The organism is Streptomyces cyaneofuscatus, assembly GCF_033109485.1.
Classification (GTDB): domain Bacteria; phylum Actinomycetota; class Actinomycetes; order Streptomycetales; family Streptomycetaceae; genus Streptomyces; species Streptomyces cyaneofuscatus.
Genome location: NZ_CP137002.1, coordinates 7,550,274 through 7,605,727 on the forward strand (window position 1 = coordinate 7,550,274; position 55,454 = coordinate 7,605,727).

General features: G+C 72.1%; 56 protein-coding genes and 2 pseudogenes (2 of these 58 cut by a window edge). 30 read left to right on the top strand and 28 right to left on the bottom strand.

The genetic code is table 11. From position 1 onward, the window contains the following. Together R2B67_RS33425 and R2B67_RS33430 are read left to right on the top strand one after the other, a co-directional pair. Positions 1-41: the final stretch of an FUSC family protein gene (locus R2B67_RS33425; protein ID WP_317823603.1), read on the top strand. It extends 1,468 nt beyond the left edge of the window; the window shows 41 of its 1,509 coding nt (coding positions 1,469-1,509); its start codon lies off the left edge, out of view; it ends in the stop codon at positions 39-41. A 103-nt stretch (positions 42-144) separates the two neighbouring features. Next, on the top strand, positions 145-1,209 hold the full coding sequence (locus R2B67_RS33430) for a lactonase family protein (RefSeq protein ID WP_317823609.1): 1,065 nt from the start codon (positions 145-147) through the stop codon (positions 1,207-1,209). A 146-nt stretch (positions 1,210-1,355) separates the two neighbouring features. Here the strand turns inward: R2B67_RS33430 and R2B67_RS33435 are convergent, their stop codons facing one another. The 4 genes from R2B67_RS33435 to R2B67_RS33450 all read right to left on the bottom strand — a co-directional run bounded on the left by R2B67_RS33435 (position 1,356) and on the right by R2B67_RS33450 (position 5,388). Beyond that, positions 1,356-2,279: a sirohydrochlorin chelatase gene (locus R2B67_RS33435; RefSeq protein WP_078616041.1), complete on the bottom strand. Its 924-nt coding sequence runs from the start codon at positions 2,277-2,279 to the stop codon at positions 1,356-1,358. A 62-nt stretch (positions 2,280-2,341) separates the two neighbouring features. Beyond that, the gene (locus tag R2B67_RS33440; protein WP_317823634.1) at positions 2,342-3,547 is read right to left on the bottom strand and encodes an N-acetylglucosamine kinase; all 1,206 of its coding nucleotides are present in this window, start codon (positions 3,545-3,547) and stop codon (positions 2,342-2,344) included. Next, entirely contained in the window at positions 3,544-4,221 is a 678-nt protein-coding gene (locus R2B67_RS33445) for a uracil-DNA glycosylase (RefSeq protein ID WP_317823643.1), read from the bottom strand. The genes R2B67_RS33440 and R2B67_RS33445 overlap by 4 nt, the downstream gene beginning before the upstream one ends. Before the next feature lie 81 nt (positions 4,222-4,302). Then, positions 4,303-5,388, bottom strand: coding sequence for a WD40/YVTN/BNR-like repeat-containing protein (locus R2B67_RS33450; protein WP_317823650.1), 1,086 nt, complete (start codon positions 5,386-5,388; stop codon positions 4,303-4,305). A 232-nt stretch (positions 5,389-5,620) separates the two neighbouring features. Here R2B67_RS33450 and R2B67_RS33455 point away from each other — a divergent pair, with 232 nt between their 5' ends. Beyond that, on the top strand, positions 5,621-6,337 hold the full coding sequence (locus tag R2B67_RS33455) for a cupin domain-containing protein (RefSeq protein ID WP_317823656.1): 717 nt from the start codon (positions 5,621-5,623) through the stop codon (positions 6,335-6,337). Here the strand turns inward: R2B67_RS33455 and R2B67_RS33460 are convergent. Beyond that, positions 6,325-6,879 (bottom strand): GNAT family N-acetyltransferase, encoded by a 555-nt coding sequence (locus R2B67_RS33460; protein WP_317823664.1) that lies wholly within the window; start codon positions 6,877-6,879, stop codon positions 6,325-6,327. The two genes, R2B67_RS33455 and R2B67_RS33460, sit on opposite strands and share 13 nt — an antisense overlap. A 168-nt stretch (positions 6,880-7,047) precedes the next feature. On the opposite strand from R2B67_RS33460, the gene R2B67_RS33465 reads away from it, so the two are divergent. Further along, a complete protein-coding gene (locus R2B67_RS33465) occupies positions 7,048-7,452 on the top strand; it encodes a hypothetical protein (protein ID WP_018515876.1) in 405 nt (134 codons plus the stop codon). Between the two features lie 103 nt (positions 7,453-7,555). Beyond that, a complete protein-coding gene (locus R2B67_RS33470) occupies positions 7,556-8,284 on the top strand; it encodes a class I SAM-dependent methyltransferase (RefSeq protein ID WP_109976714.1) in 729 nt (242 codons plus the stop codon). A 24-nt stretch (positions 8,285-8,308) separates the two neighbouring features. Here the strand turns inward: R2B67_RS33470 and R2B67_RS33475 are convergent, their stop codons facing one another. After that, complete coding sequence (locus R2B67_RS33475; protein WP_317823684.1) at positions 8,309-9,676, bottom strand: FAD-dependent oxidoreductase; 1,368 nt, start codon at positions 9,674-9,676, stop codon at positions 8,309-8,311. A gap of 141 nt (positions 9,677-9,817) precedes the next feature. Beyond that, the gene (locus tag R2B67_RS33480; RefSeq protein ID WP_317823691.1) at positions 9,818-10,504 is read right to left on the bottom strand and encodes a DUF305 domain-containing protein; all 687 of its coding nucleotides are present in this window, start codon (positions 10,502-10,504) and stop codon (positions 9,818-9,820) included. Between the two features lie 160 nt (positions 10,505-10,664). Between R2B67_RS33480 and R2B67_RS33485 the strand changes: the two genes are divergently transcribed. Next, a complete protein-coding gene (locus tag R2B67_RS33485) occupies positions 10,665-12,158 on the top strand; it encodes an LVIVD repeat-containing protein (RefSeq protein ID WP_317823698.1) in 1,494 nt (497 codons plus the stop codon). 234 nt (positions 12,159-12,392) lie between these two features. On the opposite strand, the gene R2B67_RS33490 is transcribed toward R2B67_RS33485, so the two are convergent. The 4 genes from R2B67_RS33490 to R2B67_RS33505 all read right to left on the bottom strand — a co-directional run bounded on the left by R2B67_RS33490 (position 12,393) and on the right by R2B67_RS33505 (position 15,054). Continuing rightward, positions 12,393-12,572, bottom strand: coding sequence for a hypothetical protein (locus R2B67_RS33490; protein WP_026242188.1), 180 nt, complete (start codon positions 12,570-12,572; stop codon positions 12,393-12,395). A 90-nt stretch (positions 12,573-12,662) separates the two neighbouring features. Further along, the gene (locus R2B67_RS33495; protein WP_317823712.1) at positions 12,663-13,358 is read right to left on the bottom strand and encodes a phosphatase PAP2 family protein; all 696 of its coding nucleotides are present in this window, start codon (positions 13,356-13,358) and stop codon (positions 12,663-12,665) included. Positions 13,359-13,391: 33 nt separating this feature from the next. Then, a complete protein-coding gene (locus tag R2B67_RS33500; protein ID WP_109976709.1) occupies positions 13,392-14,327 on the bottom strand; it encodes a M56 family metallopeptidase in 936 nt (311 codons plus the stop codon). A gap of 97 nt (positions 14,328-14,424) precedes the next feature. Then, entirely contained in the window at positions 14,425-15,054 is a 630-nt protein-coding gene (locus R2B67_RS33505) for a DUF5134 domain-containing protein (protein WP_317823718.1), read from the bottom strand. A 254-nt stretch (positions 15,055-15,308) separates the two neighbouring features. Here R2B67_RS33505 and R2B67_RS33510 point away from each other — a divergent pair, with 254 nt between their 5' ends. Next, on the top strand, positions 15,309-15,866 hold the full coding sequence (locus tag R2B67_RS33510) for a GNAT family N-acetyltransferase (RefSeq protein ID WP_317823720.1): 558 nt from the start codon (positions 15,309-15,311) through the stop codon (positions 15,864-15,866). Between the two features lie 16 nt (positions 15,867-15,882). Here R2B67_RS33510 and R2B67_RS33515 read toward each other — a convergent pair whose 3' ends face one another. The 4 genes and pseudogenes from R2B67_RS33515 to R2B67_RS36120 all read right to left on the bottom strand — a co-directional run bounded on the left by R2B67_RS33515 (position 15,883) and on the right by R2B67_RS36120 (position 17,313). Continuing rightward, the gene (locus R2B67_RS33515) at positions 15,883-16,440 is read right to left on the bottom strand and encodes an IS5 family transposase (RefSeq protein WP_398869624.1); all 558 of its coding nucleotides are present in this window, start codon (positions 16,438-16,440) and stop codon (positions 15,883-15,885) included. Further along, a complete protein-coding gene (locus tag R2B67_RS36110; RefSeq protein WP_398869622.1) occupies positions 16,332-16,565 on the bottom strand; it encodes a hypothetical protein in 234 nt (77 codons plus the stop codon). The genes R2B67_RS33515 and R2B67_RS36110 overlap by 109 nt, the downstream gene beginning before the upstream one ends. A 25-nt stretch (positions 16,566-16,590) precedes the next feature. Then, positions 16,591-16,731 (bottom strand): annotated as a pseudogene (locus R2B67_RS36115) (transposase); the annotation flags it as partial. Positions 16,732-16,863: 132 nt separating this feature from the next. Continuing rightward, positions 16,864-17,313 (bottom strand): hypothetical protein, encoded by a 450-nt coding sequence (locus R2B67_RS36120; RefSeq protein ID WP_381075344.1) that lies wholly within the window; start codon positions 17,311-17,313, stop codon positions 16,864-16,866. 199 nt (positions 17,314-17,512) lie between these two features. Between R2B67_RS36120 and R2B67_RS33525 the strand changes: the two genes are divergently transcribed. The 5 genes from R2B67_RS33525 to R2B67_RS33545 all read left to right on the top strand — a co-directional run bounded on the left by R2B67_RS33525 (position 17,513) and on the right by R2B67_RS33545 (position 22,424). Next, the gene (locus R2B67_RS33525) at positions 17,513-18,250 is read left to right on the top strand and encodes a hypothetical protein (RefSeq protein ID WP_317823728.1); all 738 of its coding nucleotides are present in this window, start codon (positions 17,513-17,515) and stop codon (positions 18,248-18,250) included. After that, complete coding sequence (locus tag R2B67_RS33530) at positions 18,247-19,872, top strand: amino acid adenylation domain-containing protein (RefSeq protein ID WP_381075342.1); 1,626 nt, start codon at positions 18,247-18,249, stop codon at positions 19,870-19,872. Before R2B67_RS33525 ends, R2B67_RS33530 begins: the two co-directional genes overlap by 4 nt. A 1-nt stretch (position 19,873) precedes the next feature. Then, positions 19,874-20,383: a flavin reductase family protein gene (locus R2B67_RS33535; protein WP_317823741.1), complete on the top strand. Its 510-nt coding sequence runs from the start codon at positions 19,874-19,876 to the stop codon at positions 20,381-20,383. 57 nt (positions 20,384-20,440) lie between these two features. After that, entirely contained in the window at positions 20,441-21,700 is a 1,260-nt protein-coding gene (locus R2B67_RS33540) for an aspartate aminotransferase family protein (protein ID WP_317823749.1), read from the top strand. A gap of 67 nt (positions 21,701-21,767) precedes the next feature. Beyond that, complete coding sequence (locus tag R2B67_RS33545; RefSeq protein ID WP_317823759.1) at positions 21,768-22,424, top strand: LysE family translocator; 657 nt, start codon at positions 21,768-21,770, stop codon at positions 22,422-22,424. A 32-nt stretch (positions 22,425-22,456) separates the two neighbouring features. Here R2B67_RS33545 and R2B67_RS33550 read toward each other — a convergent pair whose 3' ends face one another. Continuing rightward, positions 22,457-23,140, bottom strand: coding sequence for a glycerophosphodiester phosphodiesterase (locus R2B67_RS33550; RefSeq protein WP_317825012.1), 684 nt, complete (start codon positions 23,138-23,140; stop codon positions 22,457-22,459). Between the two features lie 306 nt (positions 23,141-23,446). Here R2B67_RS33550 and R2B67_RS33555 point away from each other — a divergent pair, with 306 nt between their 5' ends. The 4 genes from R2B67_RS33555 (at position 23,447) to R2B67_RS33570 (ending at position 27,378) form a co-directional block, all read left to right on the top strand. Continuing rightward, positions 23,447-24,844 (top strand): DUF6421 family protein, encoded by a 1,398-nt coding sequence (locus tag R2B67_RS33555; protein ID WP_317823775.1) that lies wholly within the window; start codon positions 23,447-23,449, stop codon positions 24,842-24,844. 26 nt (positions 24,845-24,870) lie between these two features. Beyond that, entirely contained in the window at positions 24,871-25,638 is a 768-nt protein-coding gene (locus R2B67_RS33560; protein ID WP_030570855.1) for an SDR family NAD(P)-dependent oxidoreductase, read from the top strand. Beyond that, on the top strand, positions 25,635-26,696 hold the full coding sequence (locus R2B67_RS33565; RefSeq protein WP_018515863.1) for a threonine aldolase family protein: 1,062 nt from the start codon (positions 25,635-25,637) through the stop codon (positions 26,694-26,696). Before R2B67_RS33560 ends, R2B67_RS33565 begins: the two co-directional genes overlap by 4 nt. A gap of 82 nt (positions 26,697-26,778) precedes the next feature. After that, the gene (locus R2B67_RS33570; protein WP_317823790.1) at positions 26,779-27,378 is read left to right on the top strand and encodes a transglutaminase-like domain-containing protein; all 600 of its coding nucleotides are present in this window, start codon (positions 26,779-26,781) and stop codon (positions 27,376-27,378) included. A gap of 82 nt (positions 27,379-27,460) precedes the next feature. Here the strand turns inward: R2B67_RS33570 and R2B67_RS33575 are convergent, their stop codons facing one another. Next, entirely contained in the window at positions 27,461-28,183 is a 723-nt protein-coding gene (locus R2B67_RS33575; RefSeq protein ID WP_237324597.1) for a lysophospholipid acyltransferase family protein, read from the bottom strand. 230 nt (positions 28,184-28,413) lie between these two features. Between R2B67_RS33575 and R2B67_RS33580 the strand changes: the two genes are divergently transcribed. From R2B67_RS33580 to R2B67_RS33600, 5 genes are all read left to right on the top strand, one after another. Further along, a complete protein-coding gene (locus R2B67_RS33580; protein WP_317823808.1) occupies positions 28,414-28,740 on the top strand; it encodes a thioredoxin family protein in 327 nt (108 codons plus the stop codon). 196 nt (positions 28,741-28,936) lie between these two features. Continuing rightward, positions 28,937-29,443: a flavin reductase family protein gene (locus R2B67_RS33585; RefSeq protein ID WP_317823815.1), complete on the top strand. Its 507-nt coding sequence runs from the start codon at positions 28,937-28,939 to the stop codon at positions 29,441-29,443. A 217-nt stretch (positions 29,444-29,660) separates the two neighbouring features. After that, the gene (locus R2B67_RS33590; protein ID WP_317823817.1) at positions 29,661-30,446 is read left to right on the top strand and encodes an electron transfer flavoprotein subunit beta/FixA family protein; all 786 of its coding nucleotides are present in this window, start codon (positions 29,661-29,663) and stop codon (positions 30,444-30,446) included. A gap of 58 nt (positions 30,447-30,504) precedes the next feature. Beyond that, complete coding sequence (locus R2B67_RS33595; protein WP_317816566.1) at positions 30,505-31,467, top strand: electron transfer flavoprotein subunit alpha/FixB family protein; 963 nt, start codon at positions 30,505-30,507, stop codon at positions 31,465-31,467. A gap of 173 nt (positions 31,468-31,640) precedes the next feature. Further along, positions 31,641-32,939, top strand: a complete 1,299-nt coding sequence (locus R2B67_RS33600; RefSeq protein ID WP_317823819.1) for a DUF6986 family protein — start codon at positions 31,641-31,643, stop codon at positions 32,937-32,939. Between the two features lie 6 nt (positions 32,940-32,945). Here R2B67_RS33600 and R2B67_RS33605 read toward each other — a convergent pair whose 3' ends face one another. Next, entirely contained in the window at positions 32,946-33,815 is an 870-nt protein-coding gene (locus R2B67_RS33605) for an SMP-30/gluconolactonase/LRE family protein (protein ID WP_381074769.1), read from the bottom strand. A 404-nt stretch (positions 33,816-34,219) separates the two neighbouring features. Beyond that, entirely contained in the window at positions 34,220-34,768 is a 549-nt protein-coding gene (locus R2B67_RS33610; RefSeq protein WP_317823823.1) for a CGNR zinc finger domain-containing protein, read from the bottom strand. A gap of 94 nt (positions 34,769-34,862) precedes the next feature. On the opposite strand from R2B67_RS33610, the gene R2B67_RS33615 reads away from it, so the two are divergent. Next, the gene (locus tag R2B67_RS33615) at positions 34,863-35,687 is read left to right on the top strand and encodes an alpha/beta fold hydrolase (RefSeq protein ID WP_317823825.1); all 825 of its coding nucleotides are present in this window, start codon (positions 34,863-34,865) and stop codon (positions 35,685-35,687) included. Positions 35,688-35,703: 16 nt separating this feature from the next. Here the strand turns inward: R2B67_RS33615 and R2B67_RS33620 are convergent, their stop codons facing one another. After that, positions 35,704-36,732, bottom strand: coding sequence for a LacI family DNA-binding transcriptional regulator (locus R2B67_RS33620; protein WP_030575075.1), 1,029 nt, complete (start codon positions 36,730-36,732; stop codon positions 35,704-35,706). Positions 36,733-36,973: 241 nt separating this feature from the next. Between R2B67_RS33620 and R2B67_RS33625 the strand changes: the two genes are divergently transcribed. Then, complete coding sequence (locus R2B67_RS33625; protein WP_317823827.1) at positions 36,974-37,903, top strand: ROK family protein; 930 nt, start codon at positions 36,974-36,976, stop codon at positions 37,901-37,903. Between the two features lie 67 nt (positions 37,904-37,970). Here R2B67_RS33625 and R2B67_RS33630 read toward each other — a convergent pair whose 3' ends face one another. Continuing rightward, complete coding sequence (locus R2B67_RS33630) at positions 37,971-38,147, bottom strand: DUF8839 family protein (RefSeq protein ID WP_317823834.1); 177 nt, start codon at positions 38,145-38,147, stop codon at positions 37,971-37,973. Between the two features lie 612 nt (positions 38,148-38,759). Further along, positions 38,760-44,780, bottom strand: a complete 6,021-nt coding sequence (locus tag R2B67_RS33635) for a hypothetical protein (protein WP_317823841.1) — start codon at positions 44,778-44,780, stop codon at positions 38,760-38,762. Between the two features lie 193 nt (positions 44,781-44,973). On the opposite strand from R2B67_RS33635, the gene R2B67_RS33640 reads away from it, so the two are divergent. The 3 genes from R2B67_RS33640 (at position 44,974) to R2B67_RS33650 (ending at position 47,190) form a co-directional block, all read left to right on the top strand. Next, entirely contained in the window at positions 44,974-45,210 is a 237-nt protein-coding gene (locus R2B67_RS33640) for a hypothetical protein (RefSeq protein ID WP_018514799.1), read from the top strand. Positions 45,211-45,491: 281 nt separating this feature from the next. Next, positions 45,492-46,532, top strand: coding sequence for an NUDIX hydrolase (locus R2B67_RS33645; protein WP_317823849.1), 1,041 nt, complete (start codon positions 45,492-45,494; stop codon positions 46,530-46,532). Positions 46,533-46,596: 64 nt separating this feature from the next. Further along, a complete protein-coding gene (locus R2B67_RS33650; RefSeq protein ID WP_381074734.1) occupies positions 46,597-47,190 on the top strand; it encodes a hypothetical protein in 594 nt (197 codons plus the stop codon). Here the strand turns inward: R2B67_RS33650 and R2B67_RS33655 are convergent. Next, the gene (locus R2B67_RS33655) at positions 47,187-47,879 is read right to left on the bottom strand and encodes an MBL fold metallo-hydrolase (RefSeq protein ID WP_317823853.1); all 693 of its coding nucleotides are present in this window, start codon (positions 47,877-47,879) and stop codon (positions 47,187-47,189) included. The genes R2B67_RS33650 and R2B67_RS33655 overlap by 4 nt on opposite strands. 134 nt (positions 47,880-48,013) lie before the next feature. Then, positions 48,014-49,378, bottom strand: coding sequence for a dipeptidase (locus R2B67_RS33660; RefSeq protein ID WP_317823855.1), 1,365 nt, complete (start codon positions 49,376-49,378; stop codon positions 48,014-48,016). A 195-nt stretch (positions 49,379-49,573) separates the two neighbouring features. Between R2B67_RS33660 and R2B67_RS33665 the strand changes: the two genes are divergently transcribed. Continuing rightward, the gene (locus tag R2B67_RS33665) at positions 49,574-50,791 is read left to right on the top strand and encodes a geranylgeranyl reductase family protein (RefSeq protein WP_026241978.1); all 1,218 of its coding nucleotides are present in this window, start codon (positions 49,574-49,576) and stop codon (positions 50,789-50,791) included. 17 nt (positions 50,792-50,808) lie between these two features. Beyond that, a complete protein-coding gene (locus R2B67_RS33670) occupies positions 50,809-51,495 on the top strand; it encodes an alpha/beta hydrolase (protein ID WP_317823857.1) in 687 nt (228 codons plus the stop codon). Here the strand turns inward: R2B67_RS33670 and R2B67_RS33675 are convergent. Further along, on the bottom strand, positions 51,479-51,940 hold the full coding sequence (locus tag R2B67_RS33675) for a nitroreductase/quinone reductase family protein (protein ID WP_317823859.1): 462 nt from the start codon (positions 51,938-51,940) through the stop codon (positions 51,479-51,481). The genes R2B67_RS33670 and R2B67_RS33675 overlap by 17 nt on opposite strands. 13 nt (positions 51,941-51,953) lie before the next feature. On the opposite strand from R2B67_RS33675, the pseudogene R2B67_RS33680 reads away from it, so the two are divergent. Continuing rightward, positions 51,954-52,469: pseudogene (locus R2B67_RS33680) on the top strand (TetR-like C-terminal domain-containing protein); the annotation flags it as partial. 17 nt (positions 52,470-52,486) lie between these two features. Here the strand turns inward: R2B67_RS33680 and R2B67_RS33685 are convergent. From R2B67_RS33685 to R2B67_RS33695, 3 genes are all read right to left on the bottom strand, one after another. Further along, positions 52,487-52,801, bottom strand: a complete 315-nt coding sequence (locus R2B67_RS33685; RefSeq protein WP_317823861.1) for a DUF6332 family protein — start codon at positions 52,799-52,801, stop codon at positions 52,487-52,489. Between the two features lie 128 nt (positions 52,802-52,929). Continuing rightward, positions 52,930-53,712, bottom strand: a complete 783-nt coding sequence (locus R2B67_RS33690; protein ID WP_317823863.1) for a maleylpyruvate isomerase family mycothiol-dependent enzyme — start codon at positions 53,710-53,712, stop codon at positions 52,930-52,932. Between the two features lie 102 nt (positions 53,713-53,814). Beyond that, positions 53,815-54,939, bottom strand: a complete 1,125-nt coding sequence (locus R2B67_RS33695; protein WP_317823864.1) for an MFS transporter — start codon at positions 54,937-54,939, stop codon at positions 53,815-53,817. A 217-nt stretch (positions 54,940-55,156) separates the two neighbouring features. Here R2B67_RS33695 and R2B67_RS33700 point away from each other — a divergent pair, with 217 nt between their 5' ends. Beyond that, positions 55,157-55,454, top strand: partial view of an ROK family protein gene (locus R2B67_RS33700; protein WP_018514811.1) — the start only. 917 nt of this gene lie beyond the right edge of the window; the window shows 298 of its 1,215 coding nt (coding positions 1-298); it begins with the start codon at positions 55,157-55,159; the stop codon falls past the right edge of the window.

Sequence of the window (55,454 nt, forward strand, 5' to 3'; positions counted from 1 at the left end):
CGCCCCTGCACAGCCCGCCCCGGGCCCCGGTCGCCGCCTGAGCCCACCCCTTTCCCGCCGTCCTGCGGATTGGTCCAGACCTGATGTGGTGTGCCTGCTACCGTCGGCCGGAAGATCACGGCGACGGTGAAGTGGGGTAGTGCGATGGGCGGCAGCAGCACCGGACGGGCATTCATGGGGTCGTTCACCTCGGCGGGCGGCCTCGGCGTCACCGTCGCGGAGGTGGACCGGAACACCGGGGCGCTGACCCTGCTCGGGTCCTCGGACGCCCTGCCCGACCCCTCGTTCCTCGCACTCGGACCGGGCGGAGAGGCCCTGTACGCCGTCGGCGAGAGCGCACCGGGCTCGGCGGCCGCCTTCGACGTCAGCGGCGACGTACCGGCCCTCCTGGGCCCTGTACGGCCGGTCGACGCCGACGGCCCCACCCACCTCGCGCTCGCCGCGGGCCACCTGGTCACCGCCAACTACGGATCCGGCAGCGTCACCGCCCTGCCCGTGCTCGCCGACGGATCGCTCGGCGAGGTCTCCTCGGTCGTCCGGCACGAGGGCAGCGGCCCCGACAGCGAGCGCCAGGAGGGCCCGCACGCCCACCAGGTGCTGCCCGACCCCTCCGGCCGCTGGGTGGTCAGCGTGGACCTCGGTACCGACTCCGTACGGGTCAGCGCCCTGGACCCGGCCACCGGAGCCCTGGAGCCGCACGGCGAGACACCGCTGCGTCCGGGCACCGGACCGCGCCACCTGGCCTTCCACCCCTCGGGCCGCTACGTCTACGTCCTGAACGAGCTGGTGACGACCCTCACCGTCTGCCGCTGGGACGCCGAGGCGGGCCGTCCGGAGCCGCTGGGGGAGGTCCCGGTGCTGCCCGAGACCGAGCCCGCGGGCGACTCCGACGGCTCCGTACGCGCCTACCCGTCCGAGGTGGTCGTCGCGCACGACGGCCGCTTCCTGTGGACCGCCAACCGGGGCCACGACAGCATCTCGGTCCTGACGCTGGACGAGACCGGCGAGAAGGCCGCCCTGGTGGCCACCGTCGGCTGCGGCGGCCGCTGGCCCCGCGACCTCACCCTCGACCCCAGCGGCCAGTGGCTGTACGCGGCGAACGAGCGCTCCGGGAACGTCAGCTGGTTCGCCGTGGACGCGGAGACGGGCATCCCGCAGCACGCGGGCTCCGTCGAGGTCCCGGCGGTCTCCTGCGTCGTCCTCGGCTGACCCGGGGCCGTACAGGCAGCAGGAAAGCCGGAAAGACAGACGGCCGGAAAGCCGGAAAGCCGCGGCCCGGACCGGAGGACCCCTGAAGGTCCGACCGGTCCGGGCCGCGGCTCTCCGTGCGTCCGTGCCGCTTCCGTCGACCCGGGTCAGTGCGCCTGGGCGCCCTGCGGGGTCGCGGGCGTGATGCCCAGCGCCGTGGCGTACAGCGACAGCACGAGCTTGCCGATCGCCGGGTAGGCGCCCAGCGGCTCGGCGGTCGCGCAGCCGGCCTCCTTGGCGGCGGCGTCCAGCAGACCGGGGTCGACCTCCGGGCCCACCAGGTACGGCGCCAGCGCGAGCTGCGCCGAGCCGGAGCCCTGGAGCTGCTGCGCGATCGAGGCGACCGAACCCTCGACGTCCAGCGCGGCGGCCATCACCGGCACGGCGAGCCGGGCGGCCAGCAGCATGCCGGTGATCCCGGCGGCCTGCACGGCCTCCTCGCCGCCCACCGTGGCCAGCACGATGCCGTCGGCGGCGGTGGCGACGGTGAACAGCCTGGCGCGGTCGGCCCGCGCCAGCCCGGCCTCCGAGAGCCGGACGTGCAGGGCCTCGGCGAGCAGCGGGTGCGGACCGAGCACGTCGGTCAGCTCCACCTGCGTACCGCTGTCCATCACGGCCTGCCGTATCCGCCGGATCAGCGCGCTGTCGGGACCCGCGAGCAGCGGGACCACGACGGCGGACGGACCGGCGGGCTCGGTGGCCTCGCGGCCGACGGCGACGGCCTGCTCGTAGCGCTGGACGCGCTCGGCGGCGGAGTGGGCGAGAACGGTGGCCAGAGTCGGGTACTCGGCATCGTCACCGTCGAGATAGCCGATCCGGGCGTTGAGGCCGGGAAGCTCGGAACGGGCGATGCTGATCACCTCTTCGGCCAGACTGCGCGTGGCCGAGGAGGGGGTACCGGGAACGGCGAGAACGAGCGCGGCAGCGCCCTCAGGTGCGACCACGGGCTCCGGGCGGCGGTGCCGTCCGGACTGGCGAGGTCGCGGCATTCGTACAGGCAGGCCGGAAGCGGGCCCAGTGGGGGTGCTCATGGCGCCGCATGCTACTGGTTTTGGATGCTCCTCTGTTCGGGGAGGGTCCGGTCGAGCGTTAACTATCCGCTTATGTCCGATGAGTGGCGTACCGGTGAAGTGTCCCTGTCTGTCAGTCTGTCCGCCGCCCCGCTCACCGGCCCGTCCGCCGGTACGCCGTCGCTTTCCGGCTCCCCGTTCCGTACCTCCGCTCCCACGCCTCCGGAAGGTCCTGAGGGTCCGTCCCCGGCCGGGACGAACAGCATCGTCGGGTGGTGCGGCAGCCGCAGACCGTCCAGGGCCAGAGCGCGCGCGATCCGGAGTGCGCCGGTCAGCGGATCGCCCGTCCCGGTGGTCACGCGGGCCTGCGGAACCAGCCGCGCCAGCTCCTCACGCACCGGTCCGAGCAGAGGCTCGCCCATCCGGAACAGCCCGCCCGTCAGGGCCACTTCGCAGACGTCGCCGCCCTCGGGGCCGGCCGTCGGGCAGACGGCCGCCGCCGCTTCGGCGATATGCGCGGCCGCCTCCCGCAGAATGCCCGCCGCGACCTCGTCCGCTCCGGCGCACGCCGCCACCTCGGGGGCGAACGAGGCGAGCACGGCCGGGCGGTCGGAGCGCGGGTAGAGCAGCCCCGGCAGCCCCTCGGCGGGTCCGAACACGGCGTGCAGCCGGGCCAGCAGGGCGGGGGAGCCGCCGCGCCGCCCGTCGTGGGCGCGCATCGCCGCGTCGAGCCCCGCCCGGCCGATCCACGCACCGCCGCCGCTGTCACCCAGAAGATGACCCCAGCCGTCGGCCCGGTGCCACTCCGTGAGGTCCGTGCCGAGGGCGATCATGCCCGTGCCGCCCGCGACGACCGCCCCGGGACGCTGTCCCACCGCGCCCGCGTACGCCGTCACCGCGTCGGCGGCCAGCGCCATCCGGCGTACGCCCAGCGCTTCCGCGAGCGCACCGGGCAGCTCCGCCCGCAACCGCCCGCCGAGCGTGGCCATTCCGGCGGCCCCGATCGCGAACGCGGCGATCTGTCCGAGGGCGACCTGCCCAGAGGGGTCGGCCGCGCCACCGGCACCGGCCCGCTCCAGCAACTCCGTCACCGCGGGCAGCAGTTGTTCCAGCAGATGGGCCGCGTCGATCCCCCCGGCCCCCGTCCGCACCGGCTCGGCGCAGACAGCCGTGAACGGCGGTCCGTCCGTGTCCACCCGGCCGAGCGCCACCCGCAGCCCCGACCCGCCGGAGTCGACCCCGAGGACATACGCCTCAGGGGTGGGTGCGGGGGACGGGGCGTCGGTCACGGCAGGCGCCAGTCGACCGGCTGCGCCCCCTGGCGCTCCAGCAGTTCGTTGACCCGGCTGAACGGGCGCGAGCCGAAGAACCCGCGGTCGGCCGACATGGGCGAGGGGTGCGAGGACTCGATCGCGGGGAAGTCGCCCAGCTGCGGGCGGAGGTTGCGGGCGTCCCGCCCCCACAGGACCGACACCAGCGGCGTGCCCCGGCCCACCAGCGCCTTGATCGCCTGCTCGGTCACCTCTTCCCAGCCCTTGCCCCGGTGCGCGGCGGGCCGCCGGGGCGCGGTGGTCAGCGCCCTGTTCAGCAGCAGCACCCCCTGCCGGGTCCACGGCGTGAGGTCGCCGTTGGACGGCCTCGGCAGGCCGAGGTCCGCGTGCAGCTCCCGGAAGATGTTCTCCAGGCTGCCCGGCAGCGGCCGGACATCGGGCGCCACGGCGAAGCTCAGCCCGATCGCGTGCCCCGGGGTCGGATACGGGTCCTGGCCGACGACGAGGACCCGCACCTCCTCGAACGGCTGCTGGAACGCCCGCAGTACGTTGGCCCCGGAGGGCAGATACGTACGGCCCGCGGCGATCTCCGCGCGGAGGAAGTCGCCCATAGCGGCGATGCGTTCGGCGACGGGTTCGAGGGCGTCGGCCCACCCCGGCTCGATGATCTCTTTCAACGGTCGTGCTGCCACGCGCCGCACTCTACTGGTGATACGACCACTCCGATCAACTGCCGTCAGCCGGGGGCCGCTCTCCCCCCCGGGCCCCGTCACTCAGCCGAGAGCCACCGCCCGGACGCAGAGCACGTCCGGCAGATGTGAGGCGAGCTGCTGCCAGCTGTCGCCGTCGTCCGCGCTCGCGTACAACTCGCCGTTGCGGTTGCCGAAGTAGATCCCGGCGGGATCCGCGTCGTCCGTGCAGAGCGCGTCGCGCAGCACCGTGCCGTAGTGCTCCCCGCCCGGCAGCCCCACCGTCAGCGGCTCCCAGGTGCGCCCCGCGTCGGGCGTCCGGAAGACCCGGCAGCGGTGCTCCGCCGGGACCCGGTCGGCGTCGGCGTTGATCGGGAAGACGTACGCCGTGTCGCCGCGGTGCGGGTGCGCCACGGCGGCGAACCCGAAGTCGGAGGGCAGGCCCGCGCCGATGTCGCTCCAGCTGTCGCCCGCGTCGTCGCTGCGGAAGACGCCCCAGTGGTTCTGGAGGTAGAGCCGGTCCGGGTCGGCCGCGTCCCGGGTGACCTTGTGGACGCACTGGCCGAACTCCGGGTCCGGATCCGGCAGGAAGACCGCCGAGACGCCCTTGTTCGCCGGCTCCCAGCTCTCCCCGCCGTCCTTCGTCCGGAACACGCCCGCCGTCGAGACCGCGACCGTCACCGCACGCGGGTCCCGGCGGTCGGTGAGGATGGTGTGCAGCCCCTCCCCGCCGCCGCCCGGCTCCCACTTGGAGCGCGTCGGGTGCTCCCAGAGCGGGCGGACCAGCTCGAAGGACTCGCCCCGGTCCTCGGATCGGAACAGGGCGGCCGGCTCGGTGCCCGCGTAGACCACGTCCGGGGCCTCGGGGCCGGCCGGCTGCAACTGCCAGACCCGCTCCAGCGACGCCCCGGTGAACTCGGGGAACTTCACCGCCGGACGCTGCGGCTCGACCCAGCTCTCGCCCAGGTCGTCGGAGTGGAAGACGGACGGCCCCCAGTGCGCGCTGTCACCGCCCGCCAGCAGCCGGGGCGTGGTCCCACGGGTGTCGATGGCTACTGAATAGATCGCCTGCGCGTTGAAGTGCGGCCCCTCGATCTTCCAGTTCCCCTCGCGCCTGCGGCCGATGAAGAGACCTTTGCGGGTGCCCACGGTGAGGAGTACGTCGGTCATGGTGGAGACCTCCCGATTACGCCGTTGTACCGGATGTGAGCCAGTCTGCACCCGACCACTGACAGTGGCCCGCGGACGCTCCCGGCGGGTCAGGTCATCGGCCCTCGTACGTAGCTCCCGCGTCCCCCACGGCGACCGCTCCCTTGACCGCCGTCCGGCGGCGGACCTAGCGTTGGCGCGGCGTAGAAAGCGCTTGCAGTCCCCTGGCGAGCCCCGAGACCCTGGAGCACCCGTGGTGACCTTCGAAGGACTGCCCGGCGCCGTCGCCGTCTCGCACCTGACCGTCTACGACTGGCCCGCCGCCGACGGCCTGCGCGGCGGCACCCCGCACCTGCACCTCACCTGCTCCGAGGGGTACGTGGTGGTCGGCGGCACCGGCTCCGTACAGACCCTCACCGCCACCGGATTCCGGCAGACGCCCCTGGCGCCCGGGGCGCTCGTCTGGTTCACCCCGGGCACCATCCACCGGCTGGTCAACGAGGACGGGCTGCGCGTCGTCGTGCTCATGCAGAACAGCGGGCTGCCCGAGGCCGGCGACGCCGTCCTCACGCTCCCGCCCGCCCTCCTCGCCGGCCCGGACGTCTACGGCGCCGCCGCGGCGCTGCCCCCGGACGGTACGGAGGCCGAGCGGGAGCACGCCGCCCGCGCCCGGCGTGACCTCGCCGTGGAGGGATTCCTCGCCCTGCGCGAGGCGGCGGAGGCGGGCGACCCGGAGCCCCTCGCCGCGTTCCACCGCGCCGCCGCCGCGCTCGTCCGGCCCCGGGTGGGGGAGTGGCGCGCCCGCTGGGAGCAGGGTGCCGCCGTGGCCGCCGCCGCGACGGCCGCCCAGCTCGACGCGCTGGGGCGCGGCGCCGGGGGCTATCTGGCGGAGGCACGGGTGCACGGGCAAAGGCCCGTGGAGCGGGGGCGGTTCGGGATGTGCGGCCGCCTGGACGTCTACCGGGTCTGAGCGGTCTCCGGGGAGCCCGGAGCCCGCACGGCGGGGGTGGAGTCACGCGGGCAGGTCAGCAGCCGCGTGGTGCTGCCGTCGTCCTCCTGGATGTCCCGGACGTGGACGAAGCCGATCCGGCCCAGCACGGCCAGCGAGGCGGCGTTCTCGGCGGCCACGGTCGCGTGCACCTCCGCCAGTCCGAGGGTGTCGAACCCGTGCCCGACGAGAGCGAGCGCCAGCTCCGTACCGAGGCCACGGCCCCAGGCTCCGGGGGCGAGCGCGTAGATGATCTCGTGCCCGCCGGAGGCCTCGGTCGGCTTGATCTCGGCGTGCCCCACGAGCTCGCCGCCGACCTTGACCGCCCAGACCTCGAAACGGTTCTCGGCATAGACCTTGGTGAAGATCCGGCCGAAGAGCGCCCGGTCCTCGGCCTCCGTGGACGGCCCGTCGCCCATCCACCGGGAGACCGAGGCGTCCTGGAACAGGGCGACGAACTCCTCCTCGTCGGCGGGCGTGTACGGGGTCAGCAACAGGCGGTCGGTGCGCAGCAAAGGATTCACAGGGGGTGAAGCTACGTGCGGCCGGATTCCCGGCACAACCGAATTCCGCTGGTCAGTGGTGCGCGGCTCAGCTGAGATGCTGGAGCGGCACACACCACAGCGGCACACACCACAGCGGCAGGCACCCGCAGCGGCAGGCACCGCACGACCGGGCACGAGGAGCAGACGATGCGCAGCGGGATCACGGACGCCGACGGTCACGACGTGCCGGTGGCGGTGGCTCCGGGGGAGGCCGGACCCGATCCCCGTGTCTCCGTGACGCTGACGCCCCCGGCGGGCGAGCTGCGCTGGTCGTGCACCCCGGCCGCAGCCCGGGAGCTGGCCGCCGCGCTGGTCCGGGCGGCCGAGGAGACGGAGAACGCGTCCGACGAGGGGCCGGTCACGGTCCCGGCGGGCGAGCTGCGGCGCGGTGACGTACGGGACGGTGACCGTTCCATGACCGTGGACGGCGTACGGACCGACGGCTCCACGGCCCACGTCACCTGGAGGTCCGGCGCGGGCCGTACCTGGAACCAGAGTTACGACGTCAACACCGCGATCACCCTCAGGCGTCGGCTGCCCGGCGACCGCTGAAGCCTTCGCCCGCAGGTCCGGTGGCCGTCCGGCCGCCCATCCTGCCGCCAGGAGCGGCCACTTCGGTCTCCGGCCCGCCCTCCGCCTCGCTAGGCTGGCCGTGATGTTCACCGACCAGGGACCCACCCTCCGCGAACTGGCCGTCCAGGCGCTCTCGTCGACCGAGCGCGGCTACGACCTCCTCGCCCCGAAGTTCGACCACACGCCCTACCGGACCCCGGACCGGGTCCTCGACAGCGTCACCCGGGCGCTGGAGCCGCTCGGCCCCTTCGATACCGGCCTCGACGTCTGCTGCGGCACCGGCGCGGGCGTGGGCGTGCTGCGGCAGGTGTGCCGGGAGAGGGTCGCCGGGGTCGACTTCAGCGCGGGCATGCTCGCGGAGGCCCGTACGGCGCTCCCGCCGATGGACGGCGGACCGGCGGTCGACTGGGTACGGGCCGACGCCCTGGCGCTCCCGTTCGCCCCGGCCTTCGATCTGGCCCTGAGCATCGGTGCGTTCGGCCATTTCCTGCCCGCTGACCGCTTCGGGCTCTTCGCCGAGGTGTACGGGTCGCTCCGGCCGGGCGGCCGCTTCGTCTTCCCGATCGGCGCCCCGCCGGCCGTGGGGTCGCGCGCCTACTGGTCGCTCCTCGGCTTCGACGCGGCGATGCGGGTGCGCAACGCCCTGTGGCGCCCGAAGTTCATCATGTACTACCGCACGTTCCGGCTCTCCGACGTGCTCGACGACCTGACCGACGCCGGATTCAGCGTGCGGCTGATGGCCCTGACCGACCTGGGGCAGCGCCCCGACGGCTCCCCGCGCGCCCGCCTGGTGGTGGCCACCCGGGAGTGACGCGGGCGCCCCGGTGCCAGGCTCTCACCCCTCCTCGCCCCGCGCCGCCGCCAGCAGCCCCTGCCAGTCGGGGATCTTCACCGGCCCCCGCCCCAGCGAACGCCCAAGGGCCGCCTCCGCGCGCTCGATCGACAGCCAGCCGTCCCACTCCACCGGCCGCAGCCCCCACGCCCGCAGCACGGCCAGCGGGTCCTGTGCGGCCGGCCGGCGGGCGAGCAGGGGCGCGTCCTCGATCAGCGAGGCGACGGTCTCCTTGGCGCAGGACCGGTTGGAACCGATCACCCCGGTCGGCCCCCGCTTGATCCACCCCGCCACGTACTCCCCGGGCGAGGGCACCCCGTCCCGCAGGACCCGCCCCGCCGCGTGCGGCACCGTCCCGCGCACCGGGTCGAAGGGCAGGCCGGGCAGCTCCACCCCGCGGTAGCCGACGGCCCGCAGCACGAGCTGCGCCTCGACGTCCTCGTACGCACCTGTGTCCTGGACGCCCCCGGCACCGTCCGGAGCCGTACGCGCGAACCGCACCCCCGCCACCCGCCCGCCGCGCTCCAGCAGCTCCACCGGCCGCAGGAAGAACCGCAGCCGGATCCGGCGTGCGGCATCGGCCGCCGCGGGCTCTCCCAGCGCCGACCAGCCGCGCAGCACGTCCAGGTTCCGCCGCACCACCGCGGGCAACGGCAGCCCCTCCTGGGCCGCGTACGCCGGGTCCATGGCCAGCTCCGCCGGGTCGACGACGACCCGCGCCCCGGGCAGCGCCCCCAGCTCGCGCAGCTCCTTGGTGGTGAACCGGGCCTGGGAGGGGCCGCGCCTCCCCGCGATGTGAACCTCGCGCACCCGGCTGCCGGCGAGCGCCCCGAGCGCGGCCCTCGGCACATCGGTGGCGCGCAGTTCGTCCGCGCCGCGCGCCAGGATCCGGGCCACGTCGACCGCCACGTTGCCGACCCCGATCACCACGGCCGAGCGGGCTTCCAGGGCGAAGCCGTCGGGGGCGATGTCCGGGTGGGCGCTGTACCAGGAGACGAACCGGGTGGCGGACCAGCTCCCCGGCAGATCCTCGCCCGGCACCGCCAGCGGGCGGTCGGCGGCGGCCCCGACGCAGTAGACGACCGCGTGGTACAGCTCCGCCAGACGGGCCGGGGGGACACCGCCCGCCCCGCCGATCTGCACATGGCCGACGAACGTGACCCGCTCGTCCTCCAGGACCGCCCGCAGGCTGTTCTGGAGCGACTTGATCTTCTCGTGGTCGGGGGCGACCCCGTACCGCACCAGGCCGTACGGGGTGGGCAGCCGGTCCAGGACGTGCACGCGCACCTCGGGCACGAGCGACTGGTTCAGCAGGGCCTGGGCCGTGTAGACCCCGCTGGGACCGGAACCGACGACGGCGACACGGAGCACGGCGCACCTCTTCCCGGAGGGGTGCTTTCCAGCATCGCACCGACGGCCGGAACACGGGAGGTCCGCGGCCGTGTCACCCGGACCGCACCAAGCCGCACCGCACCGGACCGGTCCGGACCACTCCGGACCGCGGCGCGTCGCTCACGTCATCAGCGTGCGCATCCGGTTGATCTCCACCGTCTGCTGGGCGGCGACATCGCTCGCCATCTCTTCGACGAACACGTCATTCCCCTCGGAGAGCGCCTCCGTGGCCATGGTGATCGCCCCCTGGTGGTGGGTGATCATCAGCTCCAGGAAGAGCTGGTCGAAGGCCTTGCCCTTCGCCGCGCGCAACTCCTTCAGCTGCGCTTCGGTGGCCATACCGGGCATCCCGGCATGGTCGTGGGGCTGTTTGCGGTCCTCGCCACCGTTCCTTTTCAGCCAACCTTCCATGGCGCCGATCTCCGGTTTCTGGCCTGCGGATATGCGCTCGGCCAGCCTCTTCACGACTGCGGCGGAGGCTCGTTCCGGGGCGAGTTCGGTCATCACGAGGGCCTGGGAGTGGTGCTCGATCATCATCTGCGCATAGCGGAAGTCGGCGGAGTTCGCGGTGTCCCTGCTCGCCTCCTTCGCCGCCTCCTCGGCGGTGAGCGTCCGGGCGGGCTCGCCCGGTCTGCCGGGGGCCACCACCCCCGGACCTGCGTCCTTGCCCGCGGCGGGCTTCGTGTCGCCGCCGTCACCGTCGCAGCCGCCCAGGGCGAGAACGGCGGCGGTCACCGCTGCCGCGAGGACGGTTGCGCGCAGACGGGCGGACGGACGGTGGATCAACACGGGGACCTCCTGTGCCACATGGGGGTGTTGCAGACCGTTCCTAGCACGCTTCCGCGGGCCCAAAGATCAAAAACTTCATTACGTCTCTGTTGCCATCTGTTGATGTGTACATGGGAGGGACGATACTGCCGGGGTCCGTGAACCGTTCGAACCCCGAACGGATACAAGGGAGGACGCAGTGATCTCGTTGCACACCACCCGCGTGCGGCGCAGACGTCTGGGCGTGGCAGCAGCCGCGGCCGGGCTCTTCGCCGCGCTGCTGACAGCCGCACCCGCAGCGGCGACGCCCGACCCGGGCGACGCTCCGGTCGACCGCGGCTCCGTGACCACCAGTCAGCAGGCCGAGGCCCGCGCCGCCATCCGCGGCGGTGACATACCCGGCGTGGACGAGATCGTCCACAGCTCGAACATCAAGCACCTGACGAGCGTCCCGAAGGGCGCCCTGAAGGGCACCAACACCGACCTCGCGTTCCAGGGCAAGTACGCCTACGTCGGCAACTACGACGGCTTCGTCATCTACGACATCAGCAACCCGAAGAAGCCGAAGACGGTCTCCGAGGTCCTCTGCCCGGGCGGGCAGAACGACATCTCGGTCTCCGGGAACCTGCTGTTCCTGTCCACCGACTCCTCGCGCAGCGACGACTCCTGCTCCAGCACCACCCAGCCCGCCACGGAGAAGTCCTCCTGGGAGGGCATGAAGATCTTCGACATCAGCAACAAGCGCAACCCCCGGTACATCGCGGCTGTCGAGACCGCCTGCGGCTCGCACACCCACACCCTCGTGCCGGACGGCAAGAAGAACATCTACATCTACGTCTCCTCGTACTCGCCGAACGAGACGTTCCCCGACTGCCAGCCGCCGCACGACGGCATCTCCATCATCAAGGTTCCGGTCAAGAAGCCGCAGAAGGCCAAGATCGTGGACTTCCCGGTGCTCTTCCCGGACGGCGGTAACCCGGGAGCGCCCACGAACCCGGGCGTCACCAAGACGTCGGGCTGCCACGACATCACGGTCCTGCCCTCCCAGGACCTGGCCGCCGGTGCCTGCATGGGTGACGGCATCCTGTTCTCCATCAAGGACCCGGCACGCCCGAAGATCATCGACCGGGTCCAGGACAACGTGAACTTCGCGTTCTGGCACTCGGCCACCTTCAACCAGGGCGCCAAGAAGGTCGTCTTCACCGACGAGCTCGGCGGCGGCGGCGCGGCCACCTGCAACGAGGAGATCGGGCCCAAGCGCGGTGCCAACGGCATCTACGACATCGTCGGCAAGGGCGACCATCGCAAGCTGGTCTTCCGCAGCTACTTCAAGATCGACCGCCACCAGGCCGACGTCGAGGTCTGCGTCGCCCACAACGGCTCGATCATCCCGGTGAAGGGCAAGGACCTGATGGTCCAGGCCTGGTACCAGGGCGGCATCTCCGTCTGGGACTTCACCGACTCGGCCAAGCCGAAGGAGATCGCCTTCTTCGAGCGCGGCCCGGTGACGCTCGACCAGGTCACCACGGCAGGCCCCTGGTCGGCGTACTACTACAACGGCCACATCTACTCCAGCGACATCGCCAAGGGCTTCGACGTGCTGAAGCTGAACGACCGGCGCACCGACCCGGCGGACCGGGTCAAGCTGGACGAGCTCAACGTGCAGACGCAGCCGGACTACTTCGCCCGCTGATCCGTCGGCGGGCAGCGTTCTCCGGTTCGTCCCGCACTCACAGGGCCGGCGTGCGCCGGGCGGTTCTTCCCGCCCGGCGCACGCCGGCCCCGCGCGTGGACGCGGGCGCCGCAGATTATTCATTGACCGATGAGCCGGGCCGGGACATGCTGTATGCCGCGCCTGGATCCGGCGACGCGGGGGATCGCCGGAGTCAGGTGTGTTTCCCCCGGGGGAGCGGCTCCGGTCCCGGGCTCAGACGGCGGTACGGGCGTTGCCGCCGGTCGCGGCGGCCCACTCCACGAGCAGACGCTGGTACTCCGCCTCGTCCTGCGGGGACAGGTAGCCGCCCGAGCGCTGCCACAGGCCGCGGATGTCCGCGTTGACCTCTGTGGCGGAGCGCGTGGAAACGGACGACGACGACATCGGGGACATGCATACAAGGCTACGGCCCCGATCCGATGATCCGACCCCATGCGGGACGGGATATCCCTCACACGGCGGGGGTTCGGGGCGGGATTTCGGTCACACTCCGGGCTCCGGCGCCCTGCGGGACACGCTCCGGGCGTATCCGGCGGCGGTGAACGCCACCACCGCCACCCCCAGCAGCGTCCCGCCCACCACATCGGTCAGCCAGTGCACCCCCAGGTACACCCGGGTCACCGCCACCCCGATCACCGAGACCACCGCCACGGCCACCGCACCGGCCCACAGCGCCGGCCCCGCTCCGTACAGCCGCAGCAGCCACAGGAGCAGCCCGCAGCTCACCACCGCCGTCATGGCGTGCCCGGAGGGGAAGGCCGCGAAGTGGGCCGAGTCCACCGGGTCCGGCCAGCGGGGGCGCTCGCGGTCCACGGCGGCCTTCACCCCCTGCGAGAGGAGGGAGCCGAGCAGACTGGCGGCGGCCACCCACAGGGCGAGCAGCCGCGCGCCGCGCCACCACAGGGCCACCACGGCCACCGCGATCAGCGCACGCATCGTCCACGGGTCCCAGAACCAGTCCGTCAGCACCCGGTTGACGTGGACCAGTCCCGGATCGGCCACCGCGTGCCGGTGCAGGGCATCGGCGACCTTACGGTCCAGGGACATCAGGGGTGACCACTGCGCCGCGACCAGGGCGAGGAGCACCACGAACAGCGTGAGAACCGCGGTGCCCGCTGCCAGGGCGGCCGCGGGGCGGGGGGAGCGGTCGTCCGTCCTGATGATGTGGGGGGAGTGCATGGGGTGATCCTCGCGGACACCACCGCCGGGTGGCTAACCCAGGGCGCGAAGTCCCGGAACGAAGGCCACCACGAGCGGGACGACCGGGACCAGTGCGGCCGCCGCCGTCAGACGCAGCCGACGGCCCGCCGTCAGCCGGTCGACCGGGGCCAGCAACCGGTTGACGCGCAACGGGACTTGGGCGTCCGGGGTGGGGCAGGGGCCGAAGACCCCACGGTCCTCGTTCAGCCCGACGAGGGCGAGCGCGGTCGTCAGCCGGCCGAAGCGGCGTGAGGCCACGTCGTCGGCCGCCAGCTCGACGAGCCGGTGCATCTCGTCGCGGAACGCGGCGAACACCGGGATCTGCGGGAAGCCGATGGCCAGCGCCGAGGAGCAGTGCAGCAGCCAGTCGTGCCGGGCCTGCGCGTGGCCCTGCTCATGGGCGAGTACGGCATCCAGCTGACGGCCCTTCAGCCGTCCGAGGGCGGCGGTGGTGATGACCAGCTGGGGCGCCGAACCCGGCAGCCACCAGGCGTCCGGGCGCTCACCCTCCAGCACCACGAGGCGGTCGGCGCCGGGCTCCTCGCCCGGCAGCAGCGGGGAGCGGACCAGCAGTTCCGCCCGGCGCTGCTTGCGCCGCCGCCGCGCGCGCCGGATCTCCCGCAGGAGCATCGCGCCGCTCCACAGGCCGCCCAGCGCCAGCAGCACCGCGATGACCGCCGACCAGGGCCCGTACGCGGCCAGGGCGTACGCCTCGACCACGGCGTGCGGGGCGGGGGCGAAGACATGGCCGCGCACCGCCTGCCAGGCGGCGGCCGCGCTGAACGTCATGGAGAGCGCGAACGACACGAGCACCCCGGCGACCACGCACTGCCACACCCACAGCGCCACCACCGGTTCGCGCTCCGGCCACCGGGCCCGGGCCATCAGGCGCGGGGTCACCAGAGCGGTCAGTGCACCGAGCAGCAGCAGCGCGAGGGAGACCAGCATGGCGCCAGCCTATGAGGGACGGGCGATCCGGGGGTATGGCTGCGCCCGGCAAGTGACGCAGACCACGGTTTGGAGGGCCTCTGTCTCGCGATCTGTCTCACAGAGTGAGAAGCATGGCGAACATGGCGATGCCCATCGTCAGCCGGCAGGCCATCGTCAGCTCGGTCCCCCCGCCCGCCGCGCCGCCCGCGCCGCCACCCCGGAGGCCGCCCCCACCGCCCCGTACGACGCCCTCCGCGCTGCCGCCCGCGAAGCTCGCGACGCCTGTCCCCGCCGGTATGAGGTGCCCGGCAGAGCGCAGCACGTACAGCGCGTAGTAGAGGAGCAGCACCCCCGTCAGCAGCGGGACGCCCCCGGCGCCTCCCGCCGCTCCGTGCCCGGCGTGCCCGCCCGCGCCCGCCGCCCCCGGAGCCATCGCCACCGCCATGTAGACCATGGCCAGCGAGCCGACCAGATGGTGCAGATGGTGGGCGCCGCGCCGCGCCGACCAGAGCGCCCGCAGAGCGGCGGCGCCGAACACGGCTCCGTACACCGCCCAGGTCCACTCCGGGAGCGTCAGCACCGCGGCCGGTACGGCCATCGCCGCCATGCCGAAACCCATCAGCGCCTCGCCGCGCGCGGTGCTGCGCTCCTGAGGGGTGCCGGTGCGGGTGCGCAGCAGGCAGTAGGCACCGCTCACCGCGCACAACGCCATCAGCAGCCAGCCGGCCAGGGCCCCTCCGTGCACGGCGGACCTCCCCCTCGGACGTACGGCCGGTGCGTGGCGTACAGCGGCGTACGGCACCGCTGTAGTCGATGCCCAGGCCCGGGTCGCCGAACCCGGCGCGCGGGGGCGTGAAGGGGGTGCGCCGGGGCCCGGAAGGGGCTCTCCGGGTCGCGTTACTCTCGACCCGCACGTGTGCACGGCCCGCGGAGCGCAGCAGAAAAGCATGCGGAGCAGCAGCACAGACCTGCAGAGCAGCAGCACAGAACGGAGCGACCATGGACACCGCCACGCCCCCCGGCTCGGCCCGCCTGACCTTCCGCGACGCGACCGACGCGGACGCGCCGGCGCTGGTGGCCCTCATCGAGTCCGCCTACCGCGGCGACTCCAGCCGCACCGGCTGGACCACCGAGGCCGATCTCCTGGAGGGGCAGCGGACCGACGAGGAGGGGGTGCGCGCGGTCATCAACGCTCCGGCGGGCCGGCTGCTGGCGGTCGAGCGCGACGGCGGGCTGATCGCCTGCTGCCAGCTCGAACACCGCGGTGACGCGGCGTACTTCGGGATGTTCGCGGTCCGCCCCGACTCCCAGGGCAGCGGCCTGGGCAAGGTGATCATCGCCGAGGCGGAGCGCACGGCCCGGGAGAGCTGGGGCGTGGCCGAGATGCACATGACGGTGATCTCGGCGCGCGAGGACCTGATCGCCTGGTACGAGCGGCGCGGCTACCGGCGTACGGGGCAGTTCACGCCGTTCCCGTACGGCGACGAGCGCTTCGGCATCCCGCAACGCGACGACCTGGCCTTCGAGCTCCTGGTGAAGAACATCGAAGGCCGCTAGGTTCTGTCGTCAAATGTCACGCCCACATCAGGAGTGACGCGAGCGTGACGGCCGCTTTGTAGGACTGGGCGGTTTTGTCGTAGCGGGTGGCGATGCCGCGCCACTGCTTCAGGCGGTTGAAGCACCGTTCCACGACGTTGCGGTGCCTGTAGGCCTCGCGGTCGAAGGCCGGCGGGCGGCCACCGCGACTGCCCCGCCTGGCCCGGTTGCCGACCTGGTCGGCACGCTCGGGAATCGTGTGAGGGATGCCGCGGCGGCGGAGCCAGGCGCGGATCGCTTTCGAGCTGTAGCCCTTGTCGCCCAGGACGTGATCGGGCCGGGTGCGGGGTCGCCCCGGTCCGATCCGGGGCACCCGGATCGCTTCCATCACGGCGGTGAACCGGGTGCAGTCGTTGGTGTTGCCGCCCGTGACGACGAAGCCGAGCGGACGGCCTCTGCCGTCACAGGCAAGATGAATCTTGCTGGTCAGGCCACCCCTGGACCGCCCGGGGGCCGGGTCGCGGAGCCCCCTTTTCGAGCCCCCGCCCCATGCTGGTGGGCCCGGACGATCGTGGAATCGACCGACACCAGCCACTCGATGTCGCCCGCCGCGTCCGCTTTCGCCTGGGCGGCCCGCAGCATTCGGTCGAACGTCCCGTCCGCCGCCCACCTGCGGAAACGGGTATGCAGCGTGGCCCACGGACCATAGCGCTCGGGCACGTCCCGCCAGGGCTGTCCCGGTCCGGAACTTCCACACGATCCCGTTCAGGACCCTGCGGTCGTCCAGCCGCTTCCGCCCCCGCAACGACACGGGCAGCAACGGCCGGACGAACTCCCACTCAGCATCGGACAGTTCATGGCGACGTATCACGACACCATGATCCACCAGCGATGATCATTTGAAGACACTGCCTAGGGCCGGCGGGAGGTCTGCGTCCTGGCCGACCTCCGGCGCGGCCGCGCCGCGGACGGTGGGCGATCTGGGGCGGTCCGAAATGGTCCGAGCTCCGTTGGCAGGTCATGCCAAGGCGAGCAGGTGCGCTACTTCCACACGATGGCCTCCAGGATCCGGACGGCGTTCCTGGCGCGGGACCCGGGTGGCGGCCCGGATACGTGAGGCGGCTGCGGCGCAACGGTAGGCATGGAAGTGCTGGACAAGGGTTTCGCGCTGGGCGGGAGTGCCTGGGGCGCCTACCAGGATCAGGTCCATGTGATGGGGCGTCTGCACCGATCCATCAGGGGCGATGTGGGTGACGTGCAGCGAGCACAGCAGGCGGTCGCTCATCAGTTGCCGCAGACGGCAGCGTATGTGGGTCTCGGGGTAGTGGACCTCGACGGTGTCGTCCGTGCACGAGATGTGCTCTGCCGGATCGAGGCGCTTGTCGGTGATGATGAGAGCGAAACGCGGGGCGAGGCCGCGGACCAGCGCGAGGCGCGGCCGCGGACGTGGGCGCGGTGGATGGGGCACGGAGTCCTCCTGGGGCGCTGGTGTCCGGGGCCGGGTGCGCGGAGCGGAGTGATGGCGCGGCGCCGGCGCCTTCTCACACCACGACCGGGCCCTGAACAACCTGCCCGGCGGGCGCCGGCTCGCCTACCGGGGCGCCATCGACGCCGAGAGCGCACTGGCGGGCATCGACGCCGAACTGGCCGAACACGGCCGGGTCCTGGTGATCGCCGACAGCGGGTCGCTTCCCTGGCTGACCGGATCGGCCGACGACCACGCACCGCACCTGCTCATGGTGGACGGCCTCGGCCCGGACGGTCACCGGCACGTCGTCGACGGGTTCACCGCCCTGTTCAGCAACGGCTCCCAGGACCCCTTCGCCGGCACGGTGTCCGACGAAGAGCTCAAGGGCATGCTGGCTTTTCCCCACGGCCTGTCGCCGGTCCACCGCACCCGCAACGCGCTGGCTTTCGGCTTCCCGGTGGCACCACCGGCGTACGAGACCTACCAGTGGCTGGCGGAGGAGCGGGGCACGACGAAGGAGGAACTGCCCGGTGGCCCCTGGCTGACCGGCGTCGCCGCTCTGGAGGAATCCGCGCGACTGGTGCTGGCCGACATGGACGGTGACGGTTCCCGCGGCTTGCTGGAGGACGTCTGGGCCGCAGCGCAGCACCACATCTTTCGCGACGCCCACCTGCTGACAGCGGGCACCGAACTGTCCTCGGCTGAACTGCAGACTGTCCGCTCCACCACGGCCAAGTGGCGCGAACTGCCTCGAGTGCTGCGGTTCGCCGCCAACTCCGCCCGTCGCGGACGCCCAAGGCCCTCGCTGGTCACCGGAGCGTTCGCCACTCTGGCCGAACTGGAAGCCGCCGCAGCACCGCTGCACGCCGTCCACGGTCACGGCGCCCCTGCCTCCCGGCCCGTCCGAACCCGCTCCCACACCCTGCAGGGAGGATGACCCCGGTGCCCGCCTCGCCACTCACCCTCTGGGACCGGTTCGCCGGAACGGCCGACCGTCACCCCGACCGCGTCGCCCTCGTCGTCGACTCCACCACCCTCACCTACGGCGCGCTGCGGAGGCACTCCGAGGCGCTGGCCGCCCGGCTGGGCGCGGGCGGCACGCCGCCGCGCCGGGTCGCTCTCCTCGCCCGGCGCACCCCCGTGACCTACGCCGCCTACCTGGCGGTGCAGCGGCTGGGTGCCGCGGTGATACCGATCAGCCCAGCCGCTCCGCCCGGCCGCAACGAGACCGTGGTGCGCCAGGCCGGTGCCACGCTGGTACTGGCCGACGCGGCTGCCGACGCCGGTCCGGCCGGCCGGGCCGCGCCCCTGGCACCCGTCGCCCTCACCGGGACCCCCGATGGGGCGGACCTGACCGGCATTCCCGGCCCGGGCCACCAGGACACCGCCTACATCCTCTTCACCTCCGGGTCCACCGGGCGTCCCAAGGGCGTGGTCATCCGCCATGCCAACACCGACGCCTACCTACGACACGCCGTCGAACGCACGGGCGTCGGCCCGGACAGCCGCCTGTCGCAGACCTTCGACCTCACCTTCGATCCGTCCGTCTTCGACATGTTCGTCGCCTGGAGCAGCGGAGCGGCCCTCGTCGTGCCCACCCGCGACGAACTGATGGACCCGGCCGGATTCGTGACGGAGCACCGGCTGACCCATTGGTTCTCCGTACCGTCCGTGGTTTCGCTCGCCGCTCGCCTGCGGCGGCTGGCACCCGGCTCCATGCCGACCCTGCGCTACGCGGCCTTCGCCGGCGAACCGCTCACTTTCCAGCAGGCCGGGGCGTTCGCCGCCGCCGCTCCCGGAGCCAGGCTGGACAACCTGTACGGTCCCACCGAACTGACCGTCACCTGCACCGGCCACCGCCTTCCCGCAGACCCCGCCGACTGGCGTCGCACACCGAACGGCACGGTCCCCATCGGCACCGCCCACCCCGGCGCCGAGATCCTGGTGGTGGACGAGCATCTGAACGCCGCCGACCGGGGGGAACTCCTTGTGCGCGGCCCTCAGCGGTTCCCCGGCTACCTCGACCCGGCCGACGACCCGGGCCGCTTCGCCACCGGCGAACCCGCCACCCGGCTCACCGCCTACCAGGGCGGAACGCCGACCGGTTCCGCCTGGTACCGCACCGGAGACCGTGTCGAGCGTCGCGGCGAGGACCTGGTCCATCTGGGGCGTCTGGACAGCCAGATCAAGATCAATGGCTACCGGGTCGAGCTGGGAGAGGTCGAGGAGGCACTGCGCTCCTGCCCCGGCGTCACCGACGCCGTCGTGGTGGCCCGCACCGACCGGCCGACCCCCGTCCTCCAGGCCGCCTACACCGGCGGCGCCCTCGACCCCGGGCCTCTGCTCAGGGCCCTGCAGCAGCGGCTGCCCGGATACATGGTGCCGCGCACCCTGGTGCACCTGCCCGAACTGCCCCTCAACCCCAACGGCAAGACCGACCGCGCCGCCGTGCTCGCCGCCGTGGACACCGACCGGCCCGCCGTCCCGCCCGCCGACCGCCCCGGCCCTGCCGACGCCGTCGACGCCCGCCGCACACCCCTCACGGAAGGAACCCGTTGACGTGACCGCGACATCGACCACCGACACCCCCGCCCGGCTGCCCGGCCGGGACGAGTTCTGCTCCGCCATGGCCCATCTGGCCACCGGCGTCGCCGTCATCACCACCGCGGGCCCCGACGGCCCGGTGGGCTGCACCGCCAACGCGGTGCTCTCGCTCTCCACCGAACCGCCCTCGCTCCTGGTCTCCCTCGCCAGCGCGGGCCGCACCGTGGCCCACGCCCGCGACCACGGGGCCTTCGCCGTCAACATCCTGAGCTGGCGCCGGCGGGAACTGATGGACCGTTTCGCCCGGCTGCCCGGCCCCGAACGCTTCCAAGGCGTCGACTTCCGTATGGAGGAGGGCTGCCCGGTGTTGGAGGGCACGGCCGCCGCCGTGGTCTGCCGACTCGACCAGGCCCCCACCGCGCTCGACCACACCCTGCTGATCGGCCGCGCCCTCTGGACGCGGGAGGACCCTGCCGCGCCGGCGCTCGTCCTCTACCAGCGCGGTCAGCACGCCGTGTCCGGCTGACCCCTCCCACGCGCCGACACGCCAACCCACCCGCCCCCACCCCGGACAGGACGAACCATGAGCGTCTTCACCGACATGGAATCCGAGGTCCGCAGCTACAGCCGGGCCTGGCCCACCGTCTTCACCGTCGCCCGCGGCTCCGAGCTGCGCGACGAGACCGGCCGTACCTACCTCGACTTCTTCGCGGGCGCCGGCGCCCTCAATTACGGTCACAACCCGCCCGAGCTGAAGCCGGCCCTCCTGGAGTACCTCGCCGACGACGGGATCACGCACGGGCTTGACATGCACACAGCCGCCAAGGGCGCCTTCCTGGAACACCTGCGCGACCTTGTGCTCGCCCCACGCGGCCTGGACCACCGTGTCCAATTCCCCGGGCCCGGTGGCACCAACGCGGTCGAGGCAGCGCTCAAGCTCGCCCGCAAGGTCACGGGGCGGCACAAGGTCGGCTACTTCGAACGCGGCTTCCACGGGATGACACTGGGCGCGCTCGCCGTCACAGCCAACCCGGTGAAACGCGCCGCGGCGGGCGTCCCGCTGCCCCATGCCGTGCCGATGCCCTTCGACCACCTCGCCGACGACGACGAGCGTGCCGTCACCCGGCTCCTACGGTCCCTGGAGGAGGCCTCCGCCGACGGGCCGCTCGCCGCCGTCGTGGTGGAGACCGTGCAGGGCGAAGGCGGGATCAACCCGGCCCGTCCGGCCTGGCTGAAGGCCCTCGCCTCCTGGACCGGCGTTCGTGGCACCCTGCTGGTGGTCGACGACATCCAGATGGGCTGCGGGCGCACAGGCCCGTTCTTCTCCTTCGAATCAGCCGGGATCACGCCCGACATCATCTGCCTGTCCAAGTCGATCAGCGGGTACGGGATGCCCATGGCCCTCACCCTGATGCGCCCCGAGTACGACGTATGGCAGCCCGGCGAGCACAACGGCACCTTCCGGGGCTACAACCCGGCGTTCGTCACCGCCGCCCGGGCGCTGGAAGTCTTCTGGTCCGACCACACGCTCCAGTCCAGGACCGTCACGCTGGGCGAACGGGTGCGCCGCTCGCTCACCGGGACGGCCGACCGCCACGGGCTCCCCGGTCCGCGGGGACGTGGCCTGGCCTGGGGGCTGCCGCTCGAACGCCCGGCCGCGGCCCGTGCGGTGTGCGACGCCGCCTACCGCGCGGGACTGCTGCTGGAAACGGCGGGTCCCCGGGACGAAGTGGTCAAACTCCTGCCACCGCTCACGGTGACGGACGGGGAGCTGGAGCGGGGCCTCGCGATACTCGACGAAACCGTCGCCACCGTAGTCAGTTCTCGAGCCCTCGCGGCCTGACCGAAACCTGTCCGAAGAAGCGCGCGCCCCCCGGCTCGAACGCCGGGGGTGGATGAACGGAGAGCGGATGTCGGTCGACCTCATGGGCTTCCTCGGGGTGGTGTTGGTCGCCTACGTGGTCCCCGGCCCGGACTTCCTGGTGGTGTTCCGGTCGGCGATCGAGCATCCGGCCAAGGGTCGGGCAGCGGGGCTGGGCGCCCAGGCAGGACTGTGCGTGCACATGCTCGCCGCCGCCATCGGGCTGGCCGTGATCGCCGCCCGCTCCCCGGTGGTCTACGACACCATCAAACTCCTGGGCGCCCTCTACCTGATCTATCTCGGGGTTCGGGCTGTGCTCGCAGCCCGGCGGGCCGCCCGGGAGCGCGCCACCGTGCGGGAGACGAAGGACGACAGCCCGCCGCTGGGAGAGCCCCAGTCCGCAGGTGCGCGGTGGCGCTCCGGCTTCGCCCAGGGGTTTCTCACCAATGTGCTCAATCCCAAGGCAGCGCTGTTCTTTCTCAGCATCCTGCCGCAGTTCGTCGACGACGCCGGTTCGATGACGGGGCAGATCTTCTTCCTCGGCATTCTGGACGTCCTGATCGGGATCCCCTACTGGTTCGCTGTGGTCGCCGTCGCCTCGCGGCTTCGTGCACTACTGGCCCGTCCGAAGATCCAGCACCGCTGGGAGCTGACCACCGGCTGGCTGTTCATCGCCATCGGCATCGGCGTCGCAACCGCCGCCTGAGTTCCGGTGTCACTCCCAGCCACCAAGGGGCTTCAGGCGGTGAAGCGGCCCGTGCGGCGGATCTCGGGGAAGTCGGTGGTCGCCCCGTCCAGGTTCAGCGCCCGGGCCAGCCTCAGGTGGTCCTGGGTGTTCACCACCCAGCCGAGCACCTTCACCCTCTCCGCGTGCGCCTGCTCCACCACCTCCAGCGTGAGCCGGCGGATGTTCAGCGCCAGCGTCGGCGCGCCCGCCACCCTGGCCCGGTCCACGATGTCCCCGCCCCAGCGGCTGGCGATGAGGACCGTCCGTACCCCCGGCACCAGCCGGGCGATCTCGGTGACGGCCTCGTCATGGAACGAGGAGACCTCCACCCGCCCCACCAGATCACGGGCCAGCATCACCTCCGCCAGCGCCCGGGCCGCCGCCACGTCCTTGATCTCGGCCTGGAGCGGGGCCTTCACCGCGTCCAGGACCTCCTCGAAGACCGGGATCCGCTCGCCCTTCCCGGCGTCGAGCTCACGCAGCTCCGCCAGGGTCTTGCCGGCGATCGGCCCGGTGCCGTCGGTCGTACGGTCCACATCGGCGTCGTGCATCACGGCGAGCGCGCCGTCCTTGCTGAGGTGGAGATCCAGCTCGATGGCGTCCATCCCCGCCTCCTCCGCGCGGACGAAGGAGCGCAGGGTGTTCTCGGGCTCGACGCCCATCACTCCACGATGACCCAGGGTGAGAAAGGACAAGGCGACCTCGTTCCCGTCGGCGGCTGCCCGCCAACTGCTCCTGCCCGTACGGAGATACGGGCGCGGATCCGGCATGACGGCACCGGTGAGGGTAACGGCCGGGGCCGCGGATGTCTGCCGCCGTGCGGGCCCGGTAGGCCGGACGGTGCAAGGACTGACGCAACTGTGCGCCTACCCGGCGTACGGCAGGAAAAACAGCGGTGACCATAGGGGGTCGGCAGGATAATTTTCAGGACTTCACTTGTGTGAAGTAACCCTGCGCGGCTACGGTGGCTCCACGCGAGGTTCTCCCGTGGAGGAAGTGTTATGACGGAAATTCTTGTGCACGGTGCCGCCGAAGGCGCGATAGCTACTGCCCCGCGGGTGGTCGAGCACCCGGCATGGCCCGCGCTCAGGGATGCCGTCGAGGAGATCCGCCCCTGGCAGTCCAAGGACGGCTCCATCGACTTCGAGGCCGAGGGCGCCCCCTCCCCGGCGACCGTCGAGCGCGTCGTCGAGCGCGTGATCGGCGCGGTGGAGGAGCTCTCCCCGCTGCTGCCGCACGACGCCGCCTACCACCGCGCGCTCGTCACCGACCTGCGCCGCTGGGCCGCCGACGGCTTCCGCGTACCCGACTTCCTGGACGCGCTGCTCGCCTTCCAGCCCGCGCAGAACCGGGTCGACGGCCTCCAGCACCTGGTCCTCTTCCCCATGTACACGCAGAACGGCAACCCGGACCGCAACTTCGAAGCCGTCGTGCTGAAGATGGTCTGGCCCGAGTGGCTCGCCGACCTCGAAGCCACCCGCTACGACAACCCGCTCTTCTGCGGGATCACCTTCGAGGACTTCACCGCCGGCTACGACACCAACTCCGCGGTCCTCTTCCCCGAGACCATCGCCGTGCGCGAGGCCCCCGAGCGCTTCAGCTGGGGCGGCATCTTCTGCGACCGCGAGGCCGCCCGCTTCCGCCGCGTCACCGAGGCCTCCGTCGAGCTGCTCGGCCTGGAGCTGCCCGAGGACATCCGCGAGATGATCGGCGACCAGACCCGGTGCGAGCAGGCCTTCGTCCTGTGGGACATGGTCCACGACCGCACCCACAGCCACGGCGACCTGCCGTTCGACCCGTTCATGATCAAACAGCGCCAGCCGTTCTGGATGTACGGCCTGGAGGAGCTGCGCTGCGACCTCACCGCCTTCAAGGAGGCCGTGAAGCTGGAGGCCGAGGGCAACACGCACGGCCGCGACGTCCAGTACGCCGTCCTCTTCGACCGGATGTTCCGCTTCCCGGTCACCGGCGACCGCGTCCGCAACTACGACGGTCTCGGCGGCCAGCTGCTCTTCGCCTACCTCCACAAGCACGATGTCGTCCGCTGGACCGACAACACGCTGAAGATCGACTGGGAGCGTGCCCCGCAGGTCACCAACCAGCTCTGCGCCGAGATCGAGAAGCTCTACCGCGACGGCATCGACCGCCCCAAGCTGGTGCACTGGTTCGCCGCCTACGACCTGGTCTCCGAGTACCTCGCTCCGCACCCCGGATCCACCTGGGCCAAGGGTCCCGACGCCCTGGACCTCACTCAGCCCCCTCGCAAGCTCGTCGACGACGTGCTTCCGGACGAGTTTCCCCTGAGCATGTTCTATGAGGCGCTCGCCAAGAAGCTGAAGCACGTGATTGCCTCCGCCAAGGGAATTACCGCCGCGAGCGCCGAGCAGGCAGCCGCGTGAACGCATCTCCCGAGGAGACGGTGGCCATGAACGGAATCGGTAAGGGCGAGGGGACGGGCGTGCTCGAAGGTGCTGTGATCGCCGTCGCCGGAGCGGCGGGGCCCGCGGGCCGCGCGACGCTGCTGCGGCTCGCGGAGGCCGGTGCGACCGTCGTCGGCTGCGACGCCAACCCGGAGCGGCTCGCCGAGGCGGTGGACGCCGCCCGCTATGCCCACGGCGGTGCGACCGTCACCGGCGAGACCGTCGACCTCTTCGACCTGGACGCGGCCCGGGACTGGGCCAAGCGGACCGAGGCCGAATTCGGCCGGATCGACGGCCTGGTCCACCTCGTCGGCGGCTGGCGCGGCAGCCCCAGCTTCCAGGAGACCAGCCTCGCGGACTGGGACACCCTGGAGAAGCTGCTGATCCGCACCGTCCAGTCCACCTCGCTGGCCTTCCAGGAACCCCTCCAGCGCAGCGACAAGGGCCGCTACCTCCTGATCAGCGCCGCCGGCGCCGGCAAGCCCACCGCGGGCAACGCCGCCTACTCCGCCTCCAAGGCCGCGGCCGAGGCCTGGACCCTGGCGCTCGGGGACGCCTTCCGCAAGGCGGGGGGCGAGGACGGGCCCGCGGCGGCGGCTGCGATCCTGGTGGTCAAGGCACTGGTGAACGACGCCATGCGCGCCGAGCGCCCGAATGCGAAGTTCGCGGGCTTCACCGACGTCAAGGAGCTGGCCGAGGCCATCGCCGGCGTCTGGGACAAGCCCGCCCCCGAAGTGAACGGAAAGCGCCTGTGGCTGACCCCGCAAACGTGAGGACCGACGCGCGACGCCACCACGACCCGCAGGTGCGCGGGTTCGCCAGCGACAACTACGCGGGCGCGCACCCCGAGGTCCTCGCGGCCATCGCCCTCGCCAACGGCGGCCACCAGGTCGCCTACGGCGAGGACGACTACACCGGCCACCTCCAGCGCGTCATGCACAGCCACTTCGGCCCCACCGCCGAGGCCTTCCCGGTCTTCAACGGCACGGGAGCCAACGTGGTCGCCCTCCAGGCGCTCACCGACCGCTGGGGCGCGGTCATCTGCGCCGAGTCCGCCCACATCAACGTGGACGAGGGCGGCGCGCCCGAGCGGATGGGCGGCCTCAAGCTGCTCACCGTACCCACGCCGGACGGCAAGCTCACCCCTGAGCTCATCGACCGGCAGGCGTACGGCTGGGACGACGAGCACCGGGCCATGCCGCAGGTCGTCTCGATCACCCAGAACACCGAGCTCGGCACCGTCTACACCCCCGACGAGATCCGCGCCATCTGCGACCACGCCCACGAGCGCGGCATGAAGGTGCACCTCGACGGGGCCCGGATAGCCAACGCGGCCGCCTCCCTGGACGTGCCGATGCGGACGTTCACCAACACGGTCGGCGTCGACGTCCTGTCCTTCGGCGGCACGAAGAACGGCGCCCTGTTCGGCGAGGCCGTCGTCGTGCTGAACCCGGACGCGGTCCGGGCGATGAAGCATCTGCGCAAGCTCTCCATGCAGCTCGCCTCCAAGATGCGCTTCGTCTCCGTCCAGCTGGAGGCGCTGCTCGCCAAGGACCTCTGGCTGCGCAACGCCCGGCACGCCAACGCCATGGCCCAGCGGCTCGCCGAGGGCGTCCGCGCCATCGACGGCGTGGAAATCCTCTACCCGGTCCAGGCCAACGCCGTCTTCGCCCGGCTGCCGCACGCCGTCAGCGAGCGGCTGCAGAAGCGCTTCCGCTTCTACTTCTGGGACGAGAGTGCCGGTGACGTCCGCTGGATGTGCGCGTTCGACACCCGGGAGGACGACGTCGACGCCTTCCTCCAGGCGCTGAAGGAAGAAATGGCGCGGTAGCGCAGAACCTCTGTTTGCATGAGTATGCGGCTGACCGGAAATCAATTGATCTCCGGTCGGCCGCTTCGTACGCTCCAGGGCCATGAAACTGATCCAGCAGCACCCGGACATCGCCGCCTATCTGGCAGCCGACGAGGCCATCGACCACGAGCACCCCGTCGTGATGGAGACCGTGGCCGCCCTGACGCATGAGGGCGACGACGCATACACATACGCCCGTACCGCCTTCGAGTACGTACGCGACACCATCCCGCACTCCGCGGATTCCGGTGATCCGCGCGTCACCTGGCGCGCCTCCGACGTCCTCGCCACCCGCAACGGCATCTGCTACGCCAAGTCCATCGCGCTCACCGCGCTGCTCCGGGCCCGCGCCATCCCGGCCGGGCTCTGCTACCAGCGGCTCACCGACGACGACGGGACGAACCCGGTCGTGCACGGCCTGGTGGCGCTGCGGCTGCCGGGCCACGACCGCTGGGCCCGGGTGGACCCCCGGGGCAACAAACAGGGCGTCGACGCGCAGTTCTCCCTCGGGGTCGAGCGGCTGGCCTGGGCGGTACGCGAGGAGATCGGCGAGGTCGACTATCCGGCGCTCCACGCCACGCCGCCCGCCGAGGTCCTCCACGCCCTGCGGAGCGCCCGGGACCGCGCCGAGCTCTGGCGGAACCTCCCCACCCGGCTCTGAGCCCCCCGGCGGTGCGCGCCGGAGGGCTCAGGGGTGCTTCAGGGTGCTCGGGGATGTTCGGGGGTGCTCGCGGCGGTGCCGGTCAGCCGAGCTCGCGTACCTGGGCCGGGGTCGGGGCCGTACCGCCGAGATGGGCCGGGACCCACCACGTGTCACTCGCGTCCTTCGGGCGCACCGGGTAGGCCCGCTGGGCGGCCTCCAGCAGCTCCTGCACGCGCTCCCGCAGCCGCCGGGTGATCGCACCCGCGTACTGGTCGGCGGGCGCCTCCACGGGCTCGCCGACGCGGATGGTGATCGGGATGTGGCTGCGCTTGAAGTTGCGCGGCCGCCCCTTGGTCCAGATCCGCTGCGTGCCCCACAGCGCCATCGGGATCAGCGGGACCCCGGCCTCCTGGGCGAGACGCGCGGCACCCGACTTGAAGCTCTTCAGCGTGAACGACTGCGAGATGGTGGCCTCGGGGAAGACGCCGACGATCTCGCCGGAGCGCAGCGACTCCAGCGCGTGCGCGTACGCGTGCTCGCCCTGGTTCCGGTCGACCGGGATGTGCTTCATCCCGCGCATCAGCGGACCGGAGATCTTGTGCCGGAAGACCGATTCCTTCGCCATGAAGCGGACGAGCCGCTTCTGCGGCAGAGCGCCGAGGCCGGTGAAGATGAAGTCGAGATAGCTGATGTGGTTGCTGACCAGCACCGCACCGCCGGTCTTCGGGATGTGCTCCGAACCCTGAGTGTCGATCTTCAGGTCGAGCGCCTTGAACATGGTGCGAGCGGCGCCGACGACCGGTCGATAGACGAGTTCTGCCATCTGGGGAAGACCCTTCTTCAGTGCCTGGGGAGGGTTCTCCCGGCGGAAGTTACGCAGCCGTAGGTATTCGGCATTGTGGCGATGGTGCCCCATGCGCGGGCCCGTGACCAGTCCCGGGGGGCCCGGGCCGCGAGATTCTCGTCACGTGCGCGCCCCCTCCAAGCTGCGGGAATGTCCTGCGGCCGGCCGGTGCTGACTCCTTGCGAAGAGCTCTGAATCAGGAGGCGACAGTGGACGGCGGAACACCCGGGCAGCGGCTCGACGCGGCCCAACTCGGCGCGGAACTGGGGAAACGGGCGACACTCGTCCAGTTCTCCACCGCCTTCTGCCAGCCGTGCCGGGCCACCCGCCGCACGCTCTCCGAGGTGGCCGCCATGGTCGACGGGGTCGCGCACATCGAGATCGACGCCGAGGCGCATCTCACGCTCGTCCGGCAGCTCGACATCACCAAGACGCCCACGGTGCTGGTGCTCGACGGCGCGGGCCAGGTGGTCCGCCGTGCGTCGGGCCAGCCCCGCACCGCCGATGTCGTCGCGGCGCTGGGACGGGCCATATGACGGACCGTGACGCATCTCCCACATGGCGGAACGCCCTTGACTGCACCCACCACGCATCGTCAGTCTGACGCTATGCCGCCAGAACTCCTTCTCTACGGCCGGGTCCACGTGGACCTCGTACGCCACGCGAGTGCGCGCTGTCCGGGTGCCTGAGCGACCACGGCCCCGTACGCCTCTCCCGCAGAAGGACACCTCCATGACGGCCTCACCCGAACTCGCCCCCTCCCTCACGGCATCGCCCGAGCTCCTGCGCTCCGTCTTCCGCCGCCATGCCGCGGGCGTCGCGGTGATCACCGCCGCCGGGGAGCGGCCGGTCGGATTCACCGCCACCTCGCTCAACTCCGTCGCGGCCGAGCCCCCGCTCGTCTCCTTCGGCATCGGGACGTCCTCCTCCAGCTGGCCGGTGCTGGCCGAGGCGGAGCATGTCGGCGTCCACATACTCGGTGAGCACCAGCAGGAGCTGGCCGCCACCTTCGCCCGCAGCGGCGCCGACCGCTTCGGCCCGTCCACCGACTGGAGCAGCGGCCCCGAGGGCGTCCCGCTGCTCGCCGGTGTCTCCGCCTGGCTGGTCTGCCGGGTCGTGACCCGTGTCCCGGCGGGCGACCACCGCATCGTGATCGCCGAGGCCGTGGCCGGCGACCCGTCGGGGGCCGGGCGGCCGCTGGTCTACCACCAGGGGCGGTTCACGGCTCTGCGAGACTGAGGAGCGGGCAGGTCGGGGGCCTGCAGGGCTTGCAGGGACGTTTCCTCCGTTGGCAAGGTCACAGTGCGGAGCGCTTGCTCAGGGGTAAGAGTCTGGGTGTACTGGCGAGTAATATCGGCCGGGAGCCCGGTCGGCCCGACCGGAAACGGCCCGGTAAGGCGCCTATGCTGCGTGCAGCAAGGCAGCCCGGAAATGACGATGCAGTAGGAGAGCCGGCGTGAGCTTGAGGATCGTTGTCTGTGTGAAGTACGTGCCCGACGCGACCGGTGACCGGCATTTCGCCGATGACCTGACGCTGGACCGTGATGATGTCGACGGTCTGCTGTCGGAGCTGGACGAGTACGCGGTCGAGCAGGCGTTGCAGATCGCGGATGCGGCGGACGATGCGGAGATCACCGTGGTGACGGTGGGTCCGGAGGATGCCAAGGACGCGTTGCGCAAGGCGTTGTCGATGGGTGCGGACAAGGCTGTGCACGTCGAGGACGACGATCTCCACGGCACGGATGTGATGGGTACGTCGCTGGTTCTGGCGAAGGCGGTCGAGAAGACCGGCTTTGACCTGGTGATCTGCGGGATGGCTTCCACCGACGGTGTGATGGGTGTGCTGCCGGCGCTGCTGGCGGAGCGTCTGGGCGTGCCGCAGGTGACGCTGCTCTCCGAGGTCGCGGTGGACGGTGGTGTGGTGACCGGGCGGCGTGACGGTGACACCGCTTCCGAGCAGCTTGAGGCCTCGCTCCCGGCGGTGGTGTCGGTGACCGACCAGTCCGGCGAGGCCCGCTACCCGTCGTTCAAGGGGATCATGGCGGCGAAGAAGAAGCCGGTCGAGTCGCTGGATCTGGACGATCTGGGCCTGGACGCGGACGAGGTGGGTCTGGCGGGTGCGTGGACCGCGGTCGATTCGGCGACCGAGCGTCCGGCGCGGACGGCGGGCACGATCGTGAAGGACGAGGGCGAGGGCGGCAAGCAGCTCGCCGAGTTCCTCGCGGGCCAGAAGTTCATCTAGGCCCCGGCCCCCTGTCTGTCCCCTCCTTCTTCTCTTCTCTCGTCTGGAGTGCGTTGTCATGGCTGAAGTTCTTGTTCTGGTCGATCACGTGGACGGTGCGGTCCGCAAGCCCACCCTGGAGCTGCTGACGCTGGCCCGCCGGATCGGTGACCCCGTAGCCGTCGCTCTCGGTGCCGGCGCGGAGGGCACCGCGGGTGTGCTGGGTGAGCACGGTGCGGTGAAGGTGCTGACCGCGGATGCCCCGGAGTTCGCGGACTATCTGGTGGTGCCGAAGGTCGACGCGCTGCAGGCCGCGTTCGACGCGGTGGGCCCGGTGGCGGTGCTGGTGGTGTCCTCGGCCGAGGGCAAGGAGATCGCCGCCCGTCTCGCGCTGCGGACCGGCTCCGGGATCATCACCGACGCCACCGATCTGGAGGCCGGTGAGCAGGGTCCGGTCGCGACGCAGGCCGCGTTCGCCGCCTCCTACACGACGAAGTCCCGGGTCTCCAAGGGGGTTCCGGTCATCACGGTCAAGCCGAACTCCGCCCCCGTCGAGCCCGCCGCCGCCGCCGGCACCGTCGAGGCCCTGTCGGTGTCGTTCAGTGACGGCGCCACGGGGACGAAGGTGACCTCCCGTACGCCGCGTGAGTCGACCGGGCGCCCGGAGCTGACCGAGGCCGCGATCGTCGTCTCCGGCGGCCGTGGCGTCAACGGTGCGGAGAACTTCCCCCTCATCGAGGCCCTCGCCGACTCCCTCGGTGCCGCGGTGGGTGCCTCGCGGGCCGCGGTGGACGCGGGCTGGTACCCGCACACCTCCCAGGTCGGCCAGACCGGCAAGTCCGTCTCCCCCCAGCTCTACATCGCCTCCGGTATCTCCGGCGCGATCCAGCACCGGGCCGGGATGCAGACCTCGAAGACCATCGTCGCGGTCAACAAGGACGCCGAGGCCCCGATCTTCGACCTCGTCGACTACGGCGTCGTCGGCGACCTCTTCACCGTCGTCCCCCAGCTCACCGAAGAGATCAACACCCGCAAGGGCTGACACACCCAAGCAAACACACGAACAACACCCGCCTGGGCCGCACGGTGCACCCCACCGCGCGGCCCAGCGCCGTTCCAGGCGACCATTGACGCAGGTCGAGCGGCCTTATAACTTCACTATACGGATTGTTGATTCCGGGAAGCGGAAACAGCGAGAGCGTGGAGGGTACGGTCATGGGTCAGCAGGAGAAGGTGGCAACGAGCCTCGCCGGCACGGTCAGCGAGGAGATCAGCGCCTCCCTCACGGCGGTCGACGCGGAGCTCGCCCGCCGCTACCCAGGAGACCCCGGCACCCGCCAGCCCGTGCACACCGTCTACGTACCCGGTGATGTCTTCGAGCCCGGCACCCTCCGCTCCTGGGGCGACCAGGCGCTGGCCGCCCTCGACGAACACGCCCCCGACGCCGCCTCCTTCGCCGCCGTCCTCGGCATCCCCGAGGAGCTGGCGGGCCCCGTCCACGACCGCGTACGCGCCAAGCTGGAGCGCGAGCCGGTCGAGGACCTCCGCATCGACTTCGAGGACGGCTACGGCCCCCGCACGGACGCCGAGGAGGACGAGGCCGCCGCCCGCGCCGCGCGCCTGGTCTCCGAGGCGTACGCGAACGGCACGGCCGCCCCGTACATGGGCATCCGGATGAAGTGCATGGAGGCCGGCGTACGCGACCGTGGCATCCGCACCACCGACGTCTTCCTCACCGGGCTGATGGAGGCGGGCGGGCTCCCCGAAGGCCTCGTGCTGACCCTGCCGAAGGTGACGTACCCCGAGCAGGTCACCGCCTTCGTCCAGCTCCTCGAAGCCTTCGAGAAGGCCCACGGCCTCGACGCCGGGCGCATCGGCTTCGAGATCCAGATCGAGACCAGCCAGTCCATCCTCGCCGCCGACGGGACCGCCGCCGTCGCCCGCATGATCGACGCGGCCCAGGGCCGGGCGACCGGGCTGCACTACGGCACCTTCGACTACAGCGCCTGCGTCGGCGTCAGCGCCGCCTACCAGGCCAGCGACCACCCGGCCGCCGACCACGCCAAGGCCGTCATGCAGGTCGCCGCCGCGGGCACCGGCGTACGGGTCTCCGACGGCTCGACCAACGTCCTGCCCGTCGGCCCCACCGCCCAGGTCCACGAGGCCTGGCGGCTGCACTACGGCCTCACGCGCCGTGCTCTGGCCCGCGCGTACTACCAGGGCTGGGACATGCACCCCGGGCACCTGCCGACGCGTTACGCGGCCGTCTACGCCTTCTACCGCGAGGGGCTGGAGCCCGCCGCCGCCCGGCTCGCCGCGTACGTCGCCAAGGCCGGCGGTGACGTCATGGACGAGCCCGCCACCGCCAAGGCCCTCAGCGGCTATCTGCTGCGCGGCATCGACTGCGGCGCGCTCGACACCGCCGAGGTCGCCCGGCTGACCGGCCTGACCCGCGCCGACCTGGACGCGTTCGCCTCACCGCGCCGGGGCGATCTGACGGTCACCGCCCCGTAGAGCCCCTCAGTAGGCGTCGCGCCCCGGCTGCGGTACGGCAAGCCCGGCCGGGGTGTGCAGGCCCGCCACGGGCAGGGTCCGCTGGCCGCCGCGCATCGGCAGCTTCACCACCCGGTCGTTGTCGAAGTCCGCGACGTACAGCGTGCCCTCCGGGTCGAAGGCGAGACCGTACGGGGAGTTGAGCCCGGTCACCGGAGCGGTCCGCTGCGGCCCGCCGCCCGCCGGCAGAACCACCACACGGTCGTTCCCGCTGTCGGAGACGTACAGGTCCCCGTGCCGGTCGAAGGCTAGTCCGGTGGGCTGGGAGAGGCCGGTGGTGGGCACGGTCGTCTGCGGACCGCCGCCGGCCGGGATCCGTACCACGCGGTCGTTGACGAAGTCCGCGATGAACAGGTTCCCCGCCTCGTCCAGCGCCAGCCCGTTGGGGTGGAGCAGTCCGGTGGTGGGCACGGTGACCTGCCCGCTCCCGTCGGCGGGGATCTTCACCACGCGGTCGTTGAAGCTGTCGGCGATGTAGAGCGTCCCGGCCGTGTCCAGCGCCAGACCGATCGGCCGGGAGAGATCGGTGGTCGGGACGACGGTCTGCGGGCCGCCGTCCCCGGGCACCCGTACGACCCGGTTGTTGCCGGTGTCGGCGATGTAGAGGTCGCCCGAGGCGTCGAGCACCATCCCGGTCGGCCGGGTCAGGCCGGTCGCCGCGACCGTGGTCGGCTCGCCGCCGCCGGGCGGCACACGCAGCACGTCGTTGTCCGCGTAGTCGGAGACGTACAGGGGCGCCGCACCGAGCACCGGCGGGTGTCCGTCCGCCGCCCCGTCCGTCGCGCCGCCGGTCGCCGAGGCGAGCGGGGCCGCGCACAGCAGCATCACCGCCGCCATCGCCGCGGACCGCCACCGCAGACGTCTCCTTCCCGGCTCGACGGGACCAAGGGGCGGGGTGACGGCTGTTGCCGTATGAGTCATGGGTACGCACCTGTTCTGGACGCCCTGCCCGTTGCCCTACCGGCCCGGGGAGGGGAGAGGGACGGCGCAATCGCGGTCCGCGCGGCACCGGGGGCGGGGCGGGCGGAACGCGTGACGCCACGGTGGCGACGGCCCCCTCCGTCCGGACCGGCCACCCGGCGAACGAGCTAGCCGGAGCGAGCCGTGGCGTGCCGTACGGGCCCGGGGCCGTCAGCGGCCGACGTTAGGAACCGCCCCCGCCGATCCGGTGGCACCACGCCCCGATGCGCCCACCGGCCACCCCAACGGCCCCGGGCGTGGGCCGCGCGGCCCCGGGTCCCTCAGGTGTCCTTGCGGGCGGCAGCACCCGTACGGGCGCGGTAGGCCCGCATCTTGTGCCGGGCGCCGCACACGTCCATGTCGCACCACAGCCCGTTCGACGACGGCGCCCGGTCGTAGAAGACCCAGCGGCACTCCGGCGCCGCGCAGGCCTTGAGCCGGGTCGCGTGACGCCCGGTCAGGCCGTCCCGCAGCAGGGCTTCGAGCACCGTTCGTACGATCTCCGCCGCCGGCCCGTCACCGGCCGGGCGCAGGGCGAAGGTGCCGTCGGGGCGGACCACCGGGGCGCCCGCCACGGAGCGGATCAGCCGGTTGAGGGCGTCGAGCGTCGCGGGCGAGGACCGCTCGACGAGGAACGCCCGCACGGTCTCCCGGGCTTCCGCGAGCGCCGCCAGCTCGGCCGGGGAGACCGCTTCCGGATAGCCGTGCGCCCGCAGCCACCCGCCCGCCGTATCCGGCCGGGCGAGCTCGTCCGCGCCCTGGAGAAGGGTCGCCGTGTTGCAGAACGCCTCGACCGGTTCGAGCTCCGCGGGTGCCGGGTTCCGTCGCATGATCCCCACTTTATCAACGTTACCGGCAGGGGGAAAGCTCTGGTAACGTCGAAAGCCCGGCAGGGGTTCCGCACCCGACTTCAGGAGGCGTGTCATGAACGGCGATCTGACCAGGACATTCGAGACCCCGGACGGGACGGTCCGCTGGGACGTGCTGGGGGAGGGCGACCCGGTCGTCCTGCTCCACGGCACCCCGTTCTCGTCCCGCATCTGGCGCGAGATCGCTCCCGCGCTCGCCCAGGACCACCAGGTCTACGTCTTCGACCTGCTCGGCTTCGGGCAGTCGGAGCGGCGTGAGGGGCAGGATCTCCGTCTGGCCGCGCACACGCGGGTGTTCACCGGGCTCCTGGACCACTGGGGGCTGGAGAGCCCGCGGGTGATCGCCCACGACATCGGCGGGGCCGTGGCGCTGCGGGCGCTGCTGCTGGAGGGGGCCCGGTACGCCGACCTCACCCTGGTGGACGCGGTGGGCTGCGGCGACTGGGGGACCGGGCTGTTCCGGCTCGTACGGGAGAACGCGCACCTCTTCGAGCAGCTGCCGGTCTACGCGCACGAGGCGCTGGCCGAGAGCCACTTGCGGTTCGCGAGCCACTCCGGCTACCGGCCGGACGTCCTGGCCGCCCATCTCGACCCGTGGCGCGGTGAAGAGGGCAGGGCGGCGTACTACCGCCAGTACCGGCAGCTGGAGCAGGCCGCCACCGACGAGTTCCAGCACCTGCTGGGGTCCGTGCCGGTGCCGGTCCGGATCATCTGGGGGCGTGAGGACGGGTTCCTGCCGCCGCCCTTCGCCGAGCAGCTGCACGCGCTGATCCCGCACTCCGAGCTGCACTGGGTGGAGGGAGCGGGCCACGCGACCCCCGAGGACGCGCCCGCACGGCTCCTGGCGCTGCTGACGCGGGAGTTCCGGGCGGGGGTTTGACCAGGACCGGGTGGGCTCAGGCGGGCGGCAGTTCGCCCGAGCCGCGCGGGATCAGCGTCGTCGGCAGCTCCACCCGCGCCGGGGCGTGGTCCGCGCCGTCGAGCCGGCGGAAGAGGTGCTCGGCGGCGGTCCTGCCGACGGCCGCCGCGTCCTGCGAGATGACGGTGATGCCGAGCAGGTCCGCCAGCTCGATGTCGTCGAACCCGACCAGGGCGACGGGCCGTTCCCGCTCCGCGATCACCCGGACCGCCGTCACCGTCACCCGGTTGTTCCCCGCGAAGAGCGCGGTGACCGGCTCGGGCCCGCCGAGCATCGCCTCGGCCGCCGCCCGGACCCGGCCCGGGTCGGTGGTGCCGAGCGAGACCCAGCCGTCCTCCACGGTGATCCCCGCGTCCGTCATCGCCGCGTGGTAGCCGCGCAGGCGCTCGGTGGCGGTGTGGATCCGGGGCTGGTCGCCGATGAACCCGATCCGGCGGTGGCCGTGCGCGATCAGGTGGGCCACGCCCTCCCGGGAGCCGCCGAAGCTGTCGGAGAGCACCATGTCCGCGTCGACCCGGCCCGCCGGGCGGTCCACGAAGACCGTGGCGATGCCCGCCTTGATCTCGGGCTCCAGATACCGGTGGTCGTCGCCCGCCGGGATCACGATGAGGCCGTCCACCCGTCGGGCGCACAGGGCCAGCACGAGCTCCTGCTCGCGCTCGGGGTCCTCGGCGCTGGAGCCGTTGATGAGCAGGGCCCCGTGCGCGCGGGCGACCTCCTCCACGGCGCGGCTCAGCGGGCCGTAGAAGGGGTCGGCCAGATCCTCCAGGACCAGGCCGATCGAGGCCGTACGCCCCTTGCGCAGCACCCGGGCGCTGTCGTTGCGGCGGAAGCCCAGCGCGTCGATCGCCTCCTGCACGCGGCGCTCGGTGTCGGGCGTGACGCCGGGCTCGCTGTTCACCACCCGGGAGACCGTCTTGAGGCCCACTCCGGCGCGGGCCGCCACGTCCTTCATGGTCGGCCGGTTGCCGTAGCGGGTCTCGGAATGACGGGTGGTCCGGTCCACGGTGCGCTGTCCTGTCGTCATAAACGGGCGGGGTGAGCGGGCGGGGGGAGAGCGGTGACGTCGGCGATTCGGGCGGCATACGGGCACCTCCGGACGGCCCGCGGAGCCTGCTGCGGAGACGAACGGAGGCTGTGGCGTCGAGCATAGGCCCTGGACAACGTTGTCAACGCCATGGAGACTGTGCAGACTATTGACTGAACCCGCAGGTCCCGCCCTTCACCCATCCGGAGAAGCCACACCGATGCATACCGACCTCGTCGCCGCGCTCGACATCGGCGGCACCAAGATCGCCGGCGCGCTGGTCGACGGCGATGGGAACCTCCTCGTACGGGCGCAGCGGCCGACGCCCGCCCGGGAGGGTGCCGAGGCGGTGATGGGCGCCGTGGACGAGGTGCTCGGCGAGCTGACGGCCTCTGCGCTGTGGGAGCGCGCGGGCTCCGCCGGGATCGGCAGCGCGGGGCCGGTCGACGCGGCCGCGGGCACGGTCAGCCCGGTCAACGTCCCCGGCTGGCGCGACTTCCCGCTGGTGGAGCGGGTGCAGAAGACCATCGGCGGGCTGCCGGTCGCCCTGGTCGGCGACGGGGTCGCGATGACGGCGGCCGAGCACTGGCTCGGGGCGGCGCGCGGCTACGACAACGCGCTCTGCCTCGTCGTGTCGACGGGCGTCGGCGGCGGCCTCGTCCTCGGCGGCACGCTCCACCCGGGCCCCTCCGGCAACGCCGGCCACATCGGCCACATCAGCGTCGACCTGGACGGCGACCTGTGCCCCTGCGGCGCGCGCGGCTGCGTCGAGCGCATCGCCAGCGGCCCGAACATCGCCCGCCGCGCCCTGGACGGCGGCTGGCTCCCCGGACCGGACGGCGACACCACGGCCGCCGCGGTGGCCGCCGCCGCGCGCGCCGGGGACCCGGTCGCCCTCGCCTCGTACGAGCGTGCGGCCCAGGCGCTCGCGGCCGGGATCGCGGCCACCGCCACCCTGGTCGAGATCGACATCGCGGTGATCGGCGGGGGAGTGGCAGGCGCCGGCGAGGTGCTCTTCGCACCGCTGCGCCGCAGCCTGCGCGACTACGCCACGCTCTCGTTCGTCCGCGGCCTCACCGTCGCGCCCGCCGTGATGGGCACCGACGCGGGACTGGTCGGCGCGGCGGCCGCGGCGATCGCGCTGCGCTAGCGCCGAGCTCTCCGTAGGGTGCCCGGTTCGTCAGGCCGGGCACCCCACGGGGCCGTACGACGTCCCCTCAGCGACCCGCGTCCGCCGACTGCTGCGGGACGACCACGAGGAAGACGTCCTGGTCCAGGTTCATCACGACCTCCGCCGCCAGGCCCTCCCCGCGGCGCGCCGCCGCGAACTCCTCGGCCGCCCAGCTCCCGCGAGGATCTCCGGCCGGAAACCGTTCGAGAATCGTCCGCCGCATGGCGCACCCCCAGTTGTCCTGTGCCGCCGGCCCATGCCGTAGGCCTGGCTATTACCTGCTCAACGAGTTTCGCCCGTCAGGGATACGGCTGCCCCCGAAGCCGGCTTCGTACCGTCGGCTCCTCCGATACGTCCCGGATCTCCGCATCCCGGCAACGCACGCGCCGCTGTCGCCGCCGTGGGCCATCGCCGTCGAGGGGGACTCGAGCTTGCCCGTCTCCAGGAGGCGCCCTGCTCGGTCGGAGACCTTTCCGAACCACGTCGAGCACCTGCGTGTGGGCTGGCGCCACGCCCCTCCCTCCGCAGCTGTCCCGGCCGCTGCCGCGCGCTGATCAGAGGCCTGGTTGCGGCGCGGGCTGTCGGCCGAACCTGTTGCGGGGCTCCACAACTGACCCGCTTCGTGCATCGAGTGGGCGACCGCGGTGAGTTCCAAGGGGCGCGTCGCAGCGGACTCGCCGGGGCCGGACGCCGGCGCCATCACCCGCTCCGGCACGACAGCTACCTCTACGACGGCGTCGACGAACGGCAGGTGGCGCGAGCGCGCGTCGCATCCGAAGCGACGGAGCGGGAGCACGTGCAGTACGTCATCCCCCTTACCACCGACACCCCTTTCTCACTCGATGCGGAAGACGCGCTGCAGGGCCTCGACCACGGCGTCGTCGAGTTCCGGCAGCAGAGGGATCGGGGTCGCCATGTAGGAGAAGTAGACGGTGCGCCGAGAACGGGGATCACGGGCGGTGTCGGCCAGCAGATCGATGATGCGGTCACGCACTCTCGCCGGAGTGGAAGCGCGTTCACCAATGATCGACAGCAGCCGGGCTGCCGCCCAGGCGGTGACGGAGCTCGGCCCGGTCAGTGCGGTGGCCAAGTCGTCGACCAGGTCCTCGTCGACCAGGCGCAGCGCCCCGTACGCGCGCAGGGCCGCCGAACGCACGGCAGTCACGTCCCGCAGCCCGCTTTCCAGCGCCCGCAGTGTCGGACTGGATCCGGCCCGCAGCACACCCAGCAGCTCGGCGGCGGCGGCACGACCGGGAAAGGAATTGTGGTACATCAGCGCATCAGCCAAATGCTGTCCGAGTTCTTCGGCTTCCGGCAGTTGGCGCAGGATGTCGGCGTCCGTGACGGCCACTGCCTGGAGTGCGACCAGGGCGTGGCTGCGTTCCCATCGGCCTGGTTCGTCCACCACCGACTCGTCGAGCAGTCGACAGACCCAGCGCACCAGCAAGTCGGCCCACGGCCAGTGCTCATCGGATGCCGAGGTGTTCAGCTCGCGGTAGGCCGCCAATACCTCTTGGATCGTCTTCTCGGCGTAGAAGAACTGAGCTCCGATGCGGGCCAGTTGGGCGTGGGCGGCCGCCGGATCGACAGCGTCGGTGAGTGAGGTGCCCAGATCGGTCCCGCAGGATTGCCACAACGCGGCCGAGGCGCGATCGACCGACTGTTCGTCGAGGGCTCCGCCGGTCTCCTTCAAGGCGGAATGGATCGCAGCCACTACGTCGCCCGGGTGGGCGACCAGGAAGCGCTGCTGGCGCAGCCGGTCGACGTCCAGTGCTGACAGGGTGGCGTACAGCCGCGCCCAGCGCTGTGAGTCGTACTCCAGGGTTGCCCCGTCCTCGTTTCGCGCGTCGGTGTGGATCGACTTGAGGCAGCTTTTGACCAGCACGGCCAGCAGCGGCGGACTCGCCGCGGACAGCTGTGTCAACAGTTCGTCGAACACCCGGTCGTCTGTGGGCAAGAGGTGCTCCAGCAGGCAGGCGGCCACATCGGCGTCAGGACCGCCGGCGTCCACAGCCGCGCACCACCGCCGGAACGCCGCTGGGTCGTCCTGCAGTACAGAGGACAGATGCCAGGTGATGACCAGAGCACCCGAAGGCTCGTAACCACGCTGGGCGATGGCGAACTTGGCCAGATGCTCCAGCGTGGTCGGTTCCAGGCGGGCAACCGAGTCATGGGTGGTCTTGCGTTCGGCCTCCCTGTCCAGCACATCGAGGGCCCGGCCGCGCAGCAGGTCGTCATCGTCGGTGAGGAGTTCGGTGATCGGCCCGACAGTTGTGGCGTTCAAACGGTGGTACTCGGTCAGCAGGAGGGCGGCCGATTGGCGTAGCCGAGGCCGGCCGTGCGCCAGCCAGCCGGTCACCAGGGGCTCGGCCGCGCAGTCGAGCCGAACCAGTCGGGACAGGACGGGGTCGAGGTCCACACCACGGGCCTCGGCCGCGGCGGTGACGGCTCGGACCACAGGAGCCCGGCACTCGATCAGGCCGTAGTCGTGGACGGCGAGCACCGCGGCGACCGCCTCCGTGTCCGGGGACGCCGCCAGTCGGGCCCAGGCAGCCTCTGCCTCCGCCGTTCTCCTGCGTCTGCCCACTTCCCTGGCCCGGGCGTGGAGCGCTACCGGTGTCCAGACCTGAGCGGCATGCGGATCGGCGCCGATCAGAGCCGGTAGGCGGCGCCCCAGGATACTGTCCGGTCCCACCGCCGCGGCCCCACCGGCGGCCCGTTCCACGGCGGTGCGGACCGCAGGACGGTCCTCGAATTCGGCCATCGCCCGTGCAAGGAGCGTCCGGCCGATCTGGTCGTCGGACCGGGCAGCCCGGTCGATCGCCTTCAGAGCCACCGGATCGCAGTCCGGTGAGGGCAGGAACCGGGCGAGCCTCAGCAGAGCTGTCGCCGCGTCGTGGTCCTCAGCTATCGCCTCGGCGCGGCGCCGGCACTCGTCGAGCGCGCTCGCCCTTTCCGCCGTGGTGGTCAGCAGGGCGACCCGCTCGGCCAGCTGAAAGGCCCGGACCGTGCCGCGGTTTCCCTCGGAGACCTCGGCGATGGCGCTCCTCACCAGAGCCAACAACGCCGGCCGGCGGGCGGGAAACAGTTCGGCCAGGCGCAGCCACGCTCGTGCCTGATACCACGGGTCCGCCACATCGTCAGCCAGTCGGCGCAGATGTCCGTACGCGTCTGCGGTCACCGCCAGCTCCGCGTCGAACGAGGACAGCGTCCCCGCGGCGTCCCCACCGCGCCGTCGGGTACTGCTCCACGCCACGGCGAGGGCCTCCGGCAGCACGGGGTGGTCAGCGATCAGTGGAGCGAGCACGTCACGGAACAGCCAGCCCGGAGAGAAGGAGAGAGGCGCGGGTAGCCGCAGGATCTGGTCGAGGACCGCGGACGGCACCGGGTCGTCGTCGTCCGTGAAACAGAGCGGGTCTGCCGGCCACCAGTACTGGAAGAGCGGATAGCCGTCGACGCGGTTGGCACCACGACCGTGCAGCGCGGCGACCAGCCGGTCTGCCGGGAAACGGTGCCCATCTATCCGGTCGGCGAACTCCACCGCGTTGTAGAGAGAGTCATCGCCGTACCCGAGAACATGCTGAGTGATCTCGTCAGCCAGGACCGAGATCTGAGCATGGTCGGGGAGGAGCGCAGGATCCGGGAACTCGATCGGCGGAGCACCGGCCTCGATCAGCGTCGACGTCACAACTTGACGCAGTTCGTCCCACTCCGCGGTCGGCAGCCGGTCGGCGGCCTCGACCAGCGCCCGCACCGCCGCCGGCGCGGCCCGCACAGTGGCGTCGCGTAGTTGGACGGCCAGCGCGGAGATCCGGACCGAGGCCAACAAGGCCGCAGGGGTGCCATTCGAGAGGAACTCGTCCTGCTCGTGGCCCAGCGCCCACAGCGCCAGCGTGGCATCGGCGGCTTCGCGCGGGTCGGTGGAGTACTGACGGCCGGCCAGGAAGTCGGTCAGCCCGGGCAGGTCGTCACGTTGCAGAGCCGACTGGATCCAACGGGTCAGCCGCGTGTCGCGCCAGATCGCCTCGACCACGAACCGTGGCTGCTGAGACCAGCGCCTCTTGTGCCCGTGGGTGTCCAGGTGGACAGCCATGGTGTAGATCGGGTCGTCGGAGCTCCACATCTCACCGAAGTAGTCCGTGAATCCCGAGCGCCGGAAGTCGCTCTGCTGCAGGAAGTTGGCTATCCGGTGGTACTCGTCGAGCGCACTGGCGGCACCCAGGTCGGGCTGACCACCGTACAGACACAGCACCAGCGACTGCCAGAGCGGGTCGGCCGCCACTCGTTGTGCTTCTTCGGGCGAGCGACGGAGGAGGTCTCGCATCTTGAGCCGACCAGAACGCCAGTCCGCCGGCAACCGGCCCGGCTGATGGCTTGCCCCGGTCGGCACCATGCCACCGAGCGCGGCCGTGATCGGATGGCCGAGATCGGGGTCGTCCCGGTCGGCAGCAGCGGCGAGCGCCTCCGCGAGGCGTGACGAAACCGCCCCGACCCCGGCGACGATCGCGGCCGCCGCGCCGGGGAGACGGGACTCGGCTCGCTCCGCCAACGCCTCCACGAGCGCCTCGTCAACTGCCTCCGCGTAGCCGTCCTCACGCAGCGCGGCGATGCTGGTGTTGATCAGCTCGCGAGTCCTCGACAGGCGTTGACGGCCCATCGCCGACCCGTAACCGGCCACCAGGGTGGTGACGATCGCCCGCACCGCATCCGCCGGCACGTCGGTCATCTGCAGTACGGCAGCCGCCAGAAGCAGCCCCGTGTCAGGAAAGAACTCGGACAGCCTGCCGTCCACGGCCAGCAGTTCCCGCACCACGACGACCAGGTCCGCGGATTCCCAGTTGACCAGCGCGAGCCCCATCAGAATCGGCTCGCGCCAGCGTGGATCGGCCAGTCGGGCGGTGAGCCGCTCCAGCCGACAGGCAGGTTCGGCTACCAGGTGGCGCGCGGCGAAGAACTCCTGGAACGTCTGGTGTGAGAAACGGAAGGCGTCGGGCCCGCTCTCCACGAGGAGGCCGACCTCGGTGCGCATGGTCTCCAGCAAAGAGTCGACGCGGGCCTGCAGCAGCGGATTGGGGTGCTCCGGGTCGGTGCGGTCGATCCGGGCCATCTCGCGCAGAACCTTGGCGCGGAACTCTGCCCAGGTGATCACGCCGTTCGGTTTCGTGGCGTGGATGTAGGTGGCGACGGCGGGCAGGGTGGCGAGCATCGACTGGTATGCCGTACTGGAGAAACCGCCTCCCAGGCGGCGTTTCCAGGCTTGCATCAGCGCGCCCGCCGCCTCGTCGAACAGCTCGACGCGCTGCGGTGGCAGGCTGCCGCCGCCGTTGAGGAAAACGCTGACGATCACGCTGGCCAGCAGTGGGTTGCTGGCCAGGTCGCGAGCATGACGGTTGGCAGGAGCCGCCAGCAGCGTCAGCAGGCTGTCCGCCGCCGCGACGGGATCGGTCAGTGGTGACAACGGTTCGCGGACGGCACCGGCGATTTCGGCGATCCAGCTTTTCACGAAGACTTTCAGGGCTTGGCCGGTCATCCGCTCGACGGTGACCTGCGGCAGATGCAGGGGCAGAGGGGCCAGGTGGTACCCGGCGATCCGGCTGGTCACGAAGGTTCGATTGCCCTTCTCCTCGGGCACTCGACCGTCGCCCGTCCAGGCACGGACGAACTCGCTGACGGCGGCCGCAGTCTCTTCTCGCACCTCTGCCGCGACCTCGTCCAGCCCGTCGAGCACCACCAGAGCTTGTCCCCGGCGCAGGGCGGTGGTCAGCAGGTCCGCCACCACTTCCTGCGGAAGCTGCTCGTTGGCCCGGTAGTCCCCGCTGTCGGCGAGCCAGACCGGGCGCTGCCCGTTCCAGGTGTGGTGGCCGAGGAACTCGGTGAGCCCGCGCGGCGGCAGTCCCTGTGCTGCCCGGTGCTGTCGGTCCGCCGCGTATTCTCCGACGCGCACCAGGACGGGAATGAGCGGGCGGCCCAGCACAACCTCTTCATCGGTCAGCCTGGTGGTGTCGACCCGCGTGGAGGCCACACGCACCCGCGTTTCGCGATTGCGTAGAGCGGTCGCGTGCACCAGGGCCAGCCAGCGCATGACGGTCGTCTTGCCACTGCCAGGGTCGCCGAGTATCACTGCGGCGGCCTCGCGCCGGTAGAGTTCGTCAACCGTCAGGATGGTCGTCGGCTCGACCAGGAGCTCCGAGAGCCGGTCGGCGGTACCCAGGTAGTCGGCCGCCGGAAGGTCGCTGTACAAGTACCAACGGCGCCGCTCGACTTCCTCGGGCGGCAGGTCCAGATTGCCCAGGCGGGCGTCGAGTTCCTGTCGTAGCGCTTCGACTGCGGCGGCTCGCTCGCGCGGGCTGCTCGTGTCGACCTTCAGGGCCACGTACACCCGCTCCAGTTCCAACTCCACCAGGCCCGAAGCCGCATGCAGACCTTGTACCGGCATCCGGCGCGTCACGTCGATCACCCAGGCCAGATAGCTGTCCAGCGCCGCGTCACGACGGGGATCCGGCAGGGTGTCCGCGGCCGGCTCGGAACGCGGCCGCCCGCCGCGCCGACTGTCCTTCTCACGTCGCGCGTTGTCGAGCAGCGTGCTCCAGTAGCGCTCCGCCCTGGGCTGGTAGGTGCGCGACTCGCTGACGGCCCGCTTCTGAAGATGCGAGACGAGTAACAGATAGACCTTCCGAGAGGCAGGTGCGGGCACGGTGGCGCCCGTCAGCCAGGAGCTGACGCTCGTGGTGGACGCCCTCAGCGGCGGGCGCTGGTCATGGGCGAGCCTGACCAGCGATTTGTACGTGGGGCTGTTGGCCGCCCGGTAGAGATTCGCCAGTTCCCGATGAAACTCTGCGGTAGCGGTGCCTTTCACAGCAATCCCCCTCTGTACGGACGCTTCGTCCGGACGGGAAAGTTCCCGGAAAACCCGGACGACAACCACCTCCTGCGCAATCGAGCCTCCCCCACCGGCGATGACTCGCCGGAAAGCCCCCGAACGCGGGGCAATGACCAGGCGCACCGGAGCTGTTCAGGCCGAGGGCGCACTCGGAAAGGGAGAACATCCGATGTCAGGATCCGTCCGCCGAGCGTCCTCCGACTCCACCCCCGGTACGTCGCCCGACGTTCCCTTCCTGCCCCTGCACACCACCGTCGTTCTGCTCGTCGCGTTCGTGATCGGTGTGGTGATGGGGGGCCTGACGTTCCTCAGCGGTGCCCCCGTCGCCGGCGCCGTGATCGCGGGACTGACCGGAGCCGGGGCCGCCGTCCCCGTCCTCCGCCTCCTGATCGGGCCGAGTCGCTGAGCACGGAGGCCCCGACGTCGTCGGGGCCTCCACCTCTTCGATGTCCCACTGCCGGCCATGCACGAGGTCGTCGGGGACCCATGGGCTGCCGGCAGTGGAGGGCACCTACAGCGAGGTGACGATCGCGATGGAAGAGCGGATCGTTGGGTATCTCCAGGGAGTCTGGGCGAAGGAGGTGGTGGGAGCCGGGCTGTGGACGCCGCCTTTCCCATCCGTCTCCCAGATGATCCCGCGAAATCCGCTTCGCCGCTGTTCAGCGGCCTTCCCACCCTGGAGTACCAGTGTTTGTTCTATGGATCAACGGTGCGTTCGGCGCTGGCAAAACCAGCGTCGCGGGCGAACTGATCGATCTGATCCCGAACAGCACCTTGTACGACCCGGAGCTCACCGGAGCAGGGCTGCGCGGACTGCTGCCCCAGAAGAAGCTGGCCGAGGTGGGCGACTTCCAGGACCTGAGGATCTGGCGGCGGCTCGTGGTGGACACGGCGGCCGCGCTGCTGGCCGAGATGCCCGGGGTGCTGGTGGTGCCGATGACGCTGCTGAGACAGGAGTACCGGGACGAGATCTTCGGCGGCCTCGCCTCGCGGCGCATCCCGGTCCGTCATGTACTGCTCTCACCTGAGGAAACGATCCTGCGTAGCCGGATAGCGGGCCGGGTGGAGTACCCCGGTGACCGTGAGCAGAGCGAGCGGGTCAACCGGTGGGCGTACGACCACATCGGCCCCTACCGGGACGCCCTCGGCTGGATCGCCGCTGACGCCCATGTGATCGACAACGGCGCCCTCACCCCGCGCGAGACCGCCGAACGAATCGCGGACGCCGTCCGCAGCGGTGCCGCCGGGGCGTGCGAGATCGTCCAGAGCCCCGAGCCGACCGCCGCGACCGTGGCCGCCGGGGTGCTGCTCTTCGACGAAGCGGACCGGGTGCTCCTCGTCGACCCCACGTACAAGCCCGGCTGGGAGTTCCCCGGCGGGGTCGTGGAGGAGGGCGAGGCCCCGGCGCAGGCCGGGATACGGGAGGTGGCCGAGGAGATAGGGCTCCGCCTCGACAGGCTGCCCACGCTGCTCCTCGTCGACTGGGAGCCGCCCTCCCCGCCCGGCTACGGCGGACTGCGCTTCCTCTTCGACGGGGGACTGCTGCGTTCCGAGGACGCAGGCCGACTGCTGCTCCCCGGCTCCGAGCTGCGCGGCTGGCGCTTCTTCACGGAGCAGGAGGCGGCCGGAATGCTGCCTCCCACCCGCTACGAACGGCTGCGCTGGGCCCTGCGGGCGCGGGAGCGGTCCACGGTGCTCAACCTGGAGGCGGGCGTGCCGGTGGGCTGACGGACGCCCCGCGCTCGGCGCCCCGCTCACGCCTGGGCGTCCGGGACGGGGTTCAATGCACCCCATGGATGACGCGTTCACACTTCTTCGGCTGGCCGCCGATCTCCTGCCGGAGGAGGCCGCGGCGGAGAGCGGCTGGACGGCCGAGGACGTGCGCGAGGACATCGGGCGCTACGAGTGGGAGCGGGCGCTCGACGCTCTCACCGAGATCGGGGATGCCCACCCCGTGTCCGTCGACTTCTGGGAACGCCTCGCCGAAGCCGCCCGCCAGATGATGCTCGACCGCAGCCGCCGGTGGTGCGAGTGGCGGGCCTGGGAAGTCCGGCACGGCACCATCCGGGCCACCCTCACCCTGGTGGCTGCGGAGGAGGGGCTGCGCCGGACTGCCTTCTCCGGCGACGGCCGGCTCCGGCCGGTGTGGGACATCGGCAACCGCCGTGCCGACGGAGAACGCGACCTGGACATCGCGACGCTGTGGGTGGAGAACGCGGCGGAACTCGGCCCGGGAGAGACCGCCGAGGTCCGGCTGGCACCTCTGACCCCCGAACGGTGGGCTCATCTGAGGTGCGGCGACGCGATCACGATGTACGAGGCCCGGCCTGTCGCCGGTACCGGCAGGGTGATCGAGGTGGTGGCGCCGCTTAAGGACACCCCCTAGGCCGCCGAGAGCCCCGCCGCCCGCATGGCCTCCGCCGCGTCCTCGGTGAGAGGGTCGCCGTGCCCGAAGCAGACCGTACGGGCCTCCAGGGCGGCCAGCCGCCGGAACGTCTCCTGGGCCTGCCCCCGGTCCACGTTGAACACGCCGAGCATCACCCCCTCGACGCCCACCACACAGTCCCCGGTGAACAGGACCCCGTGGTGCGGCAGATGGAGCGCGATGGAGCCCGGCGTATGGCCCGGGGCATGGACCACCCGGGCCCCGCCGCCGAACGGCAGCACCTCCCCGTCGGCCACCTCGCGGTCGACCCGGGTGGGCGGCGCCTCGGGGACCGTCAGCCCGTGCTCGTACAGCGGCCGTTCCCAGTCCAGCAGGTCCGGCTCCGGTACGGGGAGCTCGCCCCGGATCACCGGCGCGTCCAGCGGGTGGGCGAGGATCTCGGCGCCGTGGCGGTCCGCCAGCTCCTGAGCCGCGCCGTAGTGGTCACGGTGGCCATGGGTGAGGACGATGCGCCCGATCCGGCCGGGGGCCGGCCCCAGACCCCGTACCGCCTCCTCGATCGCGGACGCCGCCTCGATGTCCCCGGCGTCGATCAGCGTCAGGTCCGCGCCATCGCGCCAGAGATAGGCCTGGCCGATCCGGAAGCGGAACATGTGCAGGCGCCCGGTGAGTACCTCGATGAGATCCATGCGGCGAACGTACGCAGACACCGGCACCCGCCCTGCGGAACTACGCTTCCGGCGACTTCGCCGAGGGCGTAGTGGCCGGTGCGGTTGCCCCCGCGGCGGCCGGGAGAGGCCGCCGCCGGGGGCGTTCGCGAGGGTCAGGCCTTCTTGGACTCCGCGTAGTTGCGCAGGAACAGCGCCTCGGTGACCGACATCCGCTCCAGCTCCTCCGGCGACACGCTCTCGTTCACCGCGTGGATCTGCGCCTCGGGCTCGCTCAGGCCGATGAGCAGGATCTCCGCCTGCGGGTAGAGCGACGCGAGGGTGTTGCAGAGCGGGATCGAGCCGCCCATGCCGGAGGACTGCATCTCCTGGCCCGGGTAGGCGTCCCGCATCGCGGCCGCCATCGCCGTGTACGCCGGGCTGCTCATGTCGGCGCGGAACGGCTGGCCCTGGCCCACCTGCTCCACCGCGACCCGTGCGCCCCAGGGGGCGTGCGACTCCAGGTGGGCGGTGAGCAGCTTCGTCGCCTCGGCGGCGTCGTGGCCGGGCGGTACCCGCAGGCTGATCTGGGCCCGGGCGCTCGCCTGCACGGACGGCGTGGCGCCGACGACCGGCGGGCAGTCGATGCCGATGACGGTGACGGCGGGGCGCGCCCAGATCCGGTCGGCGACCGTGCCCGTACCGATCAGCTCGACACCGTCCAGCACCTTGGCGTCCTGCCGGAACTCCGCCTCCGGGTACTGGATGCCGTCCCAGTCCGCGTCACCGGTCAGGCCGTCGACCGTCGTCGTGCCGTTCTCGTCGCGCAGGGAGGCGAGCAGCTGGATCATCGCGGCCAGTGCGTCGGGGGCGGCACCGCCGAACTGCCCGGAGTGCAGGTTCCCTTCGAGGGTGTCGAGCTGCACCCGCAGCATCGTCATCCCGCGCAGCGTCGCCGTGACCGTCGGCAGCCCGACCCGGAAGTTCCCGGTGTCGCCGATGACGATCGTGTCGGCCGCCAGCAGCTCCGGGTGCGCCTCCGCGTACCGCTCCAGACCGCCGGTGCCCTGCTCCTCGGAGCCCTCGGCGATCACCTTCACCGAGACCGGCACGCCGCCGTTCGCCTTGAGGGCGCGCAGCGCGAGCAGGTGCATGATGAACCCGCCCTTGCAGTCCGCCGCACCCCGGCCGTACCAGCGCCCGTCGCGCTCGGTCAGCTCGAACGGCGGGGAGAGCCACGCCGACTCGTCCAGCGGCGGCTGTACGTCGTAGTGGGCGTAGAGCAGTACGGTCGGAGCACCCGCAGGGCCGGGCAGGTAGCCGTAGACCGACTGGGTGCCGTCGGGGGTGTCGAGGAGGGCGACGTCCGTGAAGTCCTCGGCGCGCAGGGCGTCCGCGACCCAGTTCGCCGCGGCCTCGCACCCGCTCTTCGGGAACTGCGCGGGGTCCGCCACCGACGGGAACGCGACCAGCTCGGCGAGCTCCGCCCGCGCACGGGGCATCAGCGAGGCGACGGTCTCGGAAATCGGGCGGGCGGTCATGGGCACGCTCCTCGTGGGTGCGACGTTATGGGGAGGGCACGGTGTGTACGCGCCCGTCGGCGACACCGTGGATGCGGTGTCGCGTACAGGAACAGATCATGGCCGATCCTCCCACAGGGGGGCTCGGCCGGGACGCGCCGTAGGATGCCGTGAGCAGCTTGGGGCCACTGGTCGGATCGGGAGCAGAAGCACATCGTGAGCAGCGAGAACGCAGACGCCGGGCGGGAAAACGAAGAGTCGTCGGCGGTGTGGGACGTCGTCGTCGTCGGCGCCGGACCGGCCGGCGCATCGGCGGCGTACGCGGCAGCCGTGGCGGGCCGGCGGGTCCTCCTGCTGGAGAAGGCGGAACTGCCGCGCTACAAGACCTGTGGCGGCGGCATCATCGGGTTCTCCCGGGACGCCCTGCCGCCGGGGTTCGAACTTCCCCTGAAGGACCGTATCCACGCGGTGACCTTCTCCCTCGACGGGAAGTTCGCCCGCACCCGCCGGTCCCGGCGCATGCTCTTCGGGCTCATCAACCGCCCGGAGTTCGACGCCGGTCTGGTGGAGGAGGCGCAGAAGGCCGGTGCCGAACTGCGCACCGGTGTCTCGGTGGTGCGGGTGGAGCAGCACGGGCCCGCCGTCCCCGACCGGCGTACGGTCGCCGTGGTGCTGGCCGGCGGGGAGACGGTGCTGGCGCGGGCGGTCGTCGGGGCGGACGGCAGCGCGGGCCGTATAGGAGCACATGTCGGGGTGAAGCTCGACCAGGTGGACCTCGGCCTGGAGGCGGAGATCCCCGTTCCGGCGACGGTGGCGGAGGACTGGGCGGGCCGGGTGCTCATCGACTGGGGCCCGATGCCCGGCAGTTACGGCTGGGTCTTCCCCAAGGGCGACACGCTGACCGTCGGGGTGATCTCGGCGCGCGGCGACGGCGCGGGCACCAAGCGGTATCTGGAGGACTTCATCGCCCGTCTCGGCCTCGCCGGGTTCGAGCCGTCCATCTCCTCGGGCCATCTGACCCGCTGCCGCAGCGACGACTCGCCGCTCTCGCGCGGCCGGGTCGTGGTCTGCGGCGACGCCGCCGGGCTCCTGGAGCCGTGGACGCGGGAGGGCATCTCCTTCGCGCTGCGCTCCGGCCGGCTCGCGGGCGAATGGGCCGTCAGGATCGCCGAGGCGCACGACGCGGTGGACGCCCGCCGCCAGGCCCTCAACTACGCCTTCGCCATCAAGGCCGGTCTCGGCGTGGAGATGGGCGTCGGCCGCCGCATGCTCAAGTTGTTCGAGCGCCGCCCGGGGGTGCTGCACGCGGTGCTGACCGGCTTCCGGCCGGCCTGGAAGGCGTTCGCGGGGATCACCCGGGGCACGACGTCGCTGGCCGAGCTGGTCCGTACGCACCCGCTGGCGCAGCGGGCGTTGAGCGCGATGGACCGCTGAGCGACGGGGCGCGGGGGATGGGCGGCCGGGCCGCGGCGGTGCTCGTCCATGGCCTCTACCACCGGCCCGAGCACTTCGGCCCGGTCGCGGACGGCCTGCGGGCGGCGGGGTTCGAAGTGGTCGTCCCCGAGCTCCACCGGGGCTCCCTGGCCGCCGTCACCGCAGCGGTCCAGGCCGCCGTCGACGCGCTGGACCGGCCTCCGCTCCTGCTCAGCCACTCCTACGGCGGGTCGGTGATCACCGGCGTACGGGGAGCGCGCCATCTCGTCTACCTCGCGGCCTTCGTACCGGACGTGGGCGAGAGCGCGGCCACTCTCGGCGGGGCCTCCCCGCGGCTGCGTGACGCGGTCGTGCCGGGGGAGGGGCCCGACGGTACGACACGCCTGGATCCCGGCCGGGCGGCCGATGTCCTCTACGACGACTGCCCCGGGCCTCTCGCCGCCCGCGCGGCCGGCCTGTTGCGGCCGCAGGCCCCGGGGTGCGGGCGGGGGATCCCCGAGCACCACAGCTGGAAGCTGATCCCCTCGACCTATGTGGTCTGCGCCGGGGACCGGGCGATCGACCCCGCCCTGCAACGGACGCTCTCCGCCCGCTGCACCGCTGTACGGGAGTGGCCTTCGGGCCATTCGCCGTTCGTGTCCCGGCCCGCGCGCGTGGTGGATCTGGTGGCTGAGCTGCTCGGCACGGTCAGCTCTCGAACGTGATGTGGAAGACCGGGTGGTCCGGGCCGGCGGCGAGAAGTTCGGCGTCCGTGGATTTTGCGGTGACTCCCTGGAAGTACTGGTTGACCTCCCAGCCCCACCGCTTCAGGTAGGCGCGGAGGATGCGGGCCTTCTGCGCGTCGTCGGCGATCTCCACGGCGGTGAAGACCCGGGTTCTGCGTCCCACCCGCAGCTCGCCGCCGCCCGCGACGCGCATGTTGCGCACCCACTGGGAGTGGCCCCGGGCGGAGACGAGGTACTGGGCGCCTTCGTAGGAGTGCGGGTTGACGGGGATGCGCTGCATCCGGCCGCTCGTGCGTCCCCGTACCGACATCTCGGCGGAGCCCATGAGGCTGATGCCGTGCCGGGCGAGTCGGCCGATGACGTTGTTGAGGCGGGTGGCGGTTGCGCCGGCCCGGAGGTAGTACGGCTGCGGCTGCTGCGACATGGTGACTCCCAGGGCGTACGACGCCATCGGTGAGGCCGCGGAGACCGCCCGCGCCACCGCCGACCGGGCCCGCCCGCGCCCCGCGCCGTACGCCGACCGCTGGGTCGCCGTGGCCGGTGCCGTACGGGAGTGGGCGCTCGCCCACCCCCACGAGTACGCCCTGATCTACGGCTCACCCGTCCCCGGCTACAGCGCCCCCATGGATACGGTGGGCCCCGCTTCCCGGGTCGGCATGGTCCTCATCGGCCTCATCCGCGACGCGTTCCGGGATGACGGGCTGGCGGTGCCGCCACTCGCGGCGGAGCTGCGCGCCGAGGCCGAGCGGATCGCCGCCGACATCACTCCGGACCTGCCGCCCGCCGTCGCCCCCGCCCTCGTGGCCGCGTGGGCCCAGCTCTTCGGCCTGATCTCGTTCGAGATATTCGGCCAGTTCAACCGGATGGTCGAGGCGCGCGAGCAGCTCTTCCGGCAGGCGGCCGGGGAGCTCGCCCGCTCGGTCGGTCTGCGCGGGAGCCCGGCCGCAGGCTGAATCGCGGGACGCCCGCTCTACGTTGCGGAGTCCGCGGAGCCGGACCGGCCCGCCCGGTCCGGGGCTGGGGCCGGGCCGTCCAGGCGGCGGCCCTCCCGCCGCGGAAAGCGCCACAGGACGTGGACGACCCGGGCAACGAAGGCCAGTACGGCGGCCGCGGTGGCGAGGCCGAGGACCACCGTCCGCGCTGTCCGGCCGAGGTCGAAGAGGAGGAGGGCGGGTGCGGAGGTGGCCGCGAAGGTGAGGGCGGCCAGTACGGCGGAACTGACCAGCGCGTAGCCGATCTCGACCGTCATCGCGTCCCGCTCCGCCTGCGTCCGCCGTTCCCCCATGGCCGCAGTGTCACAGGCCCGTCGCACTCCCGGCAAGCGCGCGGCCGCGTCCGGCAACCGTGCTCAGCCCCCACGCCCGGACCCCGCGTCGGCCCCCGGGCCGCAAGCCCCGCGTCCGCCGTCCGAGTTCACCAGGTGACCGCGGAGTTGTCCGTCCAGAGCCTCGCCACCGAGCGGTCGCCGCGCAGAGTCACGGCGGCGAGCGGCAGGCGGTTCCAGAGCGTGAGGTAGAGCCCCTCCGCCGTCCCGCTCAGCTCGCAGTCCACGCGGTCGCCGCCGCCGTCCTGGTTGGCGGCCGACCCGGCCCCCGCCCCGGCGGGCGTACGTACGGTCTGCGGCGGCTCGTCCGAGATCCGTACGGTCCACACCGCGTCCGTGTCCACGGCCCGCACCCGCAGCGTGCGCGGGACCGAGGAGCGCACCCGGCTCTTGGGGCGGGCGTGGAAGCCGGCCAGGAGTTCGTCGATGCCGTCGGCCGCCCGGTCCGCGCCGATCGTCGTCAGGGGGCCGCCGAGCGCCGACTCCGCGTCCACCCGGTGCACGGTCGTCTCGTGCAGCTGGCGGCGGGACCAGAACGCGAGCGGGGAGGGGGCGGGCATGAAGGTCCAGCAGTCCAGGTCGGCGGGGGCGGCCTCCAGCGACCGGACCAGATGGCGGTGGCCCGTCCGGAACCAGTCGAGGAGTTCCTCGCCGTCGAGGTCCGGCTCTCCGCCGTCGGGCTGGGGTGTGGTGTGGCCCGCGGTGATGAGCTCTGCCGCCCAGCGGTGCACCATGCCGGTGTGGCGCAGCAGGTGGCGTATCTGCCAGCCGGGACAGGTCGGGACCGAGGCCCCGGGACCCGCCTGTTCGGCGGCCGCCGCGAGGAGCCGCCCTTCCTCGGACAGGGACGCGATGTACTCGGTGATCTCCATGGCCGGATTGTGACAGGGGGTTGAGGCGGCCTGAGGGTGGACGCGGCCCGAGGGTGGAGCAGGCCCCGGGGGTGCGCGGACGGGCCGGGTGGATCGGACCGCTCAGGCGTGCGTCGCGTTGCGGGCCCCGTACCCCAGGGCGGCAGCCGCCGCGGCCAGCAGGGCCACGGTCGTCAGGGCGATCGGCAGCGAGAACCAGTCGGCCAGGAAGCCGATCGCGGGCGGGCCCAGCAGCATGCCGCCGTAGCCCAGCGTCGAGGCGGCGGCCACCCCGCTCGGTCCGGCCAGTTCGCCGGCCCGGCCCACGGCTACGGGGAAGATGTTGGCCAGCCCCAGGCCGGTGACCGCGAACCCGGCCAGCGCGAGCCAGGCGGTCGGCGCCAGCGCGCCCAGCAGCATTCCGGCCGCGGCGACCGCACCGCCGAGGACCAGGGTGCGGGTCTGGCCGAGCCGTTCCAGCAGCAGCGTCCCGGTGAGTCTGCCGATGGTCATCGTCAGGGCGAACAGCGCGTACCCGGCGGCGGCGAGGCCCGGATGGGCGTCGAGGTCCTGCTCCAGGTGGAGCGCGCCCCAGTCGGCGAGCGCGCCTTCCCCGTACGCCGTGCACAGGGCGATCACGCCGAACAGCACGACGATCCGGCGGGCCCGCGGGTCGAGTTTCCGCTGGGGCTGCCGCTGGGGCGTGTGCGCTGCGGGAGCCGTACGGGCCGGGCGGTGGCGCAGCAGCGCGGGCCCCGCGAACGCCGTGACGAGCAGGCCGATGCCGGCCAGCAGGAACAGGTGCGTCGAGGCGGAGAGACCGCCCGCGACCAGCCCGCCGAGTCCGGCACCGACCATGCCGCCGAGGCTGAACGCGGCGTGGAAGCTCGGCATCACCGGCCGGCGCAGCTCGGCGACCAGGTCGACGGCGGCGCTGTTCATCGCCACGTTCATCCCGCCGTACGCCGCTCCGAAGACCAGCAGGACGAGGCCGAGCGAGAGCGCCGAATGGGTCTGCGCGGGCAGGGCGATGCTCAGCGGGAGCAGTACCCCGCAGGCCACGGTCACGGCGTGGCTGCCGTAGCGGCGGCAGAGCCGGCCGGTGAGCATCATGGTGATCACGGCGCCCGCGGAGACGCCGAGCAGGGCGAGGCCGAGGGTGGAGGCGGAGGCGCCGGTCTGCTGCTTGATGGCCGGGATACGGACCACCCAGCCGGCGAAGAGGAAGCCATCGAGGGCGAAGAACACGGTCAGCGCGGTACGGAGGCGGGCCGACGAGGGTGGGGCGGTGTCTCCGCCAGGTCCCCCCGGTAGGGCCGTCCGCAGTTTGTTTAGTTGCGGCACAAACTCAGCATAGGGGTGGGTGGAGGGCGGACGCAACATGGCTGACGGAGGCGGGTTCTCCCCGTCCCGGCGGGTTCCCTCGGCGTCCGTGACACCTCCGGATCATGGGAGACTCGCCCTCATGAACGGCAAGGCGACCACCACCCGGACGAAGTTGGAGAGGGGCCGCAGTGCGCTCGGGCCCGCACTGGAACTGGTCCACACCGGGCGCGCCCCCACGCGCGCCGTCCTCACCTCCGAGCTCGGTGTCACCCGGGCCACCGCCGGGGCGGTCGCCGCTGAGCTGGAGGCGCTCGGGCTGATCCGGGTCGACTCCAGCCCCGGTTCCGCGGCCGGTTCGCAGGGCCGCCCCTCGCACCGGCTCTCCGTCCTGGAGGACGGGCCAGTCGTCCTCGCCGCCCAGGTCCACGCCGACGGCT

What these genes read in the sequence shown, in the direction of transcription:
- R2B67_RS33430 (WP_317823609.1), top strand. Translation starts at nt 145, where the DNA reads ATGGGCGGCAGCAGCACCGGACGGGCATTCATGGGGTCGTTCACCTCG.
- R2B67_RS33435 (WP_078616041.1), bottom strand. Translation starts at nt 2,279, where the DNA reads ATGAGCACCCCCACTGGGCCCGCTTCCGGCCTGCCTGTACGAATGCCG.
- R2B67_RS33450 (WP_317823650.1), bottom strand. Translation starts at nt 5,388, where the DNA reads ATGACCGACGTACTCCTCACCGTGGGCACCCGCAAAGGTCTCTTCATC.
- R2B67_RS33465 (WP_018515876.1), top strand. Translation starts at nt 7,048, where the DNA reads ATGCGCAGCGGGATCACGGACGCCGACGGTCACGACGTGCCGGTGGCG.
- R2B67_RS33470 (WP_109976714.1), top strand. Translation starts at nt 7,556, where the DNA reads ATGTTCACCGACCAGGGACCCACCCTCCGCGAACTGGCCGTCCAGGCG.
- R2B67_RS33490 (WP_026242188.1), bottom strand. Translation starts at nt 12,572, where the DNA reads ATGTCCCCGATGTCGTCGTCGTCCGTTTCCACGCGCTCCGCCACAGAG.
- R2B67_RS33495 (WP_317823712.1), bottom strand. Translation starts at nt 13,358, where the DNA reads ATGCACTCCCCCCACATCATCAGGACGGACGACCGCTCCCCCCGCCCC.
- R2B67_RS33500 (WP_109976709.1), bottom strand. Translation starts at nt 14,327, where the DNA reads ATGCTGGTCTCCCTCGCGCTGCTGCTGCTCGGTGCACTGACCGCTCTG.
- R2B67_RS33510 (WP_317823720.1), top strand. Translation starts at nt 15,309, where the DNA reads ATGGACACCGCCACGCCCCCCGGCTCGGCCCGCCTGACCTTCCGCGAC.
- R2B67_RS33530 (WP_381075342.1), top strand. Translation starts at nt 18,247, where the DNA reads ATGACCCCGGTGCCCGCCTCGCCACTCACCCTCTGGGACCGGTTCGCC.
- R2B67_RS33540 (WP_317823749.1), top strand. Translation starts at nt 20,441, where the DNA reads ATGAGCGTCTTCACCGACATGGAATCCGAGGTCCGCAGCTACAGCCGG.
- R2B67_RS33545 (WP_317823759.1), top strand. Translation starts at nt 21,768, where the DNA reads ATGTCGGTCGACCTCATGGGCTTCCTCGGGGTGGTGTTGGTCGCCTAC.
- R2B67_RS33555 (WP_317823775.1), top strand. Translation starts at nt 23,447, where the DNA reads ATGACGGAAATTCTTGTGCACGGTGCCGCCGAAGGCGCGATAGCTACT.
- R2B67_RS33560 (WP_030570855.1), top strand. Translation starts at nt 24,871, where the DNA reads ATGAACGGAATCGGTAAGGGCGAGGGGACGGGCGTGCTCGAAGGTGCT.
- R2B67_RS33570 (WP_317823790.1), top strand. Translation starts at nt 26,779, where the DNA reads ATGAAACTGATCCAGCAGCACCCGGACATCGCCGCCTATCTGGCAGCC.
- R2B67_RS33575 (WP_237324597.1), bottom strand. Translation starts at nt 28,183, where the DNA reads ATGGCAGAACTCGTCTATCGACCGGTCGTCGGCGCCGCTCGCACCATG.
- R2B67_RS33585 (WP_317823815.1), top strand. Translation starts at nt 28,937, where the DNA reads ATGACGGCCTCACCCGAACTCGCCCCCTCCCTCACGGCATCGCCCGAG.
- R2B67_RS33595 (WP_317816566.1), top strand. Translation starts at nt 30,505, where the DNA reads ATGGCTGAAGTTCTTGTTCTGGTCGATCACGTGGACGGTGCGGTCCGC.
- R2B67_RS33600 (WP_317823819.1), top strand. Translation starts at nt 31,641, where the DNA reads ATGGGTCAGCAGGAGAAGGTGGCAACGAGCCTCGCCGGCACGGTCAGC.
- R2B67_RS33605 (WP_381074769.1), bottom strand. Translation starts at nt 33,815, where the DNA reads ATGGCGGCGGTGATGCTGCTGTGCGCGGCCCCGCTCGCCTCGGCGACC.
- R2B67_RS33610 (WP_317823823.1), bottom strand. Translation starts at nt 34,768, where the DNA reads ATGCGACGGAACCCGGCACCCGCGGAGCTCGAACCGGTCGAGGCGTTC.
- R2B67_RS33615 (WP_317823825.1), top strand. Translation starts at nt 34,863, where the DNA reads ATGAACGGCGATCTGACCAGGACATTCGAGACCCCGGACGGGACGGTC.
- R2B67_RS33625 (WP_317823827.1), top strand. Translation starts at nt 36,974, where the DNA reads ATGCATACCGACCTCGTCGCCGCGCTCGACATCGGCGGCACCAAGATC.
- R2B67_RS33630 (WP_317823834.1), bottom strand. Translation starts at nt 38,147, where the DNA reads ATGCGGCGGACGATTCTCGAACGGTTTCCGGCCGGAGATCCTCGCGGG.
- R2B67_RS33640 (WP_018514799.1), top strand. Translation starts at nt 44,974, where the DNA reads ATGTCAGGATCCGTCCGCCGAGCGTCCTCCGACTCCACCCCCGGTACG.
- R2B67_RS33650 (WP_381074734.1), top strand. Translation starts at nt 46,597, where the DNA reads ATGGATGACGCGTTCACACTTCTTCGGCTGGCCGCCGATCTCCTGCCG.
- R2B67_RS33655 (WP_317823853.1), bottom strand. Translation starts at nt 47,879, where the DNA reads ATGGATCTCATCGAGGTACTCACCGGGCGCCTGCACATGTTCCGCTTC.
- R2B67_RS33660 (WP_317823855.1), bottom strand. Translation starts at nt 49,378, where the DNA reads ATGACCGCCCGCCCGATTTCCGAGACCGTCGCCTCGCTGATGCCCCGT.
- R2B67_RS33670 (WP_317823857.1), top strand. Translation starts at nt 50,809, where the DNA reads ATGGGCGGCCGGGCCGCGGCGGTGCTCGTCCATGGCCTCTACCACCGG.
- R2B67_RS33675 (WP_317823859.1), bottom strand. Translation starts at nt 51,940, where the DNA reads ATGTCGCAGCAGCCGCAGCCGTACTACCTCCGGGCCGGCGCAACCGCC.
- R2B67_RS33685 (WP_317823861.1), bottom strand. Translation starts at nt 52,801, where the DNA reads ATGGGGGAACGGCGGACGCAGGCGGAGCGGGACGCGATGACGGTCGAG.
- R2B67_RS33690 (WP_317823863.1), bottom strand. Translation starts at nt 53,712, where the DNA reads ATGGAGATCACCGAGTACATCGCGTCCCTGTCCGAGGAAGGGCGGCTC.